The organism is Gordonia amarae NBRC 15530 (genome assembly GCF_000241345.1).
Taxonomy (GTDB): Bacteria; Actinomycetota; Actinomycetes; order Mycobacteriales; family Mycobacteriaceae; genus Gordonia; species Gordonia amarae.
Genome location: NZ_BAED01000026.1, coordinates 1 through 57,343, shown reverse-complemented (window position 1 = coordinate 57,343; position 57,343 = coordinate 1). Strand labels below are relative to the sequence as shown.

The window sequence follows — 57,343 nt, the reverse complement described above, 5'->3', positions numbered from 1 at the left end:
AGTGCGTGCAGCGCGGGCAGGTCCTGATCGGTGAACGCGGCGGTGTCGATGGCGATCGACAGCCGCACCGTCGATCCGGGGCCGACCTCGATGCCGCCGTGCTTCCCCGTGTATTTCGCGTCCACAGCTGTCAGCCCGAACACGCCGGCCACCATTGTCGGATCCACCGTACCCAGCTCCAGCCGGATCCCGGCAGCGCCGGCCATCCTGTCGATGTCGCCGGCCGCGGCGAGCGCCCTGGTACGGACCGGGGAATCGCCGGGCAGCCGGTAACACAGCCAGGCGAGGGCGGCGTGCAACTGCCGGATCGTGCGGGACACGCTCCAGGTGTTGGCATCGCGCAGACGGGCGGCGAACGCGTCACCGGCCCGCCCGGGATCACCTACCAGGGTGATCACCTCGTCGTCGGCGTCGACCTCCCGGTCGGCGGCCAGCAGCACGTCCACCCCGATCGGCAGCGGACCACCCATCCGGCGCGAGAGTTCGCGCGCGGCGGCCACCACGTCGAGACCGCCGGTCAGGATCTCGGCCGGGTCGGCGGGGCATGCGGCCGTCAGCACGGCCAGCACATCGACGTCGTCCAGATCGCCGAACACCGCCCGCGTCGTCCGGATATCGGTGACGCTCACCCCGATCCGTTCCCGGGCGGCCTTGTCGAGATCGGTGCCATAGCTGCGGCGGGCGTTCGGTGCGGCCAGCAGAATCCGGCCGATCCCCGGCGAGGTGTTGGTGATGGTGGCGAACGAATCCCAGTCGGCCGCATCGAATGCCCTGGCCAGGCGGACTCCGTTGCCGGCCGACCCGGTCAGCGCGGCCCGCAACTGTTCGACACCATCGGTGACCGCCGGTGCCGTCAGCAGATCAAGCGAGTGGATCTCCTTGTCGGCCTTGGCCACAGCCGACAGCGGCTCGGGAGTGCCGATGCCCAGGCTCAGCCACGCCTGCGAGGTACTCATGCCGCGCCACGCCGTCTGGGCGACGATCACCTCGTTGGGGGCGATGAGCTTCCACGACCGGTCCGCGTACGTCGATACCCCGATGCGGCGGATGAACACCGGCTGCCCGGTCAGGCCGCTGTCGGTGAACGCCCGCAGCACCTCACCGAGGGCGCGGCACCCGTCGTCACCGGTCAGCGGTGACGCCGCCAACGTGGCCATGGCCGGCAGGTTGCCCCACAGTTCGGGCCACTGCCGGTATCGGTACCAGCCGCGCGCATCCTCGCGCCGGTACCTTTCAGTCGAAATCTGGGTGGTGACACCGAGTTCGGTGGCCGCCACGGCGAGATCGGAGATGGACTCGTCGTCGTCCCACAGGTTCTGGCCCGCCCTGCCGAAGGCCTCTTTGGCACCCTCGGTGCGGTAGCCCGACTCGCGGTCGACGATCGCCTCCCGCTCGGGCGGGGCGATCATCGCCGTGAGGCGGGCAGCGGCGGAGAGTGTTTCGGTCACCGACCGGGCCACGACGGCCACGATCGGGCCAGGCTGCCCGCACAGCGACGACACCGCGGCATCGAGTTCATCGGCGCCCTTCGCGTGCGCCGACACGAGTGCCTGGGCCTGGTCGACGGTGATACCGCGCAACGTGTCCCCGGTACCGGCGGCCACCGGGGACAGCAGCGGCCAGTACATGGGCGCGATCACGATCGGATCGTTGTATCCCGGTGCGTTCCGTGTGACCTGCCCGGTCGCCAGATCGAAGACGACCCCGCCCCGGGTGATCATCCAGCGGCGGCCGCCGGGCAAGGTCACCACCCGGCACGGCGGACTCCACTCGGTCACCCCGTCGGCGCTGAAATCGCCGCTCAATTCCGCGGTCTCACCGTCGAACGAGGCGATCCGGAACGTGTACTCGTAGTCGACTTGACGGAACCAGGCGGCGCTGCCCTCGACCCGGTCGCCGACCCGGTACATCGACACCGACTGCTGCGCCAACCGCCAGTCGGGGCCGAGCTTCTCGGCGACCTCCGAGATCCAGGCGGGCGGCGACGACCCGGCGCGACCACCCGATACCGGATCGAGTTCGGCGATGGAACCGGAATCGGTGACACCCCAATATCGTTCACCATCGGTGAGCAAGGGGTGCTGCTTGCCGATCGGCGACGGCGCGTCACCGGGCCGCAGGACCGACCCGATCCCGAACAGGCGGCCACCCGCCGGCAGCGGCAGCGACATCAGTTCGCGGGAGGCGTTCAGCCAGTACTTCTCGTCGACGCCGGTGGTCGTCGGAGCCGACGACCACACGTAGCCGACATCGTAGGACGCCGTCTGCCAGCAGGTCAGGATGTCGACGCCGGCGCCTGCGTTCGTCGGGACGGCGGTGAAGGTGAGCAGGTCGTTGCTTCGGGGACCGCCGTGGGTGAACTCGCCAACGAGTTTCCCTGCGGCATCGAAGAATTGGACCGTTCCACTGTCGGCCAACCCGATCAGCGGCCAGGACTCGTTGATGATCGGCCTCGTCTTGGACTTGCGGATCTCCGTCAGGCGTTCGGAGACCACCGGCCAGTGCAACTCGTCCGGTGAACCGAGCCGCACGTTGTGCGCGACCGCCACCGCCGGATCGATGGCCGCCCGCAACCCCGCGAACTCCTCGTGCAGGAACTCGGCCAGTTCCGGCCGCGCCAGATGGTGCAGCCACTCGGCGACGCCGGCGAGTTCGGGGACGGTCAGACTGTGCCCGTCCGGGTGTCCGGCGAGCGACGACAGTTGGTCCGTCACATACGACCGCAGCATCGCCGACAGGCCAGGGCTGTTCAGGATCGCCGTAGCCACATCGCTTTTCAGGATCGTGTAGTCGGTGCCCACGACCCGTTCGGAGTTGTTCGCCACAAACCTGCCGATGCCGGTGCGGACACATCTCGCCATCGGTTCATAGCCGGCCAGATGTTCCAGGCCATTGCTGCCGGCCCGGTCCTGCCACCACTTGTCGAGGTCGATCGGTGACACGTACCGGGTGCGGGAACCCGCTTCGACGATGCGGTCGCCGAGAATGCCGATCAGCTGATCGAGGATCTCCGGATGGATCTGCGCAGCACCCTGCACCAGCGGCAGGGTTACCGGATCGATTCCAGCGGTGAGGTTCTCGATGATCTTGGGGTCGTCGAGAAGGGCACGGAAACCGCTCTGGTCGTCGGTGCGGTTCCACTGCCACACCGCCAGTCGCGAGCACATCACCCGCACCCAGTCGGCCACCGGATAGCCGGGTTCGCGCAGCCGGTCCACACATCCGGCTGCCTCCAGCAGATCCAGCCATACACTGATTTCCACCGACTGCGGGGCCATCGCCAACAGCGTGTCCTGAACCTCCGGGTCGGCCTTGGCGGCGGTGACGATCGGTGTGCGGTACTCCCGCCAGAACGCGGCGTTCGCGTTCGCCAGCGCCGGGATGTCGATGATCTCGGCGATCAGTGCCTGAGATTGGGCGTCGTCGTCGAGACCGGCGGACCTGGCCGACCGTTTCAGGTCCTTACGCATCGCCGAATACGGCGGCAGCCCACCCTTGATGCGCTGTACCACCAGCGTCGTCAGCAACCGGTGCGCGGTCTCCGGATCGTGCGTGCCCTCCAGTCGCCGGGCCTCCGCACTGAGCGCCCTCACCGACACTGCGCCGGCAAAGGCGAACTCCAGGAACGCCTCCCGGTGCCGGTCCTCGTCGACGGTCAGCGCGTGCGTGCTCTCGGCCTCCCGGGCCTGGGCGAACATCTGCGCCGCGTACGACGGGGACTCGGCGGCCAGGAAGATCCGGCCCGCCTCCTCCAGGAAGGTCGGCACAAAATGCGCGGCCGACGCTCCGAGCCGCGACGCGGTGGCGGTGATCGCCTCCTTCGCCGCATTCGCCGACGCCGACACCAGTTTGCGGGCCCGCTGCAGATCCGCCGCGGCGGTGATGGCGTGCCGGGCGTTGGCCGGGTCGGTGATGATGGGCCACGCCGGGAAGCCGATCGTGCGGCGGCGCACATGACCGACCGGTGTCGACGACTCCGGCTGCAGGCCAAGGACTTCCAGGGTGGCGTCCTCGGCGGGCACGAGCGCCTCGCCGATGAGCCGCACCACGACCCGGTCGCCGAGCCCCGGATGGGTGTAGCCGCGCGCGACGAGCGGCGTGGTGTGCTCACCAGGCTCCGCCAGCACCGCACCGGCCTCCTCAAGCGTGCTCACCGGCACACTCCTTCACTGTTCTTCGGGCGGCGTGGCATCTGCGTGCGTTCATTCGCCGTCTTCCCTCACTGTTCTCCGGGCGGCGTGGCATCTACGTGCGTTCATTCGCCGCCTTCCTTCACTGTTCTTCGGGCGGCGTGGTGCGTGCGTGCGTTCATTCGCCGTCGTCCTTCGCCGTTCTTCGGGCGGCGTGGCATCTGCGTGTGTTCACTCGCCGTCTTCCTTCGCTGGTCTTCGGGCGGCGTGGTGCATGCGTGTGTTCATTCGCCGTCTTCCTTCTCGAGCTTTCGTCCGGCGTAGAGGATGGTGGCCATGCGCATCCCCTCGCTGTAGGCGACCGGCGGCACCTGCGCCACCGGCAGCGTCGTGTCGTCGAAGACCCAGATCAGCTCGCCGAGCGAGGTGGGTTCGTCCGGTGCGCCCTCGCCGATCCAGATGCGGGCCTGATATCGCTTGCCGCCCTCGATGATCCGGCACACCGCATAACCGCCCTGCACGGAGAAACCGTGCGACTTGGCGCGGCCGGCGGCGAACCGGATCTGCTCGAACTCGGCGTCGGAGAAGTCGTTGATCGCCCGGCCCTCGGGGCTGCCGGGGGCACTGAACACTTGGCGCTGCAACTGGTCGAAACGCGAGGTGATACCCAGATCCACTGCAAATTCGCGCAATTCGTCGAGATCGTCGCCGAACAGCACCGGATGCGGGATCAGGATGTGCGTGGCGTCGATCGTCGTGGATTCGCCGTCGAGGTCGACGACGGCCAGCAGCGAGCGGTCGCGTTTCCCGTCGCTCCGGTTGCCGCCGGGCTGCGGGGTCACCTCGCGCAAGAACCCGCCCAGCTCCAGCGGACCACCCGGTTCCTGGGTGGCGATCACCAGATCCGTCAGCCAACTGCGCCACGCCGAATCCGCCCATAGCTCACCGAGTAACACGGTCGGCACCGGCAGGCCGTCGAGCAGCCAGCGCTGCACTTGCGCCCCCGCATCGGCGTCGTGCCGGGCCAGGAAATCGCGCAACTGGTCGAGCTGAACGAACTCGTCGGTCTTCTTGAGCTTCGCCGGCACCGACTTCAGTGGTCTGCCCGACTTGTTGCGGGCGATGATCTTGCCGTCGGCGTCCAGCGCGATCGCCTGATCGCCGACCGGAATCCACTGCGGTGGAGTTTCTTCCGTGGGAGTCTGTCCGGTCACGGTCACGGTCATCGGCGGTCGTCCCGCTGGATGCGCAGCGTCCCGATCGTCGTGGCCAGCGAATCGTACTGACCCACCAGCAGTGTAAACGCGATCAGTCGGGACTCGTCCAGATGCCGGGCCAGCGCAGCCCAGGCCGCGTCGTCGATGTCGTGGGTGGTGACGAGCTGGTCGACGGCCCGCAGCATTGACCGCTCCCGGTCGCCCCACCCGGCGTCGGGGCCCTCGATGATGTCGGCGAACTCGGCGTCGCTGATCCCGGCCCGCTTGCCGAGCCTGCGATGGTGGTCGAGCTCGTAGTCGCAGCCCCGCAGGTGGGCGGTGCGGATGATGATCATCTCGGTGTCCTTGCGGGACAGCTTGCCGAACGGCATCATCCGCGAACTGAAGTACAGCCACCCCCGGAACAGCCCCTTCGAGCGGCCCAGCGTCGAGAAGATCCGGGCGTCGTCGACACCGATGACCAGGGCCGCCGCCCGGGAGAATGCCCAGTTGAACGGGCCGAGCTGCCGGAAATCGCCGGGTTGGATGCGAGGTGTGCTCATGGGGGCTACCGTAGCCGACGGTACGGACGAACGGGGCTGTCTCCGATGGGCGATAGTGACCCTTGAGGTTACGATAGAGAAGACTTGTGCGTCGGCCGAAGGGATCACAGATGACGTCACCACGAAGCGGACGGGCCGCGAGGTTCGGCTTGGGGACTGCCGCCGCGCTGCTGGTGGCCGGTGGTCTGCTGGCGGTTCCCACACAGGCGCACGCCGCCGACGGTCCCTACGGGGCGATCGCGTACTCGCAGCAGACCCAGCGGTACGGCGTCGCCACCGGCAAGTCGACGGCGAAGAAGGCGTCGAAGTCGGCCAAGAACAAGTGCGCGAGCCTCGGTGCGACCGACTGCAAGGTGGTGGCCCGCATGAATGACGACTGCGCCGCCGTGGCCGCCAACCCTTACACCGGCCTGACGACCTCGGCGAACGGCGGCAACATCCTCGCCGCCGAGCGCGCGGCCAGGGAAGGCACCGCCAACGGGCAGATCGTCGCCTCCGGATGCGCCACGAGCAACGATCCGTTCTGACGCGTCGATGTCGCACCCACCCGTGGTAGGCGGGGTGACGCGGGCCACTAGTCTTGGTTCATGACTGATTCTGAACCGAAAGTTTTCACCTCCGTCGACGAGATGCGGGCCGCCATCGGCCAGGACCTCGGGTCGGGCGAATGGCTGGAGATCACGCAGGAGCGTGTCAACGCGTTCGCCGAGGCGACTGGTGACTTCCAGTGGATCCACCTCGACGCCGAGCGCGCCAAGGACGGACCGTTCGGCACCACCATCGCGCACGGCTACCTCACCCTGTCGCTGCTCCCGGTGATCGCCGGCGGCATCTTCTCCGTCGAGGGCCCCAAGTTGGTCATCAACTACGGCTCCAACAAGGTGCGGTTCCCGCATCCGGTTCCGGTCGGCTCCCGCATCCGCTCCAACGCCATCATCACCTCCGTGGAGGAGACGAAGGTCGGCGTGAACATGGTGGTCACCAACACCGTCGAGATCGAGGGCATCGACAAGCCCGCGCTGGTCTCGGAGAACATCCGCCTGCTCGTCTACTGAGATCCGCACGCCACTCGGGCGGCGACGCATCAACCCGGGGGCCCCACTCGTTTGACGGGCGGGGCCCCCGCGGCATGCTCGGTGGGGTAGGCGCCGGTCCCTATGAAATTCTCAAGGTACGCAGGGTATTTGCCGGTGACTTTCTGGTCAGGCGGCGTTGTCGAGGCGCATCGTGCGCCGGTTGTGGGCGGGCAGCGGACGGCGCCGCGGGTCGACTGACGCGGGCGGGATCAGCCACGGATGACGGTCATATCCCATCACTACATCCCACCCGGCGTGGTGGACGTCGCTGTGGCATGACGTGCAGACCAGACAACCGTTGTCGACACATGTTTCACCTCCTTGGCACCAGTGCGTGATGTGATGGACCTGAGTCCACGAGGCCGGTGCTCCGCACTTGATGCATGTGCCGCCGTCGCGGACGATGATCGCCTTGCGTAGATGCGCGGGAAACAGCCGGCGGTCGCGGCCCATCGCCAACGGAACGGTCTCGCCGTCGACGATCATTGTGGTGACGGTGCCATCGCAGGTGAGTTGCTCCGTGGTGGCCCGCGAGACGGGGCCGACCCACGGCAGTGCCGACAGGTCGGGTGTGTCGGCGGGGATCGTCAGCAGCACTGAGGTTTTCGGTGCCCCGGCGAGTGCTCCGATATCGTGTGCGGCCATCGCCGCGTCCAGTATCCGTTCGAGTGCGTCGGCGCGCCGCCGCCCTGCCGATCGGGTGTCGGCGGATCCGTCGGGCTCGGGCCGCACGACACTGAATGCGTCGATGAGCGTCGCCAGCTTCTCACCGATCACCGCGTCGAGGTCGCCGCGCACCTGGGTCCGGCCGTCCCGGTCGACGGCGACGGTGAACTCATCGACTCTCCGATCTGCTGCTGCGGGCAGTCCCGAATCCGTTTCGGCGGCGACACTGTTGCCGACGCTCCTCGCGTGCGCAGCCACCTCGGCCGGAGACGCTCCGGAAAAGGTTTGTGCCACAAGCACTCGCTCGAACTCCACTCGGCTCTGCCGAGTGAGTGGCGTGCCCGCTCGTCGTTCGATGTGGGTAAGTCCGGTGACCACGGCGTCGGCATGCTCAAGCGATAAGTATCCGTCGCGGGTGTGTCCGGCGAGAAACTGCGTGTCGGGTAACGCGGTTGCGACACGTACCAACCGTGAGGCCGTCGCCGGCGCGCATCCCAAATCAATCAGCAACTGCCGCAACGACCCTCCTCGCTGCCTCAGCACTGCGGACCGATTCAGGATCCCCGCGAGAACGGCGGCATGATGATGCAGCACGTTCGTCATGGTCAACACCTCACGCAACGCATCGAACGAGGCCCGCCCATCGGCCTCCTCCCCGAAGTCCAACTCGATCAGTTCGCTGGTCATCTTCCCCAAGTCCATGACCACACGGTAGTCGAACATTTGATCTATGGCAACGGTTTGTTCTGCTGAAGGTGTTCCCGCTCAATGATTTACACCTCTTGATGAGATGGGCGAGGGTGGTGTGAACACAGTAACAGAGGGGTCTGACAAACACATGAGGTCGCAGGCTCCGTCGTCGTTTGGGGCGACGCGCGTACGCCGGGTCTGCCCAGGGTGGCCGAGCGGGCGGATCTGACAACCGACGACAGCGGCGAGGCTGACAAGCCGGAATCGTTGGAGACGGATGCGGCGGTGACCAAGAAGACGGTGCACCGACTGTGGAAGGAGGAGGGCCTATAGGTGCGGAGTTCCCTGATCAGCCACCTTCAACACGTCGACTGCCGTGGGCTCGCCGGCCCCTCGTGATCCTTGCTCCTTCGTCGTTTCGGCCTCGGGGATCAAGGAGGTGGTCAGCACGTGCTGTGGGCGGGGTGGCCTTTGAGCCGGGCGTCGAGCCAGGTCATGGCCTCGGGATAGCCGGTGGCCATCGCGATGATGTGTTCGCCGAAGACCTCGCGGTAGGTGGCGTTGGCGCCGAGGCGGCATTGGTCGCGGAACAGATTGCGGGCACCGGCCGCGGGGATCCAGAACTCCTGGGCGCCGTTGTAGATGTACAGCGGCACCGACGATTTCATGCCCTGCATCTTGGTGATCCGATAGATCTCGCGGGCGGTGGGCGAGTGGAACGGGTCCGCCACATTGGACAGCAGTTGCGCCGGCCAGAAGGTGGCACCCAGCAGGATCGCCGGGATGGAGCAGGCGTTCTTCAGCGGGGAGGTGGCCAGCCACTGGGCGAGATGGTTGGCCAGCGGCAGCAGTTCGGGGCGTTCGCGGGAGATGCCGAACAGGGCGGCGTGAAACAGGCCGGTGGCGAGGTTGGCGTTCATGCTGCCCGCCAGCATCTGGAAGTCGGCGGGCACACCGCCGAACGCCGCCCCTACGATGCGTGAGCTCAGTTCGGGGGCATACGTTTTCGTCAACAGGGCGGCGCCTTTGGTGGCGATGGCGCCGCCCGAATAGCCGAACATGCCGATCCTGCTGTGGCCGAAAGCATCCGCGTCGTAGGTGGAGATCGCGCGGATCGAGTCGAGGATGATGTGCCCGGCGACCGTCGGTTCGGCATAGGCCATGCGCGGGCCCTGATGGTCGGGGATCAGCACGGTATAACCGCGGTCGAGGGCGAGTTGCGTTGTGGGCGGTAGGTAATCGGTCGGATTGGTGGCCGGGCTGATGCCGCCGGCCAGGGTGACACCCGGCGTGCAGGCCGCGCCGAGGGCGTCGATCGGGATGTTGTTGACGACGATCGGGCGCGGCCCGCCGCCCGTCCACGCCTTACGCGGCACCAGGACCGTCGCGGTGCCGAACGACGGGCGGCCCGTCGCATCCCGGGTCGCGAACTTGACCTGACGTGCCGACCGGATCGGCACGATGGCCTCCTGCACGGCGGTGCGGGTGACGTCGCGGGAGGCGATCAACTGTCCCGGCGTCATCGAGCCAAGCGCCGGTGACCAGCGGTCGAAGAACGGGTCGCCCGTCGGGCTCGGCAGTGTGGCCTCGCGCAGTTCCTGCACGCGGTGGCTCATCCCGGGTGTCACCGCGCGTTGCGGAATGGTCGTGAGCCTGGGATACGGCGGCGCGGGGATGGTGCCGTCGATCGCGCGCGGGATCTGCTCGGGGATCGCCATCACATTGAACGGCTCGGCTCCCGCCGGACCCGCCCCCGCCAGGCCCACAACCGTCGCGGTCGCCACGGCCGAGACCGCGGCGAGCCACCGGCCGCGGTTGTCCGGTGTGCGTGACCCTCGCGTGAAGCGAACCACCATATCGGCAGACCCTACGACGGTCGGGAACCGCTGTCCCGGGAACGGCCACCGTTCCCCTGATCGGGCTCCGTGATCCGGCGACCCCGGGACAATGCCGTGGCGGGGTGTCCGGTCTGCCGGAGTAGCCGGACTCACGTGATATCGATCGGGTGAATGACACGAGCGCGCACCGGTGTCGTTCGACCGGGGGAACGGGCGCGGGCCGTCCTTCAAAACCGCAGTACACCGTGCCTATGGTCGACGGGTCCACTCCTTTGCTCGGAAGGCTAACGAAATGAATCTTCTTCGACGCAAGTCAGCGGCGGTGCGGGCAGGGCTCGCGACCATGGCCGTCGGGATGGCGGCAACCGGCCTGATCGCCGCCGCGCCGGGCGAGGCCGACGCACGTCCGGGCCACTGGTACGGCGCCATCGCCATCTCCATGCGCACCGGCAACGCCGCGGTGGCCGTCGACTATCCGACGGTCGCCTCGGCCCGCCGCGCCGCGATCCGCAAGTGCCGCGCGTACGACTGCAAGTGGGCCGTCACCATGGACAACAACTGCGGTGCGGCGGCCCAGAATCCGTACACCCGCCGGTGGGGTTACGCGTACGCGCCGACCCGCTTCCGGGCCGAGCAACTGGCCAGGCGCGAGGCACGTGGCGGGCGCACCATCGTGTGGGGCTGCACCACCCGGCCCCGGTACTGACCGGCCTGCCGGCACAACAACCGTGGCACGAGCCTCGGAACCCCGACGACATTGTTCTCTCACGGGGTTTCGAGGCTCGTCGCTTGCGCTCCTCGCGCCTCAACCGGCGCAGGGGGTTCGTCGCTTGCGCTCCTCGCGCCTCAACCGGCGCAGGGGGTTCGTCGCTTGCGCTCCTCACACCTCAACCGGGGAGGCTGTGGCAGTTATTGGGGGCGGGCTTGCCCTGGAGGCGGTTGTCCAGCCAGGTGAGGGCGTCGGGGTAGCCGGTGACCGTCGCGAGGAAATGTTCGCCGGGGACCTCACGGTAGGTGACATTGGCGCCGAGGCGGCACTGTTCGGCGAACAGGTTGCGGGTGCCGGTCGGCGGGATCCAGAACTCCTGGGCGCCCTGGTAGATGTAGAGCGGCACCACCGACTTCTTGTCGGCCATCTGGGTGAGCCGGTAGATACGTTGGGCAACAGGGGAATTGAACGGATCGTTGTCATTCGACAGCAGCTGCGACGGCATTAATGTCAGCCCGCCCAGGATTCCCCACGTCGCGCAGCCGTCCTTGAGGGGTGAGGTGACCAGCCATCGGGCAGCGTTGTTGGCGAGGGTGAGCAGTTCGGGGCGTTCGCGGGCCACCCCGAACATGGCCTCGTGGAACAGGCCCGTCGCCAGGTTGGCGTTCATGCTCGCGGTCAGGATCCGGTAGTCGGCGGGGACACCGCCCAGGGCCGCGCCCACCAGGCGCGGAGCGACGTCGGGCGCGTAGTCGGCGGCGAGTTTGGTGGCTCCCTTGGTGGCGATCGCCCCACCCGAGTAGCCGGTCATCCCCACCTTCGATTCACCGAAAGTCTTTGTGTCGTAGTTGGATACGGCCCGGACCGAGTCGAGGACGATGTGCCCGGCCGTGGTCGGTTCGGCGTAGGCCATCCGCGGGCCCTCATGGTCGGGGACGATCACCGCGTAGCCGCGATGCAGCGCCAACTGGGTGGTGGGCGGAAAGAAGTCCGTGGTGTTGGTGTCGCCGCTGAAACCGTGCGCCAGGGTGTACCCCGACGTGCACTTGGTGCCCATCGAATCGATGGGCAGATTGTTGATGAGGATCGGGCGGGACCCGCGACCGGTCCAGCGGGCGCGGGGCGTGATGATGGTGGCCGTGCCGAACGACGGCTGCCCCAGGGCGTCGGTGCTGACGAACTTGAGCTGACGGGCGTAGCGGATGGGCACCGTCACCAGCGGTGCCGTGACACCGGTGACGTCGCGGGAGCGCAGGATGGTGCCGGGCTTCTTGCCCGACAGATTCTTGGGCCACACGTCGAAGAACGTGTCGCCCACCGGTGCCGGCAGGATCGCGGCCCGCAGTTCCTGGACGCTGTGCGGATAGCCGGGGGCCTTCGCCCGGTCGGGGATCGTCGTGAGCCGTGGATACGGTGCGGGCGGGACCACCGAATCGATGGTCTTGGTGACGTGTTCGGGGACCGGGCGCATATTGGGCGGGACCGCCGACGCGGTGACGGCCGTCGAAGCCCACAGTGCCGACGCGGCGATGAACACTCCCGCGGCACGCACCGACCCCGATTGCAGAAGTCGTCCCGACCTGCGCCGCATCCGGCCTCCGTTCCAGTGATGCCACGCGAAAGATGAGGTGGCGTGAAGCCGGATTTTATTGGTGTGGATCTCTACAGGTGGTGGGATCGGGTCGCGGGTTACAAAGCTGTGACGATGGCCGGGCTGGGACATTGTCGGCTCACGGGGTTTCGAGGCTCGTCGCTCGCGCTCCTCACACCTCAACCGGCGAAGGAAGGCAACGAAGACGGGTCAGTTCATGTAGGGGGAGACGCTGCTGCGGTGTTCGTGGACGCGCAGCATCGCGCCGAGCGGCGGGAAGGCGCGCTGGGTGCAGTTGACTCGTTCGCAGACGCGGCAGCCCGCGCCGATGGGGGTGATGCTGGCCTGCGGGCCGATCTCGAGGCCGTCGGAGTAGATGACGCGTGCCGCGTGGCGCAGTTCACAGCCGAGGCCGATCGCGAACGTCTTGCCGGGCTGGCCGTAGCGGGCCGCGCGGCGCTCGACGGTGCGCGAGACCCAGAAGTAGTCGCGGCCGTCGGGCATCTCGGCGATCTGGGTGAGGATCTTGCCGGGTGAGGCGAAGGTCTCGTACACCGCCCACAGCGGGCAGGTGCCGCCGCTGGAGGAGAAGTGGAAGCCGGTGGCCGACTGCCGTTTCGACATGTTGCCCGCCCGGTCGACCCGGACGAACGAGAACGGGATGCCACGCAGATTGGGGCGCTGCAGCGTCGACAGGCGATGGCAGATCGTCTCGAACGACACCGAGTAGAACGCCGACAGCCGCTCGACGTCGTAGCGGAAGTCCTCGGCCGCGCCGTGGAACTGGCTGTACGGCAGGATCGCCGCGGCGGCGAAGTAGCTGGCCAGGCCGGTCAGCGCGAGGGTGCGTGAGGTGTCGTCGGAGAAGGTGCCCTCGGCGACGAGGCGCTCGAGGAGGTCGCCGAACTCCAGGTAGGCCAATTCGGTGGCGAGCCGGAAGGTGCGCTGGCCGGCCGAGAGCGTGTTGGAGATGTCGAGCCTGCGGGTCTGGGGGTCGAAGGTGTGCAGCACGTGGTCGCCCATGTCGACGCGGCTGACGATGGTGACGCCGTGCACGTCGCTCAGGCGCTGGGCGATCCCGCGGCGGATATCGGCCGAGTGCATGCGCATCCGGCTGGTCATCTCCTCGGCCGCGACGTCGAGCTCGTGGATGTAGTTGCGCCGCTGATAGAAGTAGTCGCGCACCTCCTCGTGCGGGGCGGTGATGGAGCCGCGCATGCTGCGGTCGCCGCGTTCGTCGGTGGCCGCGGCGAGCTGATCGGTGGCGATGCGGTAGCGCCGGTGCAGGTTGACCATGGCCTGCGCCATCGCCGGATGCGAGGCGACGAGGCTGCTGATCGCCTGTGCCTCGGTGGCCTCGGCGGGGGCGTCGACGTCGTCGTCGAAGAGGGCCTCGCGCAGTTCGGCGATCAGGCGCATGTCGTCTTGCGCATCGAAGAAGCCGTCGTCGATGCCGAACCGTTCGGTGATCTTGGCCAGCACCTTGGCCGTCATCGGCCGGGCGTCGTGCTCGATCTGGTTGAGGTACGACGGTGAGATGCCGAGGGCTGCGGCCAGCGCGATCTGGGACAGTCCTTGTTCGGACCGGAGCCGGCGCAGGCGTGCGCCCACGAACGGGCGCTGCCCGGTGGCCTTGCCCGTGCTTCTGCCGGGGCCCGGTGTGGTCCTGGCCATCGGATCAGCCCCGCCCGGCCGTGTGAATCCGCTCACAGGTTCGGTGCGCTGAGTGCGGTGCCGGGGTTACCGCACGGTAAGAACCGGGTCCCCACCCCGGGGTGGTGCAGGTCGGCAAAATCCCAGTACGCGCGTACTTTTTTATTGCCCGGGCTGTCAGTTTCACATCCTCAGTTTCGCAAACTTTGCAAAAAATATCCTGACTATGGCTCCGATTCGCATCCATCAGGTGTTTGACCTGCGAGTTTTCATTGTGGCAACCTCTTTCCAGACACCACCGGCACCCCACCGACGATTCGCAAATCGAACCGACGGTGCTGCGCCGGCCGTCTCCTCAGGCAAGCGGCTCGCGAGAGTCGATCGCAGGACATTGAGAAAGCGAAGTAGGCAATGAGCAACGTCGGAAAGCCCCGCACAGCCGCGGAAATCCAGCAGGACTGGGACACCAACCCCCGGTGGGCGGGCATCACGCGCGACTACAGCGCCGAGCAGGTCGCCGAGCTGCAGGGCAACGTCATCGAGGAGCACACCCTCGCTCGCCGCGGTGCCGAGATCCTCTGGGAGGGTGTCACCAAGGGCGACGACAGCTACATCAACGCCCTGGGCGCCCTCACCGGCAACATGGCCGTGCAGCAGGTGCGCGCCGGCCTGAAGGCCATCTACCTCTCCGGCTGGCAGGTCGCCGGCGACGCCAACCTCTCGGGCCACACCTACCCCGACCAGTCGCTGTACCCGGCCAACTCGGTGCCGAGCGTCGTCCAGCGCATCAACAACGCCCTGCTGCGCGCCGACGAGATCGCCCGCGTCGAGGGTGACACCTCGGTCGACAACTGGGTCGTTCCGATCGTCGCCGACGGCGAGGCCGGCTTCGGTGGCGCCCTCAACGTCTACGAGCTGCAGAAGGCCATGATCAAGGCCGGCGCCGCGGGCACCCACTGGGAAGACCAGCTGGCCTCGGAGAAGAAGTGCGGCCACCTCGGTGGCAAGGTGCTGATCCCCACCCAGCAGCACATCCGCACCCTGACCTCGGCCCGTCTGGCCGCCGACGTCGCCAACACCCCCACCGTCGTCGTCGCCCGTACCGACGCCGAGGCCGCGACCCTGCTGACCTCCGATGTCGACGAGCGTGACCGTCCGTTCCTCGACGGCACCCGCACCTCCGAGGGCTTCTACGGCATCAAGAACGGCATCGAGCCCTGCATCGCCCGTGCGAAGGCCTACGCTCCCTACGCCGACCTGATCTGGATGGAGACCGGCAAGCCCGACCTGGAGCTCGCCAAGCAGTTCGCCGAGGCCGTCAAGGCCGAGTACCCGGACCAGCTCCTGGCCTACAACTGCTCGCCGTCGTTCAACTGGAAGCAGCACCTGGACGATGCCACCATCGCCAAGTTCCAGAACGAGCTCGGCGCGATGGGCTTCAAGTTCCAGTTCATCACCCTGGCCGGCTTCCACGCCCTCAACTACTCGATGTTCGACCTGGCCTACGGCTACGCCCGCGAGCAGATGAAGGCATACGTCGACCTGCAGGAGCGCGAGTTCGCCGCCGAGAGCCGTGGCTACACCGCCACCAAGCACCAGCGTGAGGTCGGCGCCGGCTACTTCGACCGGATCGCCACCACCGTCGATCCCAACACCTCGACCGCCGCACTCAAGGGCTCGACCGAAGAGGGCCAGTTCCACTAGGAATTGCCGACCAGAACTGCCGACCGGAATTGCCTTGCGGCACTTCCGATCAGTACTGCCGACGTCGCGTCGAGGTCGAATGCCTACCGATCGCGGCGTGACGCCTAGCTGACACGCCGGGGCGGGCGGGAGCTTCCCGCCCACCCCGGCGCTGTCATATCCGCCGCCTGTCCCGCGGCGGTGCGGGCATCGGCAAGTCCCGTCTGCCCGTAAAGATTCAGCGAGGAGCAAGCGTGACACCCGAGGCGATCAGCAGGGTCGGTGTGGTCGGCGCCGGCCAGATGGGCGCCGGAATCGCCGAGGTCTGCGTCCGGGCGGGCACCGACGTCCTGGTGTACGAGACCACCCCCGAACTCGCCGCCGCTGCCCGGACCCGGGTTCTGGGGTCACTCGACCGCGGGGTCTCCAGCGGCAAACTCACCGAACGCGAACGCGACCAGGCGTCGTGGCGGCTGACGTTCACCTCCGAGCTCGACGACTTCGCCGACCGGCAGCTCGTCGTCGAGGCCGTCGTCGAGGACGAGGACGTCAAGACCGGCCTGTTCACCACGCTCGACGCGATCGTGACCGATCCCGGCGCCGTGCTGGCGTCGAGTTCGTCGTCCATCCCGATTCTCAAGCTGGGCATGGCAACCGCCGACCCGGGCCGCGTGATCGGGATGCACTTCTTCCACCCGGTGCCCGTGCTGCCGCTGGTCGAGCTGGTGGGCACCATGCTCACCACCTCCGAGACCTCCTCGCGCGCAGAAGCTTTCGCCCATGACGTGCTGGGCAAGCAGGTCGTGCGGTCCGATGATCGGTCCGGATACATCGTCAACGCGCTGCTCGTTCCCTATCTGCTGTCGGCAATCCGTATGGCGGAGAGCGGATTTGCCTCGGTCGACGACATCGACAAGGGGATGACGCTCGGTTGTGCGCACCCGATGGGTCCGCTGAAGGTGGCCGACCTGGTGGGCCTGGACACCATCAAGGCCATCGCCGACAAGATGTACGAGGAATTCCGGGAACCGCTGTACGCGCCGCCGCCGCTGCTGTTGCGCATGGTGGACGCCGGCCGGCTGGGTAAGAAATCCGGCCGCGGTTTCTACGCCTATGGCGCAGCCCCCTCCACGTCCAAACGGTGAGGTCAGCCACATTGCTAGCAGAGCGCTTGCATTTGCTAGCAAACGGGGCATACTTGGAGATGTCGGAAAAACACCCACCGCCCATCCCGCCACTTCGGTAGAGCGCACGAGGACCCCTCCCCGGGTCCGGTGAACGGAAAAGGGCACCAGGGTAGAGAACCTAAGGAGTTCGACATGACCACTCTCGCCAACCCCCTCTACGCATTCGTCGGCGCGGGCGACCTCGCCCTCACCCAGTTCAACGAGGCAGTCGCCTCGCTGCGTGAGCGCACCGAAGCCGCCACCGAGGACGCCCAGGCCCGCTTCGAGAAGGCCAAGGTCCGCTTCAACGAGCTGCCCGACGAGGTTCCGGCCAACTTCGAGGAGCTCAAGGGCAAGTTCACCGCCGACGAGGTCAAGGAGCAGGTCGACGCCTACGTCGCGCTGGCCACCAGCTTCTACAACGGCCTGGCCGAGCGCGGCGAGACCGCTCTGGAGCGCCTGCGCACCCAGCCGCTGTTCGCCGAGAACATCGAGCGCGCCGAGAAGGCCTACAACGACGCCGTCGAGCTGACCGAGGACGCCCTGGGCGTCGTCTCCGCTCAGACCCGCGCCGTCGGTGAGCGCGCCGCCAAGCTGGCCGGCACCGTGAGCGGCAAGACCGTCGACGCCGCCGTGGCCGTCGAAGAGGCCGCCGAGGGTGTCGCCGAGAAGCTCGAAGAGGCCGCTGTGGCCGTCGAGGACGCCGGCGCCAAGGTGAAGGCCGACGCCGACGAGGCCGCCACCGAGGTTGCCGCCAAGGCTCCCGCGAAGAAGGCCCCGGCCAAGAAGGCTCCCGCCAAGAAGGCCGCTCCTTCGGCCAAGTAATACCTCTCAACACAGCGCCCCCCGCGGTTTCGGCCGCGGGGGCGCTGTGTTGCGTGTGGGGATCAGTCGAGCTCGGCCACCCGGGCACGCTCGGCCTCGACGTCGAAATCTGCTTTGGGCCAATTCAGTTCGAGCTTTTCCAGAGCGTCGATGAGCAACTCGCAGACCGCAAGGCGGGCAAACCATTTCTTGTTCGCCGGGATCAGATGCCAAGGCGCGTCGTCGTTGTCGGTCTTGTCGAAGATCGCCTGGTACGCCTCCAGGTAGTCGTCCCAGAAACCGCGTTCGTCGATATCGCCGGGATTGTATTTCCAGTATTTGTCGGTGCGTTCGAGCCGCTCGGTCAGCCGGGCCTTCTGCTCGTCCTTGGACACCACCAGCGCGCACTTGATCACCGTGGTGCCGGCGGCGACGAGCTCGGATTCGAACTCGTTGATCAGCTCGTAGCGACCCGACCACTCCGACTCGGGCACCAGATTGTGCACGCGCACCGGCAGTACGTCCTCATAGTGGGAGCGGTCGAAGATCCCGATCCGGCCGGCCGGCGGCACCGCCTTGCGGATGCGCCACAGGAAGTCGTGTTCGAGCTCCTCCTCGGTGGGCTTGCCGAAACCCTTGATGGCCAGGCCCTGCGGGTCGACGAGTCCGCCCACGTGCCGGACGATGCCGCCCTTGCCCGCGGTGTCCATGCCCTGCAGCACCAGCAGCACCGACCGGTTGTCGCCGGCCCGGCCGTTGGCGTAGAGCAGTTCCTGCAGGTCGGCGAGCACCTGGCCGCGTTCGGCCAGCAGCGTCTCGCCGAACTCCTTGTCGCCGTCGAAACCGGGCGTCGACTCGGCGTCGAACTCGGCTATCGGTCCGGTCGAGGTGACGCGGAGTGCCTCGGCGGCGGGTTCGCCCCAGCCGGGCTTGCGGTGTCGTGACATGTGCATCCCTTCATGTGCCTACAACTTGATACTGCCTTCAGGTTCTACCCGTAGCAGTCCGGCAGCCGCTCGGGCAGGGGCCGATCACGGATACCGCCGGTCGTGGCTGCGGGATTCGGACAGGCGGCCACCTGGCAAGCGTAGAGGCCGGTGGGTAAGACTGGTCCAATGCGGCCGATACAGGATGTTCGTCAGGAGCCACCGGCGCCCCCGTCGACATCGTTTGCTCTTGGTGACAGTTCGGCCGACGAGCAGCGACGCCGGGACCTGAACAAGATGAAGGTCATCGCGACGGGGTGCCTGGTCGTCGCCGCCCTCATCTATCTGTTCACCCGGTACCTTGAGCATCGCGACGGCCAGGACGTCGCGGCCTGGGTGGGCTATGTGCGTGCCGCGTCGGAGGCCGGGATGGTGGGTGCGCTCGCCGACTGGTTCGCGGTGACCGCGCTGTTCCGGCATCCGCTGGGGCTGCCGATCCCGCACACCGCGCTGATCCGCAAGAAGAAGGACGACATCGGCGATCAGCTCGGCGGGTTCATCGAGGACAACTTCATGACGCCCGCGGTCATCGAGCACCGGGCGTACACCCTGGAGCTGCCGCGCAGGCTGTCGACGTGGGTGTCCGACCCGGCCAACTCCCAGCGGATCTCCGACGAGGTGGCGCGCGGTTTCACGCTCGCCTCGGAGATGCTGCGCGACGAGGACGTCGAGAACCTCATCACCTACGCCATCAAGTGGGCGGGCGAACCGCAGTGGGCGCAGCCACTCGGCCGGGTGCTCGAGCAACTGATCGCCGAGGACCGGCTCGAACCGGTCTTCCAGCTCGCCTGCGACCGGGCACACGACTGGGCGCTGGGCAGTCAGGGGCTTATCGACCGGATCATCGATGAGGACGTGGGCCCGTCGTGGAAACCGAAGTTCGTCAACTCGCTGCTCGGTGACCGGATTTACCGCGAACTCGTCGACTTCACCTACAAGGTGCGGGCCGACCCCGGGCATCAGGTGCGGCGCTCGATGCACACCTTTGTGCGCCGATTCGCCGACGACCTGCAGCACGACCCCGAGATGATCGCCCGGTTCGAGAACATCAAGAACGAACTGCTCGGGCGTGACGAGGTGGGCAACGCGGCGTCGACGGCCTGGAAGACCGGCAAGGCCGTGATCGAGCAGATGCTCGAGGACCCCAACAGCACGTTGCGGAACTCACTGTCGGAGGCCGTCGTCAATCTGGGTGTCCGGATCCGCGACGACCGGCCTCTGCAGGAGAAGATGAACGGCTGGGTGGCCCGCTCCGCCAAGCATGTCGCCGAGAACTATTCACGCGAGATCATCTCGGTCATCACCGAGACGGTCCGCGGCTGGGACGCGGAGGAGACCAGCAAGAAGATCGAGCTCCAGGTGGGCCGGGATCTGCAGTTCATCCGGATCAACGGCACCGTCGTCGGCTCGCTGGCCGGGCTGGCCATCTATACGGTGTCGGTACTGATCTTCTGAGGGTCGGTACTGATCTTCTGGCGGGGGTGTGATCAAGCTGGGGGAACGGCTGCTGGTTGAGCCGCGTCACCACTGCTTGCATTTGTTAGCACTCCTGTCGATACTGGATTGTGCGATGAGAAAGCGAGCGTGAGGCGTGACAACTGACGGTGAGTCGGCAACGGGCGACGAGTCAGCTGACCGCGGCGATGGGATCAATGCCGCCGGTGGAGACTCGTCGGGCCCGGTGGACGCCGTCACCCAGGCCGCACAGGACGCGGTCACCCACGCCGCCCAGGACATCGGCACCTTCATCCGTTCGCAGCGGGTCGCCGCCCAGGTGTCCCTGCGGCAACTCGCCGAGCGGGCCGGGGTGTCCAACCCGTACCTCAGCCAGATCGAGCGCGGCCTGCGCAAGCCGTCGGCCGACGTGCTCGCGCAGATCGCCAAAGGCCTGCGGCTGTCGGCCGAGGTGCTGTACGTCCGCGCGGGAATCCTGGAGGAACGCCCCGCCAGCCCGGTCCGTGACGCGCTGATCGCCGACGACGCCATCAGTGAGCGGCAGAAGCAGATGCTGCTGGAGATCTACGAATCCTTCCGCAAGGAAAACGCCGAGACGGCGCAGGCGGAGTTCGCATCGCACGAAGCCGAACCCGACCCACGAGGAAGAGACAACACATGACCGACAATCGACTGACCGCCGCATTCGGGCAGGTTGCCGACATCGTCGAACAACTCCGCGACCGGGGCGAGGCGGTCGGCGAGCAGGTCGCCGGCAAGCTGACGTCCGGCGTCGAGGACGCCAAGGAGAACGCACAGGCCCGTCTCGAAACGGCGCAGGCCGCCTTCGACGACGCGGTGGCACAGGCGCTCGCCCGCTTCGACAAGGCCAAGGACCGGCTGTCGGTGGAACTGCCCGAGGAGCTCGAGGAACTGCGGGCCAAGTTCACGCCGGAGGAACTGCGCAAGGTCGCCGAGGCATATCTCGGGGTTGCCGCCGCGATTCTCAAGGCGCTGCAGGAACGGGCCGCGACCCTCGGGCTCCCGGTGCCCGGGGACAAGGCAGTGGACAAGGCGGGCGAGGCTCCGCTCGCCGTGGCCGCGCCCGTCGAGAAGCCGGTCCGCAAGTCCGCGCCCGTGAAGAAGCCCGGCACGGCCAAGAAAACCGCTCCTGCCCAGGAAACCGCTCCTGCCCAGAAGACCGCTCCGGCCAAGGCCGAGGCGGCGCAGAAGCCCGCCGCGAAGAAGGCCGCACCGGCCAAGACGGCCGCGAAGAAGGCGACCCCTGTCAAGAGCGCTCCCGTGAAGAGTGCCCCCGTGAAGAGTGTCGCTGCCAAGAAGGCTGCCCCGGTGAAGGCTGCTGGGACGAAGGCTGGGGGTGCCGCCGCGAAGAAGGCCGCACCGGCCAAGACCAGCGCACCCGCCAAGAGCACCGCAGTGGCGAAACCTGCTGGGGCGAAACCTGCTGGGGCGAAATCTGCTGGGGCGAAATCTGCTGGGGCGAAGAAGGCCGCGCCGGTGAAGAAGTCGGCCCCGGCGAAGAAGCAGGCCGCTCCGGCCAAGGCCACTCCAGCGAAGGCTGTGGGGGCCGCACCGACCAAGAAGACCGCGGGTGCGCGCAAGGCCGCACCGGCCGAGAAAACACCGGCCAAGAAGGCCGCGACGGGCGCTTCGCCGGCACGCAAGACGACGCCCGCGAAGAGGACGGCCAAGTAGTTCCCGCGCGGTGTCACTAGAGTGGACCTGTGACTATCGCATCGTTCCTGGACTACGGCCGTAATCTCGTCCTGCTGGTGATCACCCTCGCCGCCGGAATCGCATCGGCCGTCGCGCTGCTGCACGCCGCCCTGCAGCGCCCCGATGCGTTCCCGGCCGTCGACCGCCAGAGCAAGGTGTTCTGGGTGTCGATCCTGGCCGCGGCCACGTTGTTCATCTGGTTGTTCGGCGCCATCGGCATGCTCGGCCTCATCGGCGTCGTCGCCATGCTCGTCTACCTCGTCGACGTGCGGCCCCGGGTCGACGCGATCCAGGGCAAGTCCTGGTTCAGCAGGAAATAGCGTGCACCACGCGCCGGTCGTGCCGCGGCCGGCGCGTGGTGACCCGGGATTGTCGAAGGTCAGTCGAGAGAAGAGGTACATGCGGTGGCCGAGTATCGGATCAACGATCTGGCGAAGAAGGCGGATGTGAGCGTCCGCAATATTCGCGTCTACCAGGATCGTGGTCTGCTGCCGCCGCCGACGATCCGCGGCCGCACGGGCTGGTACTCCGATGAGCATCTGGTGCGGTTGCAACTGATCTCCCGGATGCTCGAACGCGGCTACACCTTCGCCACCATCAGCGAACTGCTGCACGCCGCCCATCACGGGATGCGCGTCGAGCAGGTGCTGCGGGCCGCACCGAAGTCGGGGCGTTTCCGCAATTTTAAGCGTGCGGCCACCATCACGATCACCGAACTGCGCAACAGCCTCGGCGCCAGTGAGAAGACGATCGCGCTCAGCCAGAAACTCGGCATCCTCACCAAGGACGGTGCGCACTACGCCATCCGTAACCCGGAACTCCTCGAGGGCGCCGAGGTGCTGGTGAAGAACGGCATCGAGATCGATGTGCTGCTCGACCGCTGGGTGCGGGTGCAGGACGACCTGGCCGACGTCGCGAAGAGCTTCGTCACGATCATCACCGACAAATACGTGAACGAGAATCTGCCCAATCTGGGCGACAAGGCCATCAGCCAGATGGCGGAACTGATCCAGACGGTCCGGCCGATGGCCCACGACATCGTCGAGACCACCTTCCGCAAAGCACTCGACGAACAGATCTCCAAGGCGATCGGCGACGCGTCGACCTACTTCGATGTGTCGCAGGCCGCCGCACGGGACGCTGTCGAGCAGAGCATCAGGGACAGGATCGAGGGCGGGACCTCCCTCGACGAGACGGCCCAGCAATAGGGACGGGGCAGTAGCCGGGCCTGGGGTGGCCCGGTCAGAATGACAAGTCGGGGGAGATACGGGAGTAGGCAGATGGCACGGACACGTTCGGTGATCGGATACGGCGGAGGCGCGGTGGCCGCGGGCGCGGCGGCAGGGGTCGCCGCCGGAGTGGGACTGTTGTTCGGCGCGATCACCCTGGAGGCGATACGTGCCGCCCGCCCCGTCGACGACGGCCCCGACGAGCGGCTGGAACAGCCGGCCGCACGGGTGCCGCGAACCGTCCTCGCCGCCGACGGCACCCCGCTCAACGTCGTCACCTACGGCGAGCGCGCCGAGGACCGCGATGTGGTGGTGCTCGTGCACGGCTGGACCTGCACCACCGAATACTGGAACCCGCAGCTCAACCACCTGATCGAGAACGGGCACACCGTGGTCGCCTACGACCAGCGCGGTCACGGCCGCAGCGCACACGGGAAGACACGCCTGACGATCGACGTGCTCGGCCACGACCTCGACGCGGTGCTCACCGAGGTGGTGCCGCCCGGCCGCAAGGCCGTCATCGTCGGGCACAGCATGGGCGGCATGACCATCATGTCGTGGGCCAAGCAGTACCCCGAAAGGGTCACGCAGGTCGCCTCGCAGGTGGTGCTGGTGTCCACCGCGGCCGTCGACGTGGTGCAGGGCATCGATGTGCTGCCCACGGTCCTGCCGCGCTACACCGACCGGTTCCGGCCGCTGGTGGCCAAGCTGATCACCTCCACGCCGGTGCGGTTGCCGCGCACCGCGATCGGGCATCGCGTCGCCCACTACGCGACCCTCGGGCCGAAGGCCCGGGTGGCGCACGTGAACTTCGTCGACGACCTGGTGTGCACCTGCAGTGCCCGGGCCCGTGCGGGCTGGGGGTCGGCGATGGGCAAGCTGAATGTCACCGGCGGGCTGCGCAATCTGCGGGTGCCCACCACCGTCGTCGTCGGTACCCACGACCGGCTGACCCCGCCCGCGCACGCCGACTACATGGCGGAGATACTGCGCCACAACGGATCTCTGCGCGACCTCGTGATCTACGAGGGCGTGGGCCACATGTCGAGCATCGAGGCCGGTGCCGATTTCAACGAGCTGCTCGACAAGGTTCTCACCGAAATCTGAGGGGCCCGGCGGGCTAGATCTCGCAGCCGACGAGCACCGGTTCGGGGTGCAGGTCGACGCCGAACGCGGCCAGCACCCCGGCCCGCACCTCGCGGGCCAGGCGCAGCAGGTTCTCGGTGCTCGCCTGGCCCCGGTTGGTCAGTGCCAGAGTGTGTTTCGTCGACAGTCGGGCGGGAGCGTGGTCGCCGGGGTAGCCCTTGGTGAAGCCGGCCCGCTCGATCAGCCAGCCGGCGGAGAACTTGACCGCGCCGTCGCCCGCGGGATAGGTGGGCACCTGCACATCGGATCCCACGCGGGCCGCGATCCGTTCCAGGATCTCGGGAGCGCGCCCGGCGTCGACGATGGGGTTGGTGAAAAACGAACCGGCACTCCAGGTGTCGTGATCATCGGGATTCAGGACCATGCCCTTGCCCGCGCGCAGGCCCAGGACGGTGCGGCGCACCTCGGCGGAGTCGGCGCTCTCGCCCGGGTCGACGCCGACGGCGGCCGACAGTTCCCGGTAGCGCAGCGGGCGGCTGATCCGGCCCGGGGTGAGCCAGAAGGACACCGACACAACGACTTTCTCGTTGCGGTACTTGAGAATGCTGCTGCGGTAACCGAGTTGGAGGTCGTCGGGGCTGAGCGTGACGGTGGTCCGCGTCGTGCGGTCGTACACCTCGACCGCGCGCAGGATGTCGGCCACCTCCACCCCGTACGCGCCGACGTTCTGCACCGGGGTGGCTCCGGTGGAGCCGGGGATGCCCGACAGGCATTCGAGGCCGCCGAAGCCCGCGTCGATGGTCGCGGCGACCAGGGCGTCCCACTCCAGACCGGCGTCGGCAGTCACGAACGGACTGCCCGCGTCGTCGCCGAAGGTGCGTCCGGAACTCTCGATGACCACCGCGGTGCCGGGGAAACCGTCGTCACCGATCACCAGGTTGGATCCGCCGCCGACCAGGAGCACCGGGGTGCCGGCGTCATCGAGCGCACCCAGCGTCTGCACGAGTGTCGCGGTGTCGGCGCAGCGCACGATGTCGTGTGCGGGGCCGCCGAGGCGCAGTGTCGTCAGGCCGGACAGGAACAGGGAGGAATCGGTCACGAAGTATCAGGGTAATGACCGGGGCCGGGACGGTACGGTTACGGCCATGGGCACCAGGTTCGAGCATTCCGTCGACTATCCGTTCTCCACCGGCAGGCTGTGGGAGCTCGTCACCGCCGAGAACTACTGGACCGATCTGCTCAACGCGATCAACGGTGACCTCGGCGTGCTCGAGGAGTTCACCCGCAACGGCGATTCCGTCACCGTGGCGATGACGCAGGTCGTCCCGGAGGACAAACTGCCCTCGATCGTCACCACCGTCCGCAGGGGCGACCTGAAGATCCCGCGCCGCATCGTGCTCAGCTACGCCGGCGGCACCATCACCGGCGATACCACCGCGAGCGTGTCGGGTGTGTCGGCCGGCATCAGGGCGACTCAGACCAGCTCGGGCGCTACCGCCTCGACCCTGTATCGGGGGGAGATCAAAGTGTCGCTGCCCTTTGTCGGTGGCAAGATCGAGAAGGTCGTCAAAGACCAGATTGTGGATCTGTTTAACGGCGAACGCGACGAAACCGTCGAATGGGAGCGTCGTGGAGGCGCTTGAGCGGACAACTGTAGCCTGAAGCGCATGGCAAGACGGCTCAGCTATTCAGCGCGCTACCCGTACCCGGCGGAACAGGTCTATGCGGCCCAGAGCACCCCGCGCTACTGGGACGAGATGATGGCGGGTTTCGAGATGTTCTCGCCCAAGTGCGAAGTCGTGGACTTCGCCTGCGACGACTCGGGACTCAAGGTGGTCCTGCGGCAGACGATCGGCCGCGATCAACTGCCGTCCCTCGCCCAGACCGTGCTCAAAAAGGACATGATCATCACCCGCGAGGAATCGCTGGGGATCTTCGACCCCGACGTCACCAAGGGTGACTACACGGCGTCGATCCCGGCGGGACCGGGCAGCCTCAAAGGCTGGCAGGAACTGTTCCCCACCGACAGCGGCTGCACCCTGCGCAAGACCAGCGAGGTGAAGGTCTTCGTCCCGTTCGTCGCCAGCAAGCTCGAACAGCTCATGCTGGTGAACCTGGTCGACCTGTTCCGGGCCGAAGCCGCCTACGCCAAGGACTGGATCGCCAAGAACGCATAGCATTGTTCCCGTCGTGAAACGCGTCTCGGGCCGCATCACCCGGGGCACCACCAACATCAACCGGCTGCGCCGCGTCGACCGCTGGATGGTGCACGACCCGGCGATCGTGGCCGCGCTCACCGGTGAGCCGCGGCCGCTGGTCGTCGACCTCGGTTACGGGGCCCGGCCCGACACCGCCGTCGAGATGGCGACGCGGCTGCGGGCCGTCGCACCCCGCCTGGAGATGGTCGGGCTGGAGATCGACCCCGAACGGATCGTCGAACCCCGCGGCGGAGTGCGGTTCGCGCTCGGCGGGTTCGAGCTGGCCGGGCTGCGACCCACCCTGGTGCGGGCCTTCAACGTGCTGCGGCAGTACGACGAGGCCGAGGTCGAGGCGGCGTGGGCGCAGATGCGGGCCGCGCTCGCACCGGGCGGGCTGATCGTCGAGGGCACCTGCGACGAGATCGGGCGGCGCTGCTGCTGGGTGCTGCTCGACGCCGACGGGCCGCGGTCGCTCACCTTCAGCTGGTCGCCCGCGCACACCGGGCACCCGTCGGAGCTGGCCGAACGGCTGCCGAAGGTGCTCATCCATCACAACGTGCCCGGTGAACCGATCCACGAACTGCTCGTCGCCGCCGACCGGTGCTGGGACATGGCCGCCGGGCACGCGCCGTTCGGGCCGCGGGTGCGGTGGCGGCAGGCGCTGGCGTTGCTGCGGGAGTCGGGGGTGCCGGTGCGGGTGCCGCGGCGGCCGACGCGCGACAACCTGCTGACGGTTCCGTGGGGTGCGGTCGGGAGCCTCGGGTCGCCCGACCCTTCGTGACCCTCGCTCCTTCGTCGCTTCGGCCTCAGGGATCAAGAAGGGTACCCCTGTCGTTCGGTGTCCGGGCCTCGGGATCACGACGGGTGCCGCTGTCGTTCGGTGTCCGGGTCTCGGGATCACGAGCGGTGCCGCTGTCGTTCGGTGTCCGGGTCTCGGGATCACGAGGGGTGCCGCTGTCGTTCGGTGTCCGGGTCTCGGGATCAAGATGCGTCTCGGGCTCGGGGATCAAGGTGGCGCGGCTTATCCTGGGTGGCATGCGACTTGCGATGGCGCAGATCAGTTCGGGTACGGATCCGGCGGAGAATCTGAGGCTGGTGGCCGAGGCCACCGGGCGGGCGGCGGCCGACGGGGCCGAGCTGGTGGTGTTCCCGGAGGCCACGATGTGCCGGTTCGGGGTGAAGTTGGGGCCGATCGCGCAGCCGCTCGACGGGTCGTGGGCCGACGGCGTGGCCACGATCGCCGCCGAGCACGGGGTGAGCGTCGTCGCGGGGATGTTCACGCCCGAACCCGACGGTGGTCGCGTCAAAAACACCCTGCTGGCCGTGACGCCCGGCGGGCAGCGGACCGGGTACGACAAGATCCACCTGTACGACGCCTTCGGGTTCGCCGAATCGCGGACCGTCGCCCCCGGTGCACAGCCGGTGCTGATCACCGTCGCCGGTTGCCGGGTCGGGCTCGCCACCTGCTACGACATCCGTTTTCCCCGGTTGTTCACCGCCCTCGCCCGGGCGGGTGCCGACCTGATCGTCGTGCCCGCGTCGTGGGGTGCCGGACCGGGAAAGCTGCGGCAGTGGCAGGCGCTGGCCACCGCACGGGCGCTCGACGCGACCGCGTACGTCGCGGCCGTCGGGCAAGCCGAACCGCCGGATCCGGAGGTCGCGGCGTCCGGGGCGCCCACCGGAATCGGACACAGCCAGATCACAGATCCGTTCGGTAGCGTGGTCGCCGCATACGGCAGCGCATCCGAGGTCGGTGTCCACGACATCGACACGGCCGCTGTCGGGAAGGCCCGGACAGCCCTGGCCGTCCTGGCCAACGAGCAGGACCTCACGGAACCCCGTCTGGCGTTCTGACGTTATCCGTGGGTATCCGGCAAGAGCTATCCGGCCGAGCTGACAGCACGGCCGTTGGGGGCCCGGCACGGCCGGGAGGGGAATAAGAACACCGCGGGAACGACGCACGGCCCGGCCGCGCGTTGCCCGCCAACCGACGATCAGGACCGACGAATGAGCGACGAACACCGGACCGGCACGAACTCCGGCGACCCCGACCAGTGGACACCCACGGTCGGTGCGACGGGCGAGTACGGACCGGGATCGTCGCCGACCAGGGAACACGCGACGGCACCGGTAGATCCCGACCGCACCGTGCACGGCATCGAACGGGTGGATACCGACAGTGCGTCCGGCGGCACCGCAGCCGTCGACACCGGCCGCACGCCGGTCACCGGCCCGGCCGCCGGGGGCGAGAGTTCCGATGCGCGGTTCGCGGCCACTGCCTCACGCCCGACGATCCCGGTGGTCAATACGCCACCGGCTTCTCCCTCGCAGGCCGAGGGCACCGGGCCGGGAGCCCCGGTCGAGTTCGGGCCAGGCGGTTCAGGCCCCGGCGGTTCAGGCCCCGGCGGAGTCACCGACCCCGACACGACGAAGATCGAGCAGGCGCTGCCGTACTCCTCGCAGGCGTACTCCCAGGTCGACGGTGGTGTCCGGGTGCCGACCGCCCCGTTCGACCACGGTGCGGACACCTCGTACCTGGGCGGCCAGACCCCACCGCCGACGGGCCGCGGCGGTGTGGTCGCGAGTTCGCCGTCGCGGCGCAACCGCGGCAAGATCCTCGCCTGGACAGCGGCCGTGCTCGTGCTGGTGCTGGTGATCGGGCTCGTCGGAAGCGAACTGTACTTCCGCAACAAGGCACAGAACTGCATGGAGCAGGCGTTCGGCGATCTCACCGGATCACCGACGAGCGTCGCGCTGTCCAAGAAGCCCGTCCTGCTGCAGGCGATGAGCAACGAATTCCCGTACGTGCAGGTGGACACCAAGAACGAAGCCGGCACCGGGATGAAGCTGCACGCCCGCGCCGAAGGCATCAAACGCTCCGGCGACGACACCACCATCCGCGCCCTCGACGGCACCGGATTCGTGCCCTTCGACCGGGTCACCGAACTGGGGGAGCAGGCGCAGAGCCAGAATCAGAACCAGTCCGGTGGCGGCCTGATCGACGCAGGCAAGATCACCAAGGTCTCCGGCAACGCCGCCGACGGCACCGTGTCCATCGACGCCAGCGTCACCGCGCTGTTCGTGTCCATCCCGGTGTCGACGGTGATCAAGCCTGTCGTCAAGAACGGCAAACCCAAGTTCGAGGTGCAGAAGGCCAGCGCCTTCGTGTTCGGTGTGCCGGCCGACTTCGCCCAGCAGATCGTCGACCAGGTCAGCACCACGATGTTCGGCACCTTCTTCGACGAGGTGACCATCGACAACCTCAAGGTCACCGACTCCGGCGTCGACTTCACCGTGTCCGGCAGCGACGTGAAACTCATCGCCGACAACAACACCGTCGCCGGCAACACCGTGAAGTGTGGATAACTTCTGGCTGACGCCTCGGTGTGACTCGACTCCCGCCTACACTCGACGCATGTCCGAGGTTCGTGACGAGCTGCATCACCTCATCGACTCACTCCCGGAGGACCAGGTCGAGCAGGTGCTCAGTGACGTGCGCCGCCGCGCGGCTCCCCGAGACGTGCCCGGCGCGAACGCCTTCGCGTGGATAGGTTCGGGCGTCGCCAACGACGACGTCACGGACCTGTCGACCAACCCCGAGCACCTTGAGGGTTTCGGGCGTGACTCCCTGTGATCGTCTTCGACACGGGTCCGATCGTTGCCGCGGCCACCGCGAACGACCAATACTTCCACGCGGCATCCGAGCTCTTCACCGGCCTGCGCCTAGCAGGTCGTAGGCTGCTGTTGCCCGCGACGGTCTCGGCGGAGGTCGGCTATCTCCTGAGCGCACGCGTCAGCCCCCAAGTCGAGGTTCAATTTCTACGTGGCGTCGCCGACGGTGCGTTCGAGCTGGTCGATCTGACGCGCGCCGATTACCGGCGCATGGCCGAACTCACCGAGCAGTACATCGACATGCCACTCGGCACGACCGACGCATCGGTGATCGCGCTCGCCGAGAGACTGGACATCACGGAAATCGCCACCCTCGACCGGCGCCACTTCACCGCAGTGCGACCGCGTCACCTCGAGGCGTTCACCTTGCTGCCAGAAAGGCTTTGATCACTCGCTGTAGCGATGCGTCGGCAACTGCGTCCGATCCTCGATCGCCCTGCTTCGGCCGCTGCTTGCGCAGCTGCCTTTTCTTCGCACCAGATGTATCCGTTCGACGCCCTCGGTGTCATCCACTTCCGACGCGCTCCAGTGTGCCAGGAAGGCGGGGTCTCAGCTGAAGACGACGGTCTTGCGGCCGTGGACGAGGACGCGGTCCTCGAGGTGCCAGCGCAGGCCGCGGGCCAGGACGAGGGTTTCGATGTCGCGGCCCTGCCGCACCATGTCGGCGACCGAGTCGCTGTGGTCGATGCGGATGACGTCCTGCTCGATGATCGGGCCGGCGTCGAGGTCGGCGGTCACGTAGTGGCAGGTGGCGCCGATCAGTTTGACGCCGCGGGCGAAGGCCTGATGGTAGGGGCGGGCGCCGACGAAGCTCGGCAGGAAGCTGTGGTGGATGTTGAGGGCGCGGCCGGCCCACGACTCACACAGGGTGGGCGGCAGGATCTGCATGAACCGGGCCAGGACCACCGCATCCGGGTGGTAGCCGTCGACGATGCCCGCCACCCGCGCGAACGACTCGGCCTTGCGGTCGGGGGAGAACGGGACGTGGTGGAACGGTATCCCGAACCGCTCGGTCAGTTCGCCCAGGTCGGCGTGATTGCCGACGACGGCGCTGATCGTCGCGGGCAGCTCCCCGCGGTGGGCGCGGCCCAGCAGGTCGACGAGGCAGTGTGATTCCTTGCTGACCAGCAGCACCGCCGACTTGCCGACGGCGGTGTCGGTGAGCTTCCATTCGGCGTTGAGCGGGTCGCCCACCTCGGCCTTGAACCGGGCGGCGATCTCGTCGCGGGTCAGCGTCACGGCGTCGGCGCGGATCGCCTGCCGGGTGAAGAACCAGCCCGAGTCGGGGTCGGAGTGGTAGCCGGCCTCGGTGATCCAGCCGCCGATGTCGGTGAGGAAACCGGAGATCCGGGCGACGATGCCCGTCGTGTCGGGACAGCCGAGAGTCAGGACGTAGCGGTGGTCGCCGGAAGATGAAGTCACATCGTCAAGTGTGCCAAGCTCGACGGTGTGACAAACACCGACCTCCCAGGGACGAACACCGAGCTCATCACCCGCTACCCGCGCCGCGACGTGGCGGCCATCGTCGACCACACGCTGCTCAAGCCGGAAGCCACCCGCGTCGACGCCGAGGCCACCATCGCCGAGGCCATCGATCTCGGGGTGTACGCGGTGTGCCTGTCACCGTCGATGCTGCCCATCGACACCGGGATCATGAACACCTGCGTCGTCGCCGGATTCCCGTCGGGCAAGCATCATTCGCTGGTCAAGGGGGCCGAGGCGCGGCTGGCCGTGGACACCGGCGCCGACGAGATCGACATGGTGATCGACGTGGGTGCCGCCGTCGACGGCCGCTACGACGAGGTGTTCGCCGACATCCTGACCGTCCGTGAGGCCATCGGCAGGGAGAAGGTCCTCAAGGTGATCATCGAATCGGCGGCACTGCTCGAACTCGCCGGTCCCGACGCCGTCACGCAGGTGTGCAAGCGCGCCGTGACCGCCGGCGCCAACTACGTCAAGACCTCCACCGGCTTCCACCCGCTCGGCGGGGCGAGCGTCGAGGCGGTCGGGCTGATGCGCGACGCCGTCGGCGACGAGGCCGAGATCAAGGCGTCCGGCGGTATCCGCACCGCCGAGTTCGCCGCCGCGCTCATCGACGCCGGCGCCACCCGCCTAGGCCTGTCGTCCTCGCGTGCGGTCCTCGACGGCTTCGCCGAATAGCCGGCGCCGCGATCCACGTAGTGCGGCGGTGTCATTCGCGTAGTCGGCTACTCGTGTGTACGCCCTCTCGCCTTCCTACCGTCGAAGCATGAGATCTCGCATCGGCTGTTGGAGGTTGCCATGTCTACGCGGATCACCGGCCTTGCCTTAGCGGCGACCGCCGCGACCGGACTGTGCCTGTGCGCGGTCTGCGCGGGGATCGGGGCGCCGCCGTCCGGCGGGGATTCGGGCTCGGTGCCTGACATCGGACTCGCCACCGAGTCGTCCGGCGCGTTCACCGGCTGCGGCAGGCTCGACTCCCCGTGGGGTGAGGGGAGCGTCGAGATTCACCGCGGCCACGACTTCGACTGTCTGGAGGCTGTGGCGATGACCAGGCAGTACTTCACCGATCTGACCGAACGCCAGTACGGCGACAACACCGCCCTGGTGCACCTCGACCAGTTCGACGTCTACTGCAGCACCTATGGCGTTGATGAGATGAACCGCGCGGATTCGTTCGGGTACAGGGTTTCCTGCACCGACATCACCAACGAGGTGCTGTTCGTGCCGTGACCGCGGTGCCGGACAGCACATGGCATGTATGGAGCCTTGCCGGACGGTAGATTTGGTGAGGTGAATAGGCAGTTTCAACCGAACCGCCGGACTGTGCTGGTCGCAGCGGCGCTCGGTGCGGCAGGACTCGTCGCGGCATGCGGTACCGGATCGGACAATAAGGACTCGGGCCCGAAAAAACCGAAGGTATCGCTCACCTACAGCCCGGACCTGGCGTCCCCCGTGGCACCCAACCCGACCGTCGAGTTCTCGGTCAAGGCGAACAAGGGCACGCTCAACCCCGACGTGAAACTGCTGAACCCACAGGGCAAAGCGGTCGCAGGCACGCTGTCCGAGGACCGCACGACGTACTCGATCACCGAGCCCCTCGGCTACGGATCCACTTACACCTGGCAGGGCACCGCCGTCGGATCCGACCAACTGGTGGTTCGGGTGCACGGCAAGTTCACCACCCTCAGCCCCGCCGCGCAGGCCAACGTGGTCATCAACGTCGCCGACGGCCAGGAAGTGGGGATCGCCGCCTCGCTCATCCTCAAGTTCGACAGCACCGTCGAGGACAAGGCGGCCGTCGAGAAGGTCCTCAAGGTCACCACCACACCCGAGACCGAGGGCAGCTGGGCGTGGCTCGGCGAGGACAACGGATCCCGGGTGCACTGGCGGCCGCGGGAGTACTGGCAGCCGGGCACCAAGATCCACCTCGACGCCAAGCTGTACGGCCTCCAGATGGGTGAGGGACTGTACGGCGCCGCCGACATGACCAGCGACTTCGCCATCGGCCGGTCGCAGATCGTGAAGGCCGAGGCGTCGTCGCACCAGATCGTGGTGATCCGGGACGGCGCCACACTGATGACCCTGCCGTGCAGTTACGGCGAGGGCGACCTCGACCGCAATGTCACCCGCAGCGGCATTCACGTGGTCACCGAGAAATACGAGGATTTCGCCATGACCAACCCGGCCGCCGGATACTTCAATGTCCGCGAGCGCTGGGCGGTGCGGATCTCCAACAACGGCGAATTCATCCACGCCAACCCGCAAACCGTTGGGGTGCAAGGATCGTCGAATGTCACCAACGGCTGCATCAATCTGTCGCTGGAGAACGCGCAGCAGTATTTCCAGACCGCCGTGTACGGCGATCCGGTCGAGGTGACCGGAACCCGGATCAACCTGTCGGAGGCCGACGGCGACATCTTCGACTGGATCTTCGACTGGGACCAGTGGACCGGGATGTCGGCGATCACCGGGCAGGCGCGGGACATCACGGTCCCGGCCACCCCCAGCGGCGCCCCGCGCAGCGTCGCTCCCCGCTGAGGGAAATTGTGACTAGCCCGTGCGGACGTTGCGGCGGGCCGAGGCCTGGTCGCGGGGTTTGAGAATGATCTGGTCGAGGTTGACGTGCGGGGGACGCGAGGCGGCGAAACCGATGACCTCGGCGACGTCCTCCGCGGTGAGCGGGGTCAGACCCTGGTAGGTGGCGTCGGCGCGTTCCTGATCGCCGTCGAAACGCACCAGCGAGAACTCCGTCTCCACCATGCCGGGGCAGATCTCGGTGAGCCGCACCGGTTTTCCGAGCAGCTCGTAGCGTAGGGTACGGTGCAGCACGCCCTGGGCGTGCTTGGCGGAGGTGTAGCCGCCGCCGTTGTCGTAGACATCGAGCGCGGCGATCGAGGTGACCGTGACGATCAGGCCGTCGCCGGAGGCGATCAGGGCCGGAAGCAACGTCTGGGTCAACCGCAGCGTGCCCACCACATTGGTCTCCCACATCCAGCGCCAGTCGTCGAGATCGGCCTCGGCCACCGACGCGAGACCCTTCGCACCGCCGGCGTTGTTGACGAGCACGTCGATCCGGTCGAGGCCCTCGACGAACGCGGCGACCGACGCCTCGTCGGTGACATCGAGTTGCCTGCCGGTGCCGCCGATCTCGGCGGCGAGCGCCGCGATCCGGTCGACGCGGCGGGCACCGACCACGACGTGATAGCCCTGCGCGGCGAGCACGCGGGCCGTGGCCGCACCGATCCCCGAACTCGCGCCGGTCACCACCGCGATCTTGCGGCCGTCCGCCCCGACATTCAATCCTGCTGATTCTGACCCTGCGTTCGCACTCATGGAATCCGAGTTTAGTGCTGCGCCGCTGCTAGATTCGTCTCATGTCGCCACCCGTCGTCCCTGCAACGCTGCAGTTGACCACCATTCCCGCGGCGGCCGTGCTCCAGGGCGTCCGGGTGTCCGGGCCGGTGACCCGTGATCAGTTGGTCGCCTCGACCGGTCTGTCGGCGGCCACCGTGAACCGTCAGGTGCATGCGCTCGCCGCGTCGGGGCTCATCGTCGAACGGCCCGACCTGTGCGATCCCGGAGCCATCGGACGGCCCAAGAATCCGCTGACCCTCGACCGCGACTCGCTGTGCGTGGCCGGTATCCACGTCGGTGCCCGGCGCAGCGTGCTCGCCATCGCCGACCTGGGTGGACGTACCCTGTACAGCCACGCCGTGGCCACCCCGGCCGGTCCGACGCGGACCGCCGTCGAGGCGCTGTGCACCCAGTTGAAGGAACTCGCCGACCGGTTCAGCGGGCGGCGGTTGTTGTGGGGCGGCGCCGCGATCGGTGGGACCGTCGACGTCGAGACCGGTGTCGTCGATCATCCCGTGCTCGGCTGGCGGGGCGCCGAGGTGGGGCCCGTGCTGGCCCGCACCCTCGGTGTTCCGGTGTCGGTGTGCGAGCACGTCGAGGCCATGGCAGCGGCCGAACTGCTGCTCACCCACACCCGCGTCGACGGCGGTTCGGGACTTTTTATCTATGCGCGTGAAACCGCCGGTGCGGCGCTCACTATCGACGGCCGGGTCCATGTGCCGGCGCGTGGGGCGGGCACCATCGCGCACCTTCCGGTGAACGCGCCGGTCATCGCCGGTGGGTACGCCCGGCTGCAGCAGGTGATCGGGCGGGGTGCTGCGCGTACCGCGTCGGAGCTGCGCGGCATCCCCATCACCGCCTCGCCGATCGTCGACGAGCGGGCTCGGGTGCTCGGTGAGTCCGTGGCGTTGTTGCGTGATGTGATCAACCCGGATTCGATCGTGGTGGCCGGGGAGGCGTTCGCCGCCCATCCTGACGGGCTCGCCCCGGTGCAGGCGGCGTTCAACTCGGCGACCGCGGTGTCGTGGCCGTTGGAGATCGCTCCGTCGAGATTCGGTGTGCGGGTTCAGGAAAGCGCCGCGGTGGTGGTGGCGCTGAGCGTGTTGTACGCGGATCCCGTCGCGGCCGTGGTGTGAATCGCCTCCGGTGTCGCGTGTCGCGTCGGGACGGTCCGAGTTCGCCGCCGTCGTCTGAGTATCGGCGCCCAGCGCCCGCTATTGCCGACTATCCCCTACCGTTATGCCATGATCGCCCAGCGTGACGTGTCGGCCACCCTCGAGGTGTTTGTGGCCGCGCCCTGCGAAATCGAGATGCGGATCGCGGTCGCGCAGGTGCCGGGCATCCTGCTCCGGGAACGGCTCAGTGTCGTCGTCGCCGGGACGCCGGTGATGCCGGAGGAGATCGTCGACGCGGTGGGCACCCGCATCCACCGGTTCTGGGCCGGCGGCGGGCTGGTGTCGATCGACTACTGGGCGCAGATCACCCAGCCGGCCGCACCCATGCCGGCGACGGCGCTCGACTCCTCGACCTACTTGCGCCCCAGCCGATATGCCGAATCGGACACCTTCTACGGATTCGTGTCCAGCCGGTTCGACGCGGAGCGTCCGCGCGTCGAGCTGCTCGATCAGGTGGTCTCTTTCGTGGGTACGCACACCCAGTACATCCCGGGCACCAGCGACCCTATCGACAGCGCCGCCGACACCCTGATGGCCGGGGCCGGGGTGTGCCGCGACTACGCGCACCTGACCGTCGCATTGCTGCGGGCGCTCAACATCCCTGCCCGGGCTGTGGCCGTGTACGCGCCGGGGTGCACTCCGATGGACTTTCACGCCGTCACCGAGGCGATCATCGACGGGGAATGGGTGGTGGTGGACGCCACCGGACTCGCGCCGCGGCAGGCGATGGTGCGGATCGCCACCGGGCGCGATGCCGCCGACATCGCGTTCCTGGAGAACCACGGCGGGTCGATCACGCTCAACTCGTACTGGGTGACGGCGAGTTCGCCGGATCCGTTGCCGTGTGACGACGGGCGGGTCCGGGTGTCGATTGCGTGATGGGGGTGTGGGGTGGGGATCCGGCGTGGTGGCGTCAGGTGTCGAAAGGTCGCCGGACCCAACGCGTCTCTCGCTCCTTTGTCGCTTCGGGCTCAGGGATCACGATGATTGTCGTAAGGTGACCAGGAAGTCGAGAACCGTTGCGACGGTGTCGGTGTCGGGGATGCGGTGGCGGGCGATGGTGGCGCCGTCGCCGACCTTGATGGAGACGTCGGAATCGCCGAGGTGGGCGAAGGCCTTCTCGTCGGTGACGTCGTCGCCGAGATAGAGGACCACGTCGGCGCCGGTGCGGGCCCGGAGTGCGTCCAGGGCATGACCTTTGGAGGTCGCGATGACGGCCAGCTCGATGACGGCCTTGCCCTCGGTGGCCTCCACGCCGTCCCAGGATGCGGCGCCGGCACGGGCCCGGTTCAGGGCGGCGTCGGCAGCGGCGGGGGAGGCGTTGCGTACGTGCAGGGCGACGCTGATGGGTTTGGGTTCGACCCGCACGCCCGGATAATCGGCTGCGACGGAGCTGAATTCGGTGATTATCCGGTCCAGGAGGGCGCGGTGGCCGTCGGTGATCTCGGTGATGAAGCCGGTGCTGGACTCGGTGCCGTGACTGCCGATGAGGGTCACCGGGCCGTCGACGGGCAGCCCGGAGCGCAGCGACAGATCGGTGAGCGCCCGGCCCGACACCACCGCCGCCGACGTATCCGGCAGTGCCGCGGCCGATTCGATGGCGGCGACGGAGGCGGGATTGGGGACCGCGTCCTCGGGTTGCGACACGATGGGGGAGAGCACGCCGTCGTAGTCGGAGGCCACGAGCAGGTGCGGGGCGGCCGCGGCGGTGACCAGGGCCGACCGCAGGGGTTCCTCGATAGTGTTGTCGCTCAAGACTCATCGTCCTTGGTGGGCGGTACGAGCTCGACCCCGCGACCGCCGGACGGGGTGGTGCTGGGCTGCTCGGCGAGGGTGCCGAGGAAGCTGCGCGCCCACTTGTCGACGTCGTGGGTGAGCACCTGGCGGCGCAGGACCCGCATGCGGCGGCGGCCCTCCTGCTCGGTCTGCGTCACCGCGGCCTCGATGGCGTCCTTCACCCCGTCGAGGTCGTACGGGTTGGCCTGATAGGCGGATTTGAGTTCGGCTGCGGCGCCGGTGAATTCACTGAGCACCAGGGCGCCGCCGAGATCGTTGCGGCAGGCGACGTACTCCTTGGCCACCAGGTTCATGCCGTCGCGCAGCGGGGTGACCAGCATGACGTCGGCGGCGACGAAGAAGGCTATCAGGTCGTCGCGGGGGACCGGCCGGTGCAGATACTGCACGACGGGCTGACCGACCTGCGCGAAATTGCCGTTGATGTTGCCCACCAATTGCTCGATGCCGGCCCGCATCTGGATATAACTGTCGACGCGTTCGCGGCTCGGAGTGGCCAGCTGCACCATCACCGTGTCGTGCGGGTCGAGGCGCTTCTCGGCGAGCAACTCCGACAGCGCCTTGAGCCGGACGTCGATGCCCTTGGTGTAGTCGAGGCGGTCGACCCCCAGCAGGATCGTCTTGGGGTTGCCGAGCTCCGCGCGGATCTCGGCGGCGCGGGCGCGGATCGCCTTGGAACGGGCCTTGGCGTCGAGCTCACCGGAGTCGATGGAGATGGGGAAGGCACCCACCCGGACCGTGCGGAAGCCGACCTGCACCACACCGAACCGGGACCGCACGCCGACGGTGCCCTTGCTGGTGGCCTGACCGGCGAGCCGCCGCGCCAGGTACAGGAAGTTCTGCGCACCGCCGGGCAGATGGAAACCGATCAGGTCGGCGCCGAGCAGACCCTCGACGATCTCGGTGCGCCACGGGTTCTGCAGGAACAGCTCGATCGGTGGGAACGGGATGTGCAGGAAGAATCCGATCCGCAGATCGGGGCGCAGCATCCGCAGCATCTTGGGTACCAGCTGGAGCTGGTAGTCCTGCACCCACACCAGTGCGCCGGGGGCCGCGGCCTTCGAGGTGGCCTCGGCGAAGCGGCGGTTCACCTCCACATAGGTGTTCCACCATTCGCGGTGATACTCGGGTTTGACGATGACGTCGTGGTACAGCGGCCACAGGGTGGCGTTGGAGAAGCCCTCGTAATACTCGGCGATCTCCTGCGTCGACAGCGGCACCGCGTGGATGTCGATGCCCTCGATGTCGGGGTTGTCGTCGGAGTCGGCGATACCCGACCACCCGACCCACGCGCCCGTGTGTTGGCGCAGGATCGGTTCGAGCGCGGTGACCAGACCACCGGGGCTGCGCCGCCAGGTGACGGTGCCGTCGTCGCCGACCACCTTGTCGACGGGCAGCCGGTTGGCCACCACTACAAAATCTGCTGCGACGAAATCCGCTCCCGGCCCGTCGGCCGGGGTACCGCTGCCGTCAACCGCGCTGTCGGGGCTCACGTCGGGGGTCAGGCAGTCTCGCCCGGAGCGATACCCAGCATCGACAGCAGCATCCGGCACTCGTCGGCGTCGTTGGCGTACGCGGCGACGACGCGGCGGGCGGAGTTGGCGGTCTCGTCGGCTACCGGCTCCAGCTCTTCGTCGGTGAGGTCGGCGGCGGTGGTCTTGGGAGGCATGACGTCCTTATCGTGGCTCGACTATCTGGTACGCGGCGGACCGGTCCCGGTGGTGACGGCCGTCGGCATTGTGCCCGATTCTACCCGCCCGATCGCCGTCTCCTGCGCCCGCTGCCCCAGGTGTGCGGGTGGTCCTCGCGCAGGAACGACGGCCGGCGCAGTGTCCGGGCGATGAACTCGCCGAGGGTGACCCCGGCGGCGAGCGCGCAGCCGATGCCCAGCGCACTGGCCATCCAGGTGATGCCGCTGAGGGTCTGCTCGCTGAGCAGGCCGTACAGTCCGCGGTAGACGGCGAGACCGGGCAGCAGCGGGGTGATGCCGGCGACCGCCACCACCTGCGGCGGGGTGAGCGCGCGGCGGGCCAGCAGACCGCCGACCAGCCCGACCAGGACCGCGGCGATCCCGTCGGCGATCACCGGTCCGACCGGTGCCCACAGCAGCACGCCGAGCGCGATTGCCGAACCGATCGCACCGCTGAGGAAGGCGACCGGTGCCGCCCGGAGCTCGGCGTAGCTGGCGACCGCGTACGCGGCGGAGGCGATCGCGCCGCCGGCCACCTGGATCGGTAGGTCCACCGCGTCGAACCGGGTGAGGGTGGTGAGGGTGGGCAGGTAGATGCCGACGCCCTCGAGCACCCGGATCGCGGTGCCGACGCCGGCGATGATGCCCGCTGTCATCAGCAACAGTTCGAAGAACCGGGCGACGCCGGTGATCGGGGCGCCGGTGATCGCATCCTGCAACGACCCGACCAGCGGCAATCCCGACAGCAGCACGACGATGCCCGCAGCGATCACCTGGGACGGCACCATATGCACGCCGAGCCGGTCGGAGAGTTCGGAGATGACGGCCGCGGGAACCACCGCGATGAAGCCGCCGAGCACCTGCTGGAAGAAGACGGGCGTGCCCAGCCGGTTGATCCGCCGGTTGACCGCGACGATCACCACGGTGGTCAGGAAGGTCACCACGGCGACGAGGAGCCCGCCGCCGAGCAGCAGCGAGACGCCCGAGGCCATCGCGCCCCACGCGCAGGTGGACACCCAGTGTGGGTACGGGTGTGGTGCCGCGACGATCTTGTCGACCATCCGGTGCGCCGTCGACGGTGTGATCCCGGAGTTGCGGATGTGCCGGATCAGCCGGTCGATGTCGGCGAGCCGGGTGAAGTCGAGGGACCGGTAGTCGACCTGCTGCATGGTCGTGATCGGGGGCAGCGTCGCGCCGCGGCGGGCGCTGACCATGATCCTGTTGTAGGTGACGTCGACGTCGACGTCCTCGATGCCGTAGGCACCGGCGACGAACTCCACCTGTGCCTGGGTGTCGCGGGCGGAAGTGCCCGAGTCGAGCAGCACCGCACCGATCTTGGTGGCCAGGTCGAGGACCTCGGTGATGGCGCCGACGTCGAACCTGTCGATGGGCCGGCGGGGGGAGACCGCGATCGTGCCGGGCTCGATGGTGTCGATCGTCGCCTGGCGGGTGCCGGTGATCCGGCGCAGGGAACGCTGGATATACTCGGGCAGCACGCATGCCTCCTTAGCTCAGTGGTAGAGCACTCGCCTTGTAAGCGAGCGGTCGTCGGTTCAATCCCGACAGGGGGCTCCGAAGACCCCGGTCCAGATGGTGTTTCGTCGCCACCTCGGCCGGGGTTTCGGTGTTTCCCGTCACCGTGCGTCCACTCACCGTGATGATCCCCCTGGTCTCCGCCGGACTCTGCGGAACTTTTGTTTATGAAATATTCTTTGCTGTAAGAAAGTAAAAACAGGTCACATTCAGATATCTTTGTGACATAGGTCTTGGTATAGTTCGCCGTACTCAAAATGTGGCCCAGTAAAGGTTTTCCGGAGGAATGTGATCAGTGGTCAACGATCAAATTGGGCCGGAACACTCTTCGGCGCGCCCAACGGGTACCGCCGAGGCTCCGCCGTACCGGTATGTGCCGGGCAGGTCGACCGGTGTCGGCGCTCCCACCGGGGGCGGGGCGCATGCGGGCGGCGGTGATCCATACATCTTTGAGAGCACAATGCGCGAGTTGCCCATCAGCATGCCCCGGCATGCGTCGGCTACAGGCGTGACACAGCAGGAACAACCATCGCCCCCGGCAGAAGCGTCGCGCGATGACTCAGCGGCCGACGGTGCCGCGATAGGAGCAGACAACATGGCAAGACTCGATGACTCGATCGCCGACCTTCTCGCGGTCGACGGCGCGATGGGCGCCGCGGTGGTCGACCTCGACAGCGGCATGGTGCTGGCTGCCGGTGGCAACCCCGGATTCGACCTGGAGATCGCCGCCGCCGGCAACTCGAACGTGGTCCGAGCCAAGCTGCGCACCATGAACGATCTCGGTATCAGCGGTGGCCTCGAGGACGTCCTGATCACCCTCGACAAGCAGTACCACCTGATCAACGTGCTGCGTGACGGCGGCACCGCGGGCCTGTTCATCTACTTCGTGCTCAACCGCGCCACCGCCAACCTGGCGCTGGCCCGGCACAAGCTTCGCACCGTCGCCGACCAGGTGCGGGTCTAAACCACGCACAACAACACAACGGCACACGGCCCGGCGCGTCATCGCGCCGGGCCGTGTGCCGTTTCGGTCCCCGGTTCGAGCCGTCGTGCTCACTAGGATGACGCACATGTCACGAGTGCAGCATGGTAGGCCCGAAGGCCTGTTCGACGGCGGATTTCCTTACAGCACAGCGGTATCGGCGGGACCGATGATCTTCACCGCCGGAATCGCCCCGCTCGGCCCGGACGGGGAGGTGGTGGCCCCGCGCGATGTCGTCGGGCAGACCCGGCAGTGCCTGGCCAACCTGCGCACCGTGCTGGCCGGCCACGGGGCGGGTTTCGCCGACGTCGCCAAGCTGACCGTGTACGTCGCCGAACACCTGCAGGCCGACCTGTACGTGTCGTGGGAGGAGGTGCTGGCCTCGTTCACCGACGGTGCGCCGCCCGCGATCGTCGTCGGGGTCACCGTGCTGCCCTACGACGAACAGGTCGTGGAGATCGAGGCGATCGCCGCACCGCCCGCGTAACCGGCGAACAGTGCGAACGGTTCACAGGAGACTGACAGGAAGCATCCAGCGCGACACAGGGAACCCCGAGCATCCTCATAGTTATGACAAAGCCGGGTGGTCTTATGGAGACTGGGAAACGGAACGGTGTGACGGCAATGGTGGATGAGCGTGGGGCGGCAGCGGATGAGAAGGCGCGCGTCCTGGTCGTCGACGACGAGGACAATATCCGCGAGTTGCTGAAGGTGTCGCTGAAGTTCCAGGGGTACGAGGTGGTAACCGCGGCGAACGGTCCCGCGGCTATCGACACCTGCCGCACCTTCGCGCCCGACGTGCTGATCCTGGACGTGATGATGCCGGGGATGGACGGCTTCGGCCTGCTGCGCCGGCTGCGCGCCGACGGTGTCGAGGCGCCCGCGCTGTTCCTGTCGGCGCGCGACACCGTCGAGGACAAGATCAACGGTCTGACGATCGGCGGCGACGACTACGTCACCAAGCCGTTCAGCCTCGAAGAGGTGGTGGCGCGGATCCAGGTGCTGCTGCGCCGGTCCGGGGCCACCGAGCAGAGCAAGAAGTCCTCGCGGATCACCTTCGCCGACATCGTGCTCGACGACGAGACGCACGAGGTGTGGAAGGCCGGCGAACTGGTGGCGCTGTCGCCGACCGAGTTCACGCTGCTGCGCTACTTCATGGTGAACGCCGGGACCGTGCTGTCCAAGCCGCGCATCCTCGATCACGTGTGGAACTACGACTTCGGGGGTGAGGTCAATGTCGTCGAGTCGTATGTGTCGTACCTGCGGCGCAAACTCGACAACGGCGACAAGCGCCTCATCCACACCCTGCGCGGCGTCGGCTACGTGATGCGGGAGCCGAGAGACTGATGTCCGCGGTGGTGACCGACGGCCCCGAGATCACCCGGTTCACGCCGATCCATCATGTGCCGCTGCGTGTCTCATTGGTCGCGCTGACGCTGGTGCTGGTGGTGGCCGGGCTGGCGGTGTCGGGTTTCGCGGTCACCGGTGCGATGCGTTCGGATCTGATCTCCCGCACCGACAGCGGGCTGCGCAACGCGATCGAGACGTGGGCGCGGCCCATCCGCGACGACGGATTCGGCAACATGCCGGGTCCGCGGCGCCCACCGTCGCGCTACTACTCCCGTCTGGTCACCGCGGCCGGCACCGTCTACGGCGACGACGCGGGCTACTCGCACAGTCCCGACCTGTCAGGGCTCGGCGACGACGACACCGGGCCGGTGACCGTGTCGTCCGAGGACGGTGACGGTCCGCGCTGGCGGGTGGTCAAACGGGTCGCCGGCGACGCCGAGTCGGTGGTGGCCACCCCGATGTCCGACATCGAATCGACAGTGTCCCGGCTCATCTGGTTGCAGGTGGGCATCGGCGGGGTGGTCGTCGTGGTCATCGGGGTGCTCAGCTACCTGCTGGTGCGGGCCGGCCTGCGGCCGCTGCGCCGGGTCGAGGAGACCGCCCACGCCATCGCCGACGGCAACCTCACGATGCGGGTGCCGCCGGTGCCGGCCAACACCGAGGTGGGCAGCCTGTCGGCGTCGCTGAACACCATGCTCGGGCACATCCAGCGGGCGTTCGCCGCCACCGAGGCCTCCGAGCGGCAGGCCCGCGAGTCCGAGGAGACGATGCGCCGGTTCATCGCCGACGCCAGCCACGAACTGCGGACCCCGCTCACCTCGATCAAGGGTTTCGGGGAACTGTACAAGCAGGGCGCGGTGCCCTCCGACGACGCGATGGGCCGCATCGACACCGAGGCCGAGCGGATGAAACTGCTGGTCGAGGACCTGCTGATGCTGGCCCGGCTAGACGCGCACCGGCCGCTGCAGTCCGGCCAGATCGACCTGTTGTCGCTGGTGACCGACGCGGTGCACTCGGCCCGTGCCGCGGCCCCGCAACGCGATATCGGGGTGCGGGTCGAGCCGATGGACGAGCCGCCGGTGGTGGCCGGCGACGTCAACCGGCTCATGCAGGTGCTGCGCAACCTGATCAACAACGCGATCGCGCACACCCCACCGGAGGCGACCATCACCGTCGGCATCGGCGCCGACGACGCGGCGCACGTGGTGCTGTCGGTGACCGACACCGGCAACGGCCTCACCGAAGAAGAGGTGTCGAAGGTGTTCGAACGCTTCTACCGTGGCGACGCCTCCCGTCATCGCGGCGAGGGCGGTGGCAGTGGGCTCGGCCTGTCGATCGTGGCGGCGCTGGTCGCCGCGCACGGCGGCACCGTCGGGGTGGATTCGACACCCGGCCAGGGGGCTCGGTTCTGGGTGCGGCTGCCGCGCGAGGCGGCCTGATCTGAGATCCGCGCCGGCGCCCCCCGGTGAACGGCCGGCGTCGGGCGGATGGACGTTGGTCCCGTTCGTCCGGCAACGACGGGGCACCGGCGGCCCGGAGCAATAGACTTACTTGCCATGGCAACGGTATTCACGCACATCATCAACGGCGACCTCCCCGGGCGGTTCGTGTGGAAGGACGGCCAGGCCGTCGCGTTCCTGACGATCGAACCGGTCACCCCCGGGCACGTGCTGGTGATCCCGCGCAAGGAGATCGACCACTGGGAGCAGATCGACACAGCCACCTTCACCCACCTGTCCGACGTCGCGCAGAAGGTGGGCCGGGCCGTCAAGGACGCCTTCGGCGCACCCCGCATGGGAATGCTGATCGCCGGTCTCGAGGTTCCGCACGTGCACCTGCACGTGTTCCCGGCGGTGTCGATGGCGGCATTCGACCTCACCAACGCCCAGAAGGATGTGGCGCCCGAGGTGCTCGATGAGCATGCCGCCAAGATCCGGCAGAGCCTCATCGACCACGGGTACCGGGAGAACGTGCCCGACTGATCCGCATGTCGCCGGGCGTCAGCCGACGGTCCGGTGGACGAGCAGTGGCAGGACGGCGGTGGCGCCGGCCTCCCGTAGTGCCGCCGCCGCGATGGTGATCGGCCAGCCGGAAGTGGAGGCGTCGACGACGAGGAGCACCGCCTGACCGTCGGCGACCGGTGGGTTGCGCAGACGTTCGCGCCAGTGGGCCGCCTCGACGGCGCCGGTCGCGTCGCCCGGAGGCTCACCGGGGCCGACCGGGTAGGCGCCGCCGCCGCGCCTGCCGACCTCGCGCAGCCGGGTGGCGAGGGTTTCGGCGATGGTGGTGCCGGTCAGGCGCAGCGAGACGATGACGTCGGGGCGGATGCCCGACTCGCGTCCCCACGGGGCCAGCGCGGCGACCGCGGCGTCGGCCAGTTCGGCGACCGCGGCCTCGTCGCCGTCGCGGGCACCGGACAGGACGTCTGTCCATTCCGGTGCGTCGGCGTGGGCGAGGATGCGGCCCGGTTCGGCCATCAGCTGCGCGGGGATCTTGCCCCGCACTCCGAATATGCCGCCCGGCCACATCTTTCGCGGTTCCAGGGTGAGAGCGGCGCGGCGCAGGGTGGCGGTGACGGCGCGTACGTCCTCGTCGTCGGTGCCCGCGGGCAGGCCGTCGGTCAGGCCGCCCCGGCATACCGAACATCGCCCGCATGCCGCCGATTGCGGGTCGTCCAGCGACTCGGTGAGCAGTGTCATCAGGCACGATCGGCCGTGGACGTAGGCACGCATGATGTCGGCCTCGCGGCGGCGCACCGCCACCACCCCGTCGTAATGTTCGGCGTCGTACGACCACGGCGCTCCCGTCGCCACCCAGCCGTCGGGGGTGCGTTCGGTGGCCCCGTCGACGGCGAGCTGTTTGAGCATCAGGTCGATCTTGGTGCGGCGCAATCCCGTCGACGATTCGAGGGCCGGCACCGACTGCGGTTCACCGGCCGCGTTCAGGGCATCGAGAAGCCGCGTCATCTTGTCCGGGTCGGGGATGGTGGCGGTGGCGAAGTACTCCCAGATCCGGTCGTCGGACGACGACGACAGCAGCACCACGACGGCGTCGTCGAGGGCGCGGCCGGCGCGGCCCACCTGCTGGTAGTACGACACCGGCGAGGCCGGTGCGCCGACGTGCACCACGAAGCCGAGATCGGGTTTGTCGTAGCCCATGCCGAGTGCCGAGGTGGCCACCAGGGCCTTGATCTCGTTGCGCAGCAGGGCATCTTCGAGTGCGTGGCGACGCTCGGCGTCGAGCTGGCCGGTGTAGGCGGCCACCGGATAGTCGGGGCCCTGTACCGACCGGATCGCCTCGACGAGCCGGTCGGCGTCGGCGACGGTGAGCACATAGACGATGCCCGAACCCGGCAGCGCGGGCAGGCCGCGTGCGGTCCAGGCGTACCGCTGCATCGGGGAAAGTCCGTCGATGACGTTCAGGTGCAGGGATTTTCGTGCCAGCGGTCCGCGCAGGACCAGGGTGTCGGTGCCGAGTTGCCCGGCCACGTCGGCGGTGACGCGGGCATTGGCGGTGGCGGTCGTGGCCAGCACCGGAGTCGAAGATTCGGCATTTCGTAAGACATCGGAGACTCGGCGGTAGTCGGGCCGGAAGTCGTGGCCCCAGTCCGAGATCGCGTGCGCCTCATCGATCACCAGCAGGCCGAGATGCCCACTGAGATCGTCCAGTACCCGCCTGCCGAAACCCGGGTTCGCCAGGCGTTCCGGAGACACCAGGAGAACATCGAGATCACCTGAGCGCAGGTCGTTCTCGACGACCTCCCAGTCACCGAAGTTGGAAGAGTTCAGGGTGGCTGCCCGCAGCCCGGCTCGTCCGGCCGCCGCCACCTGATCGCGCATCAGCGACAGCAGCGGGGACACGATGAGCGTCGGGCCCCGTCCGGCGGCCCGGCCGATGGCCGTGGCCGTCCAGTACACGGCGGACTTGCCCCAGCCGGTGGCCTGCACGACGAGCACCCGGGCGCCCGGATGGACCAGCGCCGACACCGCCCGCAACTGGTCGGGCCGCAGGTGGGCGCCGTCGCCGGCAAGGGCGCCGATGACCGTGTCGGCGATCCGCAGCTGGTCACCGGTCAGGGCGGGTGGGTTCGGGGTGGGCGGGGTCGCGTCGGGGGACATGGGTCCACGCTATCGGGAGGGTCGGACGTCTTCCGTCCCGATGGACCCAGGGGCTTCCGATCTGTGGACAACGAATCAGTTGTCCACAGATTCTGCTGACCCCGGTCGGTGAGATCCGCCGCTCGCCGCCGGGGCCGGACTCTGTGACCTGGGGAAACCCGATGTTCGCGTTGACAGGAACCTGACAGCCAGAAACGGGAGCTGTCCCAGTTTCGGCCCGCACTCTGTATGACATGACGACAGACACCCTCGGTCGCCCCGCCTCGACGGTGCACACGCTGGCCGATACCTCGCAACCACACCCGACCCTCGACATCGTGATCCCGGTCTACAACGAGCAGGACGACATCGTCGACGCCGTCCGCCGGCTCGACGCGCACCTGCGCACCCACGTGCCGTACCCGGCGCGGATCACCGTCGCCGACAACGCGAGCACCGACGAGACCGTGCAGCGGGCCGTGCAGCTCACCCGGAGCATCGCCGGGCTGCGGGTGGTCCACCTCGAGGAGAAAGGCCGCGGCCGGGCGCTCAACGCGGTGTGGCGCGAAAGCGACGCCGACATCGTCGCCTACTGCGACGTCGACCTGTCGACCGACCTGAACGCCCTCATCCCGCTGATCGCGCCGCTGATCTCGGGCCACTCGGATATCGCGATCGGTTCCCGGCTGTCCAACGGGTCGCGGGTGGAACGCGGTATGAAGCGCGAATTCATCTCCCGCTCATACAATCTCATCCTGCGCACCGCTATGCGGGCCAAGTTCTCCGACGCCCAGTGCGGGTTCAAGGCGATGCGCACCGACATCGCGCGGCAACTGCTGCCGTACGTCGAGGACACCGGGTGGTTCTTCGACACCGAACTGCTCGTGGTGGCCGAACGGATCGGGCTGCGGATCGCCGAGGTCCCGGTCGACTGGATCGATGACCCCGACAGCAGCGTCGACATCGTCGCCACCGCGATGGCCGACCTCAAAGGCTGTGCCCGCGTGGGTAAAGCGCTCGTCGACGGCAGTCTGCCCGTCGCCGAACTGCGGGCGAGCATCGGCCGGTCCCGGCATCCCGGACCGCGTGTCGACGGGGTTCCGTTCGGGCTGAGCGGGCAACTGGCCCGGTTCTGTGTGGTGGGTGTGGCGTCGACGCTCGTGTACGCGGTGCTGTACCTGATGCTGCACGCGCTGGTCGGTGCGCAGGTGTCCAACTTTCTGGCACTGGGTATTTCGGCGGTGTTCAACACGGCGGTCAACCGCTGGTTCAGTTTCGGTGTGCGCGGCAGCGAGAACGCCGTCAAACATCAGGCGTTCGGACTGGGGATCTTCGCGTTCGGCTGGGCGGTGACCGCCGGCTCGCTGCTGATGCTGCACAGTTGGGCGCCCGGTGCGTCGAAGCATCTCGAACTGCTGGTCCTGCTGGTGGCGAATCTGGTGGCGACGGCGATCCGTTTTGTGGGTCTGCGGTGGGTGTTCCGTGCGCACACAAATGATTTGGCAATCGCTCCCGGATCCGTTCCGGGAGACGGAGCGAGCCGGGTGTCGGGGGAACCCGCGTGAGCGACGGAGGGAGAACGGGAACCGGGGGGTCCGCCGATCACATCCGGCCGAAGACCCACACCTTGCAAAAGACGGCAATGGCGGACGAGGAGACTCGTCCGCCATTGCGGCGTGCTATAACCGCTCCCGTGATTCGGGAGCGGTTGTCGCTGTTGGCCTTGCTGCTCGGTACCGCGGTGGCCTACCTGTGGAATCTGTCGATCAACGGGTGGGCCAATTCCTTCTATTCGGCGGCGATCCAGGCGGGGTCGCAGTCGTGGAAGGCGTGGTTCTTCGGTTCGTCGGACATGGCCAATTCGATCACAGTCGACAAACCTCCGGCGTCGCTGTGGATTCCGTCGCTCGCGGTGCGGGTGTTCGGGCTGAACTCGTGGTCGATCCTGGTGCCCGAGGCGCTCATGGGGGTGGCCTCGGTGGCGCTGGTCTACGCGATCACCCGCCGGTACTTCGGGCACTGGGCCGGTACTCTCGCCGGACTGGTGCTGGCGCTGACACCGGTGGCGGCGATGATGTTCCGGTTCAACAATCCCGAGGCACTGCTGATCCTGCTGATGGTCGCGTCGGTGTGGGCGGTGCTGCGCGGGGTGTCCGACGGCCGGTGGCGGTGGCTGATCCTGGCCGGTGTCTTCGTCGGATTCGGTTTCTTGACAAAGCAACTGCAGGTGATGCTGGTGGTGCCGCCGCTGGCCGTCACCTACCTGGCGTTCGGGCCGGGCGGGATGCTGCGACGCGTCGGACAGTTGTTCGCCGCCCTGGGCGCGTTGATCGTGAGTGCGGGCTGGTGGATCCTCACCGTCGAACTGTGGCCGGCCTCGTCACGACCGTACATCGGTGGTTCACAGCATAATTCGATCCTCGAACTGACGCTGGGCTACAACGGTCTCGGTCGGCTCAACGGTGAGGAACACGGCAGCGTGCACCCCGGCGGCGGGCGCGGTGGCGGATTCGGTGGTTACGGCGGGTTCGGTGGTGGGTACGGTGGACCGGGCGGGGGCGGACCGGGTGGCCGCGGCGGCGGTATGTGGGGGCAGACGGGCTGGGACCGGATGTTCGTCCCGGAACAAGGCGGGCAGATCGCCTGGCTGATCCCCACCGCGATCATCCTCGGCATCGCCGCGATCGTGATTGTCGCACGGGTTCGAGGCGACGGGAAGGACCGGCGCAGAACCGAACTCGCGTTCCTGACGGTGTGGGGGCTGTGGCTGATCGTCACCATGGGCGTCTTCAGTTACATGGCGGGCATCTTCCACAGCTACTACACCGCGGCGCTCGCCCCGGCGGTCGCGGCGCTCGTCGGCGGTGGTGCCGCAGTGTGCTGGCGGGCACGTGAATTACCTTGGGTGCGAGCTGTTCTCGCGATCTCCGTGGGCGTTGCCGCGATCTGGGGTTTCGTGCTGCTGGGCCGTTCTCCCGATTTCGTGAGCTGGCTGCGGTGGCTGGTCCTGGTCGTCGGTATCGGCGCCGGTCTGGCACTGCTGGTGCCCGGCACAACGGCGCGGCTGCGCACTCTCGCCGTCGGTGCGGGTGTCGCGGCCGTCGTCGCCGGGGTGGCCGGGCCCGCCGCGTACGCGTTCGACACCATCGGTTCACCCGTCTCCGGCGGACTGCCGTCGGCGGGGCCTCGGGTCGCGGGTGGTTTCGGGCCGCATGGCGGTCCCGGTCGGGGTCGCGGCGGAAACGGGTTCGGACATGGGCAGGGCTCAGGGCACAGGCAGGGGGGAAGCAGGCCGGGTTTCGGGGCCGGACCGGGACAGGGGCAGGGGTCGATGAGTGGTCCCGGCGGGCCGCCGCGTTCGGGACCTGATGCGGGTGACCGGGGAGGGATGTCCCGGTTCCCCTCGCAAGGTGGTCCGGGCATGCGGTGGGGGACCGGTGGACCCGGCGCCGGCTACGGCGGCATGGGTGGCCCGGGCGGGCTGCTCGACGGCTCGCGGCCGGGTCCGGAGATACTCAAGCTGTTGCGTGCCGACGCCGGAAAGTACACGTGGGTGGCCGCCGCGATCGGTTCCAACTCGGCGTCGGGCTACCAGCTCGAATCCGGATATTCGGTGATGCCCATCGGCGGCTTCAACGGCACAGACCCGTCGCCGACCCTGGAACGGTTCCAGAAACTGGTGGCAGACGGCGAGATCCACTACTTCATCGCCGGCGGCCACTTCGGCGGGTTCGGCGGCGGAAGTGACAATCGGACGAGCGAGGTGATCAGCGCCTGGGTCACCGGGAAGTTCACCGCCCGGACCGTCGACGGAGTCACCCTCTACGACCTCACCACACCGGCCCGGTCGTAGCCGAACCGCGACCAGCGACTTCCGCCCGCAGCCGGATATCGGCTGCGGGCGGAATACGTTCGACGGTTGCCCGGTGACTCAGGGTTCCCGGTTCAACAGTTCGGTGAGCATCCCGGTGATGCGATTCATTCCCGAGTTCAGGACGCCGAAACCGGTACGCATGCGGGCGAGTTCCCCGTCGGTCCTGTCGAACCGGGCATCGATCTGGTCGAACCGGGCATCGATCTGGCTGAACTTCGCATCGATCTGGCTGAACTTCGCATCGATCCGGTCGAACTTCGCGGAGTGCTCCAGCTGCGTTTCCCGAAGGGCGTTGAGGACCTTCGTGTGCCCCTGGAGAACAGCACGCATCTCGGAGACATCCCTGTCGGCTGCGCCGGCGAGGACCCGGGCCGCGGCGGAGTCCTCCCTGGCCCGGCGTGACTGCTCTGCCACGTCGTCGAGTCTGTTCTCGACCGCGGTGAGGCGCGCGTCGAGATCCTCCAGGTCGGCCATATGATCCCCCTGTTCATGTGGGCGGTGACATTTTCTTGATGCCCTTCGAGGGTACTGCCGCGGTGATGACGGCGAAGGTCGATGCACAGAGTTATCCACAGGGCTCCGGGACTGTAGAGTCGTCCCCGTGCGCGTACTCGTGATCGGCTCGGGCGGCCGCGAACATGCCCTGCTCCTCGGACTCCGGCGCGACCCGTCGGTCACCGACCTGCACGTCGCCCCCGGCAACGCCGGCACCGCGGCCGTCGCCACCAACCACGCCGTCGACGTCACCTCCGCCGACGCCGTCGTCGCCCTCGCCCGCCAGGTCGAGGCCGACCTCGTGGTGATCGGTCCCGAGGTACCACTGGTCCTCGGCGTCGCCGACGCCCTCCGCCAGGCCGGTGTCGCCACCTTCGGCCCGAGCGCCGAGGCCGCCCGCATCGAAGGTTCCAAGGCCTTCGCCAAGGACGTCATGGCCGCCGCCGGGGTACGCACCGCGCACGCCGAGGTCGTCGACAACCCGGCCAAACTCGACGCCGCCCTCGACCGATTCGGCCCCACCTGGGTGGTCAAGGACGACGGCCTCGCTGCCGGCAAAGGCGTGGTGGTCACACCCGACCGCGCCGTCGCCCGCGATCACGCCGCCGAATGCCTCGAATCCGGGCACCCCGTGCTGCTCGAGAGCTTCCTCGACGGCCCCGAGGTGTCGCTGTTCTGCCTCGTCGACGGCGAGAATGTGGTGCCGCTGCTGCCCGCGCAGGACCACAAGCGCGTCGGCGACAACGACACCGGCCCCAACACCGGCGGCATGGGCGCCTACACGCCGCTGCCGTGGCTGCCCGCCGACATGGTCACCCGGATCGTCGACGATGTCGTCAAACCTGTTGCCGCCGAAATGGTTCGGCGCGGGGTGCCGTTCTCCGGCCTGCTGTACGCGGGCCTGGCCATCGGTAAAGACGGGCCGGCCGTCGTCGAATTCAACTGCCGCTTCGGCGATCCCGAAACCCAGGCGGTTCTCGCCCTGCTCGAATCCCCGCTCGGGGAGGCGCTGAACGCCGTCGCCACCGGCACCCTCGACCAGCTGCCGCCGCTGCGCTGGTCCGACGGGGCTGCCGTCACCGTCGTCGTCGCCGCCCAGAACTACCCCGGCACCCCGCGCACCGGCGATGGCATCACCGGCGCCGAGGTCGACGGCGTCCTGCACGCCGGAACCAAACGCGGCGACGACGGCACCATCGTGTCCTCCGGCGGGCGGGTGCTCGCCGTCGTCGGCACCGGAGCCGACCTTGAACAAGCGCGGGCCCAGGCATACGAGCGCATCGCGGCCATCAAGCTTCCCGGCAGCCACCACCGCACCGACATCGGCAAGGCCGCGCTCGAAGGCCGCATCACGCTCTGACGGGACATTCCGGCGTCGTCCGTACGGTCGACGCAACGGCCCTGTACGCGCACGGTTTTCGTGGAAACCCGGGCACCGCGCACGCCGGTTTGGGACCATGACACCCATGACGTCAGCGGCTACGCCTAAGGGAGTACGCAGGCGTTCCAGGCTCATCGAGGCCGCCGGAGCGCTCCTACTCGAAGGCGGGTTCGACGCTGTCCGCCACCGGGCCGTCGCCGACCGCGCCGAACTGCCGCTCGCCTCCACCACCTACTACTTCGGGTCCCTCGAAGACCTCATGGCGCAGGCCGCCGACTACGTGTGCCGCGGCGACGAAGCCGCCATCTCCGCCCGCGGTGCAGCACTCCGGCGCCGCCGCCGCGGAGCCCGCGCCATGGCCGACGCACTCGCCGAAGTGTTCGTCGGTCCCGACACCACCGTCCACGACCTCGCCGTCCGATACGAGATGTTCGCCCTCGCCCCCCGCTACGAACTCCTCAACGCCGTCATCGCCGACCACCACGCCCTCCTCGCCGGCGTCCACACCGACGTCCTCCAGAAATCCGGGCGCCTCGCCGACCCCGTCCACGTCCGCTGCCTCATCGCCGTCGAAGACGGAGCGGTCATGGGAGCACTCGGCCAGCACCCCAGCGAACCCATCGACGCCGCACGAGAAGCACTCGTCTCTGTGGTCGACGTTCTCGCGCCACAGAATTAATGCGGCGGGCCTGAGTTTTGGCCCCTCGACCCCCGTTCTTCCTCCCTCGCTCGACGGTCGCAAGCTCCCTTACTCGCTCAGTCGTCCAGAACGGGGCGGGGCCAAAAACTCAACCCACCTGGGCGACCAAACATGTGGTCGTCTTGGCATCGGCCTGTGCTTATGCGGCGGGCCTGATGTGGGCCCTTGTTCCCCGTTCTTCCTCCGTCGCTCGGGGTCGCAAGCTCCCCACTCGCTCGGTCGTCCAGAACGGGGCCGGGCCCACATCAACCCGCCTGGGCGACCAAACATGTGGTCTTTGCTTATGCGGCGGGCCTGATGTGGGCCCTTGTTCCCCGTTCTTCCTCCGTCGCTCGGGGTCGCAAGCTCCCCACTCGCTCCGTCGTCCAGAACGGGGCCGGGCCCACATCAACCCGCCTGGGCGACCAAACATGGTGTCGCCCTGGCATCGGCCTGGTTGCGTGGCCAGGTGGCCACCATCTTGATCCCTGAGGCCGAAGCGAGGAACGAGCGAGGGTCTCGAAGGGTCCGGCGAGATACACACATTCGGCGACCACCACCGAACCCCGGCGGCCCCCGCCAACTCCAGACGCTAGCGCTTGACGGGTTCCTTGCCGACGGTGGCCGGGGGCAGAGAATAGGCCTCGTCGAAATCGGCGTCGCCATGCGACACCGGGGTCAGCGTGAGCAGGCTGGCCTCCGGGCGGCAGCAGAACCGGGCCGGGGCGTACGGTGACGTCCCGATACCGGCGCTCACATGCAGCTTCATCGTCGAACCCCAATTCGACGGACCCTTCACCCGCGACCTGTCGATGTGGCAATTGGTGACCAGCGCGCCATAGAACGGCAGACACAACTGGCCGCCGTGCGTGTGGCCCGCCAGCACCAGGTCGTAGCCGTCGGCGGCGAAACTGTCCAGCACCCGCGGCTCCGGCGAATGCGTCAAACCCAGCCGCAGATGCGCCAACGGATTCGGGCGGCCCGCCACCGTCTCATACCGGTCCCGCTCGATATGCGGATCGTCGACGCCGGCCGCCGCGATCCGCACCCCGCCGACCTCCAGCTCACGGATCGTGTGCGTCGCATCCAGCCAGCCACGCTCCACGAACGCCGCCCGCAGATCCTGCCACGGCAGCGGATCACCATGTGTGCGCTTGTGATCCTTCTTGAAATACTTGAACGGATTCTTCGGCTTCGGCCCGAAATAGTCATTCGACCCGAACACGAACAGACCCGGGCGCGACAACAGCCCACCCAAGGACTGCACCACCGCCGGCACCGCCGCCGGATGCGACAGATTGTCGCCCGTGTTCACCACCAGATCCGGTTCCAGCGCGTCGAGTTCGGACAACCACGCCTGCTTCAGCCGCTGCCGCGGCATCATGTGCAGATCGCTGATATGCAGCACCCGCAACGGCGTCGCACCAGGCTCCAGCACCGCCATCGTCGAATGCCGCAACGTGAACGCATTGCGTTCGATCACCGTCGAATAGAACAAACCGGCCGACGCAAGACCCGCCAGCCCGGCAACCGCGCGCGCAGCGGCCTCACCGGAGACGGGCACCCGAAGATTCTTGTCAAAGCCAACCATCGACCCAGAATACTCTGTTGTTGGCGCCGACTCGCTTCGCTCGCCGATCGCGGGTCCTGCGGGCCGGGAGTCGTGTTCTTCCCTCCTCGTTCGCGCGGGCTCGTTCCTCGCCCGGCTCACTCGTCAGTCCAGAACACAACGGCCCACCGGACCGTGTTGTCGGCGCCGACTCGCTTCGCTCGCCGATCGCAGTATTACTAGCTCGCCGATCGCAGTGTCACTAGCCGCCGGGGAGTTCGATCTCGACCGGGCCGACGCCAGGGACGTCGACCGTGGTGCTGGTGGGCGGGCGGTTACGGCTCGCACGCTGGCGGCCGTTGAACACCATCATCGTGATGGTGCTGCCCGGCATCGCCGAACCCGACGGCGTGGTGGTCACCACCGTGCCGGCCGGCCGGGAACTGTCGACCTCCACCTCGACCACCTTGAAGCCTGCGGACTGCAGCCGCGACTTGGCCGAACTCGCGGGCAGACCGGCCACCTGCGGCACCCGGCCCTTGTCGTTGCCTGCCATGAACTGAGGATCGGGCCTGGCCAGACGCACCGGACCGAACTTGGTCGCGATCGGGCCCATCGCCTGGAACCAGGTCCGGGCCGGTTCCATACCGCCGTACAGATCGCCGTCGTAGCACTGGCGCAGCGGACTGGAACAGATACCCGACGGATTAGGGCCGTCGTTGTACACGTACGCCGCCCCCGCGAGCTGGTTGGTGAACCCGAGGAACGCCGACGAACGATGTGCCTCCGTGGTGCCCGTCTTACCCGACATCGGCAACGTCCAGCCCTGACCGTTCGCCGCGCCCGCCGCCGTACCGCCGATATGGTCCTGACCCATCACGAACGCCAGCGTGTTCGCCAGCCCCTCCTCGACGACCTGCTCACACTTCGGGGCCGCGAACGGCACCGGCACCAGCGCCGGATTGCCCTTCGCATCCAGCATCGGGTTGCCGTACTTGTCCCGCTTGATGCTGCTGATCGAGGCGATCGGATTCGGTGGGCACCACACGCCGCCCGAGGCCAGCGTCGCCGCCACATTCGACAACTCCAGCGTGTTGACGGCGGTCGGACCCAGTGTGAACGAACCCAGGTTGCCGTCCTTGACGTAAGCGGCGATGGACTTGTCGCCGAACCCTGAGGTGCCCGGGCTGTTGTACGACCGCAGACCGAGCCGCACCGCCATGTCGACGGTCGGCTTCACACCCACCTGCTGCAGCAGATTCACGAACGCGGTGTTGGGGGACATGGCCAGCGCCTGCGTGATCGTCATCGTCGCCGGATACTTACCGTCGTTCTTCACGCAGTACATGCCCGCCGGGCAGCCGTTGGCGCCGTCCGACGAACCCATACCCTCCACCGCGAGCGACCCCGGAACCGAGATCTGCGCACCCGCGCCCAGACCCTTCTCCATCGCCGCCGCCACCGTGAAGATCTTGAAGATCGAACCCGCGCCGTCACCGACCATCGAGAACGGCTGCGGCTGCACCGTGTGCTCGGCCTTCGTGTCGAGACCGTAGAACCGGCTCGACGCCATCGCCAGCAGATCGTGCGACTTCTTGCCCGGCCGGATCACATTCATCACCTCGGCGACACCCTCGGCGCTCGGGCTGGCCTGAGCCTGCGCCGCCCGCGTCGTGACCTGCTGCACCGACGGATCAAGCGTGGTGCGGATGATGTAGCCGCCGCGCTGCACCGCGCTACGTGAGAGCCCGTTCTCGGCCAGGAACTGCAACGCGTAATCGCAGAAGAAGCCGTTGTTGCC

At 67.9% G+C, this 57,343-nt stretch carries 52 protein-coding genes and 1 tRNA gene (1 of these 53 cut by a window edge); 34 read left to right on the top strand and 19 right to left on the bottom strand.

The features are described from left to right. From GOAMR_RS08190 to GOAMR_RS08180, 3 genes are all read right to left on the bottom strand, one after another. On the bottom strand, window positions 1–4,154 hold the 5' portion of the coding sequence (locus GOAMR_RS08190) for a hypothetical protein (protein WP_005185378.1). The gene continues 673 nt to the left of window position 1, outside the view; only the first 4,154 of its 4,827 coding nucleotides appear in the window; its start codon is at window positions 4,152–4,154; its stop codon lies beyond the left edge, outside the window. A 260-nt stretch (window positions 4,155–4,414) separates the two neighbouring features. Next, window positions 4,415–5,356 (bottom strand): DUF4132 domain-containing protein, encoded by a 942-nt coding sequence (locus GOAMR_RS08185; protein WP_005185375.1) that lies wholly within the window; start codon window positions 5,354–5,356, stop codon window positions 4,415–4,417. Next, on the bottom strand, window positions 5,353–5,889 hold the full coding sequence (locus GOAMR_RS08180) for a carboxymuconolactone decarboxylase family protein (RefSeq protein WP_005185372.1): 537 nt from the start codon (window positions 5,887–5,889) through the stop codon (window positions 5,353–5,355). Before GOAMR_RS08180 ends, GOAMR_RS08185 begins: the two co-directional genes overlap by 4 nt. A gap of 110 nt (window positions 5,890–5,999) precedes the next feature. Between GOAMR_RS08180 and GOAMR_RS08175 the strand changes: the two genes are divergently transcribed. Together GOAMR_RS08175 and GOAMR_RS08170 are read left to right on the top strand one after the other, a co-directional pair. Then, entirely contained in the window at window positions 6,000–6,416 is a 417-nt protein-coding gene (locus GOAMR_RS08175; RefSeq protein ID WP_005185367.1) for a DUF4189 domain-containing protein, read from the top strand. 60 nt (window positions 6,417–6,476) lie between these two features. Further along, entirely contained in the window at window positions 6,477–6,944 is a 468-nt protein-coding gene (locus GOAMR_RS08170; RefSeq protein ID WP_005185364.1) for a MaoC family dehydratase, read from the top strand. 147 nt (window positions 6,945–7,091) lie between these two features. Here GOAMR_RS08170 and GOAMR_RS08165 read toward each other — a convergent pair whose 3' ends face one another. Beyond that, window positions 7,092–8,333 (bottom strand): HNH endonuclease, encoded by a 1,242-nt coding sequence (locus GOAMR_RS08165; RefSeq protein ID WP_244427329.1) that lies wholly within the window; start codon window positions 8,331–8,333, stop codon window positions 7,092–7,094. Between the two features lie 431 nt (window positions 8,334–8,764). Next, entirely contained in the window at window positions 8,765–10,177 is a 1,413-nt protein-coding gene (locus GOAMR_RS08160) for a lipase family protein (RefSeq protein WP_005185357.1), read from the bottom strand. Window positions 10,178–10,451: 274 nt separating this feature from the next. Between GOAMR_RS08160 and GOAMR_RS08155 the strand changes: the two genes are divergently transcribed. Next, a complete protein-coding gene (locus tag GOAMR_RS08155) occupies window positions 10,452–10,865 on the top strand; it encodes a DUF4189 domain-containing protein (RefSeq protein WP_040514724.1) in 414 nt (137 codons plus the stop codon). A 181-nt stretch (window positions 10,866–11,046) separates the two neighbouring features. Here the strand turns inward: GOAMR_RS08155 and GOAMR_RS08150 are convergent, their stop codons facing one another. Together GOAMR_RS08150 and ramB are read right to left on the bottom strand one after the other, a co-directional pair. Beyond that, on the bottom strand, window positions 11,047–12,459 hold the full coding sequence (locus GOAMR_RS08150) for a lipase family protein (RefSeq protein WP_005185352.1): 1,413 nt from the start codon (window positions 12,457–12,459) through the stop codon (window positions 11,047–11,049). Window positions 12,460–12,669: 210 nt separating this feature from the next. Next, window positions 12,670–14,133, bottom strand: a complete 1,464-nt coding sequence (gene ramB / locus GOAMR_RS08145) for an acetate metabolism transcriptional regulator RamB (protein ID WP_005185349.1) — start codon at window positions 14,131–14,133, stop codon at window positions 12,670–12,672. A gap of 390 nt (window positions 14,134–14,523) precedes the next feature. Between ramB and aceA the strand changes: the two genes are divergently transcribed. The 3 genes from aceA to GOAMR_RS08130 all read left to right on the top strand — a co-directional run bounded on the left by aceA (window position 14,524) and on the right by GOAMR_RS08130 (window position 17,786). Next, window positions 14,524–15,816: an isocitrate lyase gene (gene aceA, locus GOAMR_RS08140; protein WP_005185346.1), complete on the top strand. Its 1,293-nt coding sequence runs from the start codon at window positions 14,524–14,526 to the stop codon at window positions 15,814–15,816. 233 nt (window positions 15,817–16,049) lie between these two features. Then, window positions 16,050–16,940, top strand: coding sequence for a 3-hydroxybutyryl-CoA dehydrogenase (locus GOAMR_RS08135; protein WP_005185344.1), 891 nt, complete (start codon window positions 16,050–16,052; stop codon window positions 16,938–16,940). A 174-nt stretch (window positions 16,941–17,114) separates the two neighbouring features. Continuing rightward, the gene (locus tag GOAMR_RS08130; protein WP_005185341.1) at window positions 17,115–17,786 is read left to right on the top strand and encodes a hypothetical protein; all 672 of its coding nucleotides are present in this window, start codon (window positions 17,115–17,117) and stop codon (window positions 17,784–17,786) included. A 62-nt stretch (window positions 17,787–17,848) separates the two neighbouring features. On the opposite strand, the gene GOAMR_RS08125 is transcribed toward GOAMR_RS08130, so the two are convergent. Next, window positions 17,849–18,712, bottom strand: coding sequence for a polyphosphate kinase 2 family protein (locus GOAMR_RS08125; protein WP_005185340.1), 864 nt, complete (start codon window positions 18,710–18,712; stop codon window positions 17,849–17,851). A 168-nt stretch (window positions 18,713–18,880) separates the two neighbouring features. Here GOAMR_RS08125 and GOAMR_RS08120 point away from each other — a divergent pair, with 168 nt between their 5' ends. From GOAMR_RS08120 to GOAMR_RS08095, 6 genes are all read left to right on the top strand, one after another. Continuing rightward, window positions 18,881–20,206 carry a DUF445 domain-containing protein gene (locus tag GOAMR_RS08120; RefSeq protein WP_050942637.1) on the top strand — a complete coding sequence of 442 codons (1,326 nt, stop codon included), beginning with the start codon at window positions 18,881–18,883 and terminating at the stop codon, window positions 20,204–20,206. Between the two features lie 226 nt (window positions 20,207–20,432). Further along, the gene (locus GOAMR_RS08115; protein ID WP_005185338.1) at window positions 20,433–20,867 is read left to right on the top strand and encodes a helix-turn-helix domain-containing protein; all 435 of its coding nucleotides are present in this window, start codon (window positions 20,433–20,435) and stop codon (window positions 20,865–20,867) included. Further along, a complete protein-coding gene (locus GOAMR_RS25745) occupies window positions 20,864–21,901 on the top strand; it encodes a hypothetical protein (RefSeq protein ID WP_005185337.1) in 1,038 nt (345 codons plus the stop codon). The genes GOAMR_RS08115 and GOAMR_RS25745 overlap by 4 nt, the downstream gene beginning before the upstream one ends. A gap of 29 nt (window positions 21,902–21,930) precedes the next feature. Beyond that, window positions 21,931–22,242, top strand: coding sequence for a DUF2516 family protein (locus tag GOAMR_RS08105; RefSeq protein WP_005185336.1), 312 nt, complete (start codon window positions 21,931–21,933; stop codon window positions 22,240–22,242). 84 nt (window positions 22,243–22,326) lie between these two features. Then, window positions 22,327–23,130, top strand: coding sequence for a MerR family transcriptional regulator (locus tag GOAMR_RS08100; RefSeq protein WP_005185335.1), 804 nt, complete (start codon window positions 22,327–22,329; stop codon window positions 23,128–23,130). Window positions 23,131–23,202: 72 nt separating this feature from the next. Continuing rightward, window positions 23,203–24,258, top strand: coding sequence for an alpha/beta fold hydrolase (locus tag GOAMR_RS08095; RefSeq protein ID WP_005185334.1), 1,056 nt, complete (start codon window positions 23,203–23,205; stop codon window positions 24,256–24,258). Between the two features lie 13 nt (window positions 24,259–24,271). Here the strand turns inward: GOAMR_RS08095 and GOAMR_RS08090 are convergent, their stop codons facing one another. Continuing rightward, entirely contained in the window at window positions 24,272–25,336 is a 1,065-nt protein-coding gene (locus GOAMR_RS08090) for a UDP-N-acetylmuramate dehydrogenase (protein WP_005185333.1), read from the bottom strand. Window positions 25,337–25,382: 46 nt separating this feature from the next. Between GOAMR_RS08090 and GOAMR_RS08085 the strand changes: the two genes are divergently transcribed. The 7 genes from GOAMR_RS08085 (at window position 25,383) to GOAMR_RS08055 (ending at window position 30,494) form a co-directional block, all read left to right on the top strand. Continuing rightward, window positions 25,383–25,880: a DUF2505 domain-containing protein gene (locus GOAMR_RS08085; RefSeq protein WP_005185332.1), complete on the top strand. Its 498-nt coding sequence runs from the start codon at window positions 25,383–25,385 to the stop codon at window positions 25,878–25,880. 24 nt (window positions 25,881–25,904) lie between these two features. Beyond that, complete coding sequence (locus GOAMR_RS08080) at window positions 25,905–26,414, top strand: DUF2505 domain-containing protein (RefSeq protein ID WP_005185331.1); 510 nt, start codon at window positions 25,905–25,907, stop codon at window positions 26,412–26,414. A gap of 13 nt (window positions 26,415–26,427) precedes the next feature. Further along, window positions 26,428–27,216 (top strand): class I SAM-dependent methyltransferase, encoded by a 789-nt coding sequence (locus GOAMR_RS08075; RefSeq protein ID WP_005185329.1) that lies wholly within the window; start codon window positions 26,428–26,430, stop codon window positions 27,214–27,216. A gap of 254 nt (window positions 27,217–27,470) precedes the next feature. Beyond that, a complete protein-coding gene (locus tag GOAMR_RS08070) occupies window positions 27,471–28,289 on the top strand; it encodes a carbon-nitrogen hydrolase family protein (RefSeq protein WP_040514743.1) in 819 nt (272 codons plus the stop codon). A 153-nt stretch (window positions 28,290–28,442) separates the two neighbouring features. Continuing rightward, window positions 28,443–29,801: a hypothetical protein gene (locus tag GOAMR_RS23565; RefSeq protein ID WP_005185324.1), complete on the top strand. Its 1,359-nt coding sequence runs from the start codon at window positions 28,443–28,445 to the stop codon at window positions 29,799–29,801. Between the two features lie 49 nt (window positions 29,802–29,850). Then, complete coding sequence (locus GOAMR_RS08060; RefSeq protein ID WP_050942636.1) at window positions 29,851–30,069, top strand: hypothetical protein; 219 nt, start codon at window positions 29,851–29,853, stop codon at window positions 30,067–30,069. Beyond that, window positions 30,066–30,494 (top strand): type II toxin-antitoxin system VapC family toxin, encoded by a 429-nt coding sequence (locus GOAMR_RS08055; RefSeq protein ID WP_005185318.1) that lies wholly within the window; start codon window positions 30,066–30,068, stop codon window positions 30,492–30,494. Before GOAMR_RS08060 ends, GOAMR_RS08055 begins: the two co-directional genes overlap by 4 nt. 162 nt (window positions 30,495–30,656) lie before the next feature. Here the strand turns inward: GOAMR_RS08055 and purU are convergent, their stop codons facing one another. Further along, on the bottom strand, window positions 30,657–31,529 hold the full coding sequence (gene purU / locus GOAMR_RS08050; protein ID WP_005185309.1) for a formyltetrahydrofolate deformylase: 873 nt from the start codon (window positions 31,527–31,529) through the stop codon (window positions 30,657–30,659). A 27-nt stretch (window positions 31,530–31,556) separates the two neighbouring features. Between purU and deoC the strand changes: the two genes are divergently transcribed. From deoC to GOAMR_RS08035, 3 genes are all read left to right on the top strand, one after another. Next, on the top strand, window positions 31,557–32,267 hold the full coding sequence (gene deoC, locus GOAMR_RS08045) for a deoxyribose-phosphate aldolase (RefSeq protein ID WP_005185307.1): 711 nt from the start codon (window positions 31,557–31,559) through the stop codon (window positions 32,265–32,267). Between the two features lie 120 nt (window positions 32,268–32,387). Continuing rightward, entirely contained in the window at window positions 32,388–32,819 is a 432-nt protein-coding gene (locus GOAMR_RS08040; RefSeq protein WP_005185304.1) for a hypothetical protein, read from the top strand. A 60-nt stretch (window positions 32,820–32,879) separates the two neighbouring features. Then, window positions 32,880–34,127, top strand: coding sequence for a L,D-transpeptidase (locus GOAMR_RS08035; RefSeq protein WP_040514723.1), 1,248 nt, complete (start codon window positions 32,880–32,882; stop codon window positions 34,125–34,127). A gap of 12 nt (window positions 34,128–34,139) precedes the next feature. Here GOAMR_RS08035 and GOAMR_RS08030 read toward each other — a convergent pair whose 3' ends face one another. Continuing rightward, the gene (locus GOAMR_RS08030; protein ID WP_040514722.1) at window positions 34,140–34,922 is read right to left on the bottom strand and encodes an SDR family NAD(P)-dependent oxidoreductase; all 783 of its coding nucleotides are present in this window, start codon (window positions 34,920–34,922) and stop codon (window positions 34,140–34,142) included. Window positions 34,923–34,963: 41 nt separating this feature from the next. On the opposite strand from GOAMR_RS08030, the gene GOAMR_RS08025 reads away from it, so the two are divergent. Then, on the top strand, window positions 34,964–36,079 hold the full coding sequence (locus GOAMR_RS08025) for an ROK family transcriptional regulator (RefSeq protein WP_005185296.1): 1,116 nt from the start codon (window positions 34,964–34,966) through the stop codon (window positions 36,077–36,079). 108 nt (window positions 36,080–36,187) lie between these two features. Further along, window positions 36,188–36,997 (top strand): transglutaminase-like domain-containing protein, encoded by an 810-nt coding sequence (locus GOAMR_RS08020; RefSeq protein WP_040514721.1) that lies wholly within the window; start codon window positions 36,188–36,190, stop codon window positions 36,995–36,997. Between the two features lie 99 nt (window positions 36,998–37,096). Here GOAMR_RS08020 and otsB read toward each other — a convergent pair whose 3' ends face one another. From otsB to GOAMR_RS08005, 4 genes are all read right to left on the bottom strand, one after another. Next, window positions 37,097–37,873, bottom strand: a complete 777-nt coding sequence (gene otsB, locus GOAMR_RS08015) for a trehalose-phosphatase (protein WP_005185288.1) — start codon at window positions 37,871–37,873, stop codon at window positions 37,097–37,099. After that, window positions 37,870–39,324 (bottom strand): alpha,alpha-trehalose-phosphate synthase (UDP-forming), encoded by a 1,455-nt coding sequence (locus GOAMR_RS08010; RefSeq protein WP_005185283.1) that lies wholly within the window; start codon window positions 39,322–39,324, stop codon window positions 37,870–37,872. The genes otsB and GOAMR_RS08010 overlap by 4 nt, the downstream gene beginning before the upstream one ends. An 89-nt stretch (window positions 39,325–39,413) precedes the next feature. Next, window positions 39,414–39,581 (bottom strand): hypothetical protein, encoded by a 168-nt coding sequence (locus GOAMR_RS25095; RefSeq protein WP_005185282.1) that lies wholly within the window; start codon window positions 39,579–39,581, stop codon window positions 39,414–39,416. An 80-nt stretch (window positions 39,582–39,661) separates the two neighbouring features. After that, window positions 39,662–41,095 carry a threonine/serine exporter family protein gene (locus GOAMR_RS08005; RefSeq protein WP_040514739.1) on the bottom strand — a complete coding sequence of 478 codons (1,434 nt, stop codon included), beginning with the start codon at window positions 41,093–41,095 and terminating at the stop codon, window positions 39,662–39,664. 7 nt (window positions 41,096–41,102) lie between these two features. On the opposite strand from GOAMR_RS08005, the gene GOAMR_RS08000 reads away from it, so the two are divergent. From GOAMR_RS08000 to GOAMR_RS07975, 6 genes are all read left to right on the top strand, one after another. After that, window positions 41,103–41,174: transfer RNA gene (locus GOAMR_RS08000), tRNA-Thr, on the top strand. A gap of 556 nt (window positions 41,175–41,730) precedes the next feature. Next, window positions 41,731–42,099 (top strand): roadblock/LC7 domain-containing protein, encoded by a 369-nt coding sequence (locus GOAMR_RS07995; RefSeq protein WP_005185277.1) that lies wholly within the window; start codon window positions 41,731–41,733, stop codon window positions 42,097–42,099. Between the two features lie 106 nt (window positions 42,100–42,205). After that, a complete protein-coding gene (locus GOAMR_RS07990) occupies window positions 42,206–42,604 on the top strand; it encodes a RidA family protein (RefSeq protein ID WP_005185276.1) in 399 nt (132 codons plus the stop codon). Between the two features lie 137 nt (window positions 42,605–42,741). Then, the gene (locus tag GOAMR_RS07985; protein WP_005185269.1) at window positions 42,742–43,464 is read left to right on the top strand and encodes a response regulator transcription factor; all 723 of its coding nucleotides are present in this window, start codon (window positions 42,742–42,744) and stop codon (window positions 43,462–43,464) included. After that, a complete protein-coding gene (locus GOAMR_RS07980; RefSeq protein WP_005185266.1) occupies window positions 43,464–44,906 on the top strand; it encodes a sensor histidine kinase in 1,443 nt (480 codons plus the stop codon). Before GOAMR_RS07985 ends, GOAMR_RS07980 begins: the two co-directional genes overlap by 1 nt. Window positions 44,907–45,023: 117 nt before the next feature. Further along, complete coding sequence (locus GOAMR_RS07975; protein ID WP_005185264.1) at window positions 45,024–45,449, top strand: HIT family protein; 426 nt, start codon at window positions 45,024–45,026, stop codon at window positions 45,447–45,449. Window positions 45,450–45,467: 18 nt separating this feature from the next. Here GOAMR_RS07975 and GOAMR_RS07970 read toward each other — a convergent pair whose 3' ends face one another. After that, a complete protein-coding gene (locus GOAMR_RS07970) occupies window positions 45,468–47,585 on the bottom strand; it encodes a RecQ family ATP-dependent DNA helicase (protein WP_005185263.1) in 2,118 nt (705 codons plus the stop codon). Window positions 47,586–47,818: 233 nt separating this feature from the next. Here GOAMR_RS07970 and GOAMR_RS07965 point away from each other — a divergent pair, with 233 nt between their 5' ends. Both GOAMR_RS07965 and GOAMR_RS07960 read left to right on the top strand, forming a co-directional pair. Further along, on the top strand, window positions 47,819–49,129 hold the full coding sequence (locus tag GOAMR_RS07965) for a bifunctional glycosyltransferase family 2/GtrA family protein (protein ID WP_005185262.1): 1,311 nt from the start codon (window positions 47,819–47,821) through the stop codon (window positions 49,127–49,129). Window positions 49,130–49,206: 77 nt separating this feature from the next. Continuing rightward, window positions 49,207–51,417 carry an ArnT family glycosyltransferase gene (locus GOAMR_RS07960; protein WP_005185261.1) on the top strand — a complete coding sequence of 737 codons (2,211 nt, stop codon included), beginning with the start codon at window positions 49,207–49,209 and terminating at the stop codon, window positions 51,415–51,417. Between the two features lie 78 nt (window positions 51,418–51,495). Here the strand turns inward: GOAMR_RS07960 and GOAMR_RS24475 are convergent, their stop codons facing one another. Then, a complete protein-coding gene (locus GOAMR_RS24475) occupies window positions 51,496–51,912 on the bottom strand; it encodes a hypothetical protein (protein ID WP_005185260.1) in 417 nt (138 codons plus the stop codon). Between the two features lie 127 nt (window positions 51,913–52,039). On the opposite strand from GOAMR_RS24475, the gene purD reads away from it, so the two are divergent. Together purD and GOAMR_RS07945 are read left to right on the top strand one after the other, a co-directional pair. Then, entirely contained in the window at window positions 52,040–53,293 is a 1,254-nt protein-coding gene (gene purD / locus GOAMR_RS07950) for a phosphoribosylamine--glycine ligase (protein ID WP_005185257.1), read from the top strand. Window positions 53,294–53,390: 97 nt separating this feature from the next. Further along, entirely contained in the window at window positions 53,391–53,993 is a 603-nt protein-coding gene (locus tag GOAMR_RS07945) for a TetR/AcrR family transcriptional regulator (RefSeq protein WP_005185254.1), read from the top strand. Window positions 53,994–54,585: 592 nt separating this feature from the next. Here the strand turns inward: GOAMR_RS07945 and GOAMR_RS07940 are convergent. Then, entirely contained in the window at window positions 54,586–55,584 is a 999-nt protein-coding gene (locus tag GOAMR_RS07940) for a metallophosphoesterase (RefSeq protein ID WP_040514717.1), read from the bottom strand. Window positions 55,585–55,804: 220 nt separating this feature from the next. Then, on the bottom strand, window positions 55,805–57,343 hold a 1,539-nt coding region (locus GOAMR_RS07935; protein ID WP_005185248.1), incomplete at its 5' end, for a penicillin-binding transpeptidase domain-containing protein.

Excerpts from the sequence above, each read along its gene's own strand:
- GOAMR_RS08095 (WP_005185334.1), top strand. The coding sequence starts at position 23,203 with ATGGCACGGACACGTTCGGTGATCGGATACGGCGGAGGCGCGGTGGCC.
- GOAMR_RS08165 (WP_244427329.1), bottom strand. The coding sequence starts at position 8,333 with ATGGACTTGGGGAAGATGACCAGCGAACTGATCGAGTTGGACTTCGGG.
- GOAMR_RS08185 (WP_005185375.1), bottom strand. The coding sequence starts at position 5,356 with ATGACCGTGACCGTGACCGGACAGACTCCCACGGAAGAAACTCCACCG.
- GOAMR_RS08020 (WP_040514721.1), top strand. The coding sequence starts at position 36,188 with ATGATCGCCCAGCGTGACGTGTCGGCCACCCTCGAGGTGTTTGTGGCC.
- GOAMR_RS08070 (WP_040514743.1), top strand. The coding sequence starts at position 27,471 with ATGCGACTTGCGATGGCGCAGATCAGTTCGGGTACGGATCCGGCGGAG.
- GOAMR_RS08160 (WP_005185357.1), bottom strand. The coding sequence starts at position 10,177 with ATGGTGGTTCGCTTCACGCGAGGGTCACGCACACCGGACAACCGCGGC.
- GOAMR_RS08130 (WP_005185341.1), top strand. The coding sequence starts at position 17,115 with ATGACCACTCTCGCCAACCCCCTCTACGCATTCGTCGGCGCGGGCGAC.
- GOAMR_RS08150 (WP_005185352.1), bottom strand. The coding sequence starts at position 12,459 with ATGCGGCGCAGGTCGGGACGACTTCTGCAATCGGGGTCGGTGCGTGCC.
- GOAMR_RS07965 (WP_005185262.1), top strand. The coding sequence starts at position 47,819 with ATGACGACAGACACCCTCGGTCGCCCCGCCTCGACGGTGCACACGCTG.
- GOAMR_RS08175 (WP_005185367.1), top strand. The coding sequence starts at position 6,000 with ATGACGTCACCACGAAGCGGACGGGCCGCGAGGTTCGGCTTGGGGACT.
- GOAMR_RS08155 (WP_040514724.1), top strand. The coding sequence starts at position 10,452 with ATGAATCTTCTTCGACGCAAGTCAGCGGCGGTGCGGGCAGGGCTCGCG.
- GOAMR_RS23565 (WP_005185324.1), top strand. The coding sequence starts at position 28,443 with ATGAGCGACGAACACCGGACCGGCACGAACTCCGGCGACCCCGACCAG.
- GOAMR_RS08125 (WP_005185340.1), bottom strand. The coding sequence starts at position 18,712 with ATGTCACGACACCGCAAGCCCGGCTGGGGCGAACCCGCCGCCGAGGCA.
- GOAMR_RS07980 (WP_005185266.1), top strand. The coding sequence starts at position 43,464 with ATGTCCGCGGTGGTGACCGACGGCCCCGAGATCACCCGGTTCACGCCG.
- GOAMR_RS08060 (WP_050942636.1), top strand. The coding sequence starts at position 29,851 with ATGTCCGAGGTTCGTGACGAGCTGCATCACCTCATCGACTCACTCCCG.
- GOAMR_RS24475 (WP_005185260.1), bottom strand. The coding sequence starts at position 51,912 with ATGGCCGACCTGGAGGATCTCGACGCGCGCCTCACCGCGGTCGAGAAC.
- GOAMR_RS08170 (WP_005185364.1), top strand. The coding sequence starts at position 6,477 with ATGACTGATTCTGAACCGAAAGTTTTCACCTCCGTCGACGAGATGCGG.
- GOAMR_RS08030 (WP_040514722.1), bottom strand. The coding sequence starts at position 34,922 with ATGAGTGCGAACGCAGGGTCAGAATCAGCAGGATTGAATGTCGGGGCG.
- GOAMR_RS08120 (WP_050942637.1), top strand. The coding sequence starts at position 18,881 with ATGCGGCCGATACAGGATGTTCGTCAGGAGCCACCGGCGCCCCCGTCG.
- GOAMR_RS07960 (WP_005185261.1), top strand. The coding sequence starts at position 49,207 with ATGGCGGACGAGGAGACTCGTCCGCCATTGCGGCGTGCTATAACCGCT.
- aceA (WP_005185346.1), top strand. The coding sequence starts at position 14,524 with ATGAGCAACGTCGGAAAGCCCCGCACAGCCGCGGAAATCCAGCAGGAC.
- GOAMR_RS07985 (WP_005185269.1), top strand. The coding sequence starts at position 42,742 with ATGGTGGATGAGCGTGGGGCGGCAGCGGATGAGAAGGCGCGCGTCCTG.
- GOAMR_RS07975 (WP_005185264.1), top strand. The coding sequence starts at position 45,024 with ATGGCAACGGTATTCACGCACATCATCAACGGCGACCTCCCCGGGCGG.
- GOAMR_RS07940 (WP_040514717.1), bottom strand. The coding sequence starts at position 55,584 with ATGGTTGGCTTTGACAAGAATCTTCGGGTGCCCGTCTCCGGTGAGGCC.
- GOAMR_RS25095 (WP_005185282.1), bottom strand. The coding sequence starts at position 39,581 with ATGCCTCCCAAGACCACCGCCGCCGACCTCACCGACGAAGAGCTGGAG.
- GOAMR_RS07995 (WP_005185277.1), top strand. The coding sequence starts at position 41,731 with ATGGCAAGACTCGATGACTCGATCGCCGACCTTCTCGCGGTCGACGGC.
- ramB (WP_005185349.1), bottom strand. The coding sequence starts at position 14,133 with ATGGCCAGGACCACACCGGGCCCCGGCAGAAGCACGGGCAAGGCCACC.
- GOAMR_RS08085 (WP_005185332.1), top strand. The coding sequence starts at position 25,383 with ATGGGCACCAGGTTCGAGCATTCCGTCGACTATCCGTTCTCCACCGGC.
- GOAMR_RS07970 (WP_005185263.1), bottom strand. The coding sequence starts at position 47,585 with ATGTCCCCCGACGCGACCCCGCCCACCCCGAACCCACCCGCCCTGACC.
- GOAMR_RS08040 (WP_005185304.1), top strand. The coding sequence starts at position 32,388 with ATGTCTACGCGGATCACCGGCCTTGCCTTAGCGGCGACCGCCGCGACC.
- GOAMR_RS25745 (WP_005185337.1), top strand. The coding sequence starts at position 20,864 with ATGACCGACAATCGACTGACCGCCGCATTCGGGCAGGTTGCCGACATC.
- GOAMR_RS07945 (WP_005185254.1), top strand. The coding sequence starts at position 53,391 with ATGACACCCATGACGTCAGCGGCTACGCCTAAGGGAGTACGCAGGCGT.
- GOAMR_RS07990 (WP_005185276.1), top strand. The coding sequence starts at position 42,206 with ATGTCACGAGTGCAGCATGGTAGGCCCGAAGGCCTGTTCGACGGCGGA.
- GOAMR_RS08080 (WP_005185331.1), top strand. The coding sequence starts at position 25,905 with ATGGCAAGACGGCTCAGCTATTCAGCGCGCTACCCGTACCCGGCGGAA.
- GOAMR_RS08025 (WP_005185296.1), top strand. The coding sequence starts at position 34,964 with ATGTCGCCACCCGTCGTCCCTGCAACGCTGCAGTTGACCACCATTCCC.
- GOAMR_RS08180 (WP_005185372.1), bottom strand. The coding sequence starts at position 5,889 with ATGAGCACACCTCGCATCCAACCCGGCGATTTCCGGCAGCTCGGCCCG.